Genomic DNA, 56,523 nt, shown 5'->3' with positions numbered 1-56,523 from the left:
ACCGACAAGGAGCTTCTCGTCGAGATACCCATCCCGGATAAGACTGCCAAAGACAACGATTAGCTGCGAGTAGCGATAGTCGAACATCTGCTCAAGGTTTCGCCGTTGCTGTCGCAGATGGTCTTCGATCTCCCACATGTCGGAAAACGTCGCCGCGTCGCTGGCCTTCCTTTTGAATTCGGCCAGTGTCTTGCTTAGCGCCACCTCCAGCGCCTTATCGAATGCGCTGCGGGCGACCTTCTTCTCGGACGAAGACCATTTCATATCGAAGCTCATGCAATACCTCCCTGGTTCTGCGGCCCAATCTCGGGCGCTCCGCGAAGCAAAGACAACGGACACGCCACTAGCCGGAGCGGGACGCGATCAGCGACTGAATCCGCTCGGCGTCCGCGCGCGTGACCGGATTGTAGACGATCATGCCGAGCTCGGGCCGGCCGTCGACCGCAAAGACCGAGAACTCCAGCTCGATCAGTCCGATCTCGGGATGCCGCAGGCGCTTCACGCCCTCGCCATGGGCCGCAACGATGTCATTGTCGCGCCACAGCGCCTCGAATTCCGGACTGATCCGGCAAAGCTCTTCGACGAGCTGGGTGATTTCCGCGCCTGCGCCCGCCCTCGTGGCATCCGCCCTGAAGGATCCGACCACGAAGCGGGCGACGCTCTGCCAATCGTCCTGCGCGTCGCGCACGCGCGAGTTCCCAAACATCAAGCGCAGGATGTTGCGCTGTTCGCGCGGCAGCTTGGAATAGTCGGTCAGCATCGCGGCCGCGGCACGGTTCCAGGCAACCACGTCCCAGGTTGCGGTCTTGATGATGGCGGGGCTCGGGTCCAAGGCGTCGAGCACGCGCTGCAGGCGCGGCGTCACGCTGTCGACGTTCCTGTAGCGGACTTCCGGCGGTCGCCCGAGGCCCAGCATGAACAAATGCTCGCGCTCGGGCTCTGTCAGCATCAGTCCGGTCGCGATGCGGTTCAGCACGTCGGCGGACGGCGCGCCGCCCCTGCCCTGCTCCAGCCAAGTGTACCAGGTCGGGCTGATATTGGCGCGCTGCGCCACCTCCTCGCGGCGCAGCCCCTGCGTGCGCCGCCGCCCCGGGACGAAGCCGAAGGCGACCGGGTCGAGGCGCATGCGGCGATCCCGCAGGAAATTGCCGAGCTTGTTGACGGTCTGCGCAGGCATGACGATCCTGTTGATTATTATACCATGATAAAGTCACTACTTTAACAGGATGATTTATAGCGCGAGAAGGGCCTCCGAACAACAGAGGAGATCCCCCATGCGTGTATTCCTTACCGGCGCGACCGGTTTCATTGGTTCCAGGATCGTGCCCGAACTTCTTGCCGCCGGGCACCATGTGCTCGGCCTGACCCGCTCCGAAGCCGGTGCGCGGTCGCTTACGGCGGCTGGCGCCGAGCCCCATCGCGGCGACATCGAAGATCTCGATAGCCTGCGCGACGGCGCGGCGAAGTCGGATGCGGTGATCCACACCGCCTTCGACCACAACTTTGCGAACTTCGTCGCCAATTGCGAGAAGGACAAGCGCGTCATCGAAGCGCTGGGCGGGGCGCTCGCAGGCTCGGACCGGCTGCTCATCATCACGTCGGGTGTGGGCATGGGTTCGGGCGAGCACGGGCAGCCCGCGAGAGAAGACATCTTCAACACCGAACACCGCAATCCGCGCATCCTGTCCGAGCTCACCGGCGCGGCGATGGCCGAGAAGGGCGTCAAAGTATCGGTGGTGCGGCTGCCGCAGGTGCATGACACGGTGAAGCAGGGCCTGATCACCCCGCTCATCGAGATCACCCGCACCAAGGGCGTGTCGGCCTATCTTGGCGAGGGCCGCAACCGGTGGTCGGCAGGACACGTGCTCGATGTCGCCAAGCTCTACCGCCTGGCGCTGGACAAGCAGGAAGCCGGCGTGCGCTACAACGCCGTCGCGGAGGAAGGCATCGCCATGCGCGAGATCGCGGAAGTGATCGGCGCCGGCCTCAACGTGCCGGTGGTCTCGCTGTCGCAGGAAGAAGCAGCCGATCATTTCGGATGGCTTTCCATCTTCGCCGGCCTCGATATGCCGGCCTCGAGCGAATGGACGCGTGCGCATCTCGGCTGGCAGCCGACCGGACCCGGCCTGATCGCCGACCTCGAACGGATGGATTATTCGCAGGCGGCCGCGGCCTAGCCATATCCTCCGGCGGTTCAGCGACCCGGCTGGACCGCCGTCTGCAGCAGGTCCGCCAGGCTGTCAGACTTTTCGACCTTGTCGGTGAGATCGAGCCCGGACAAAAGGTCGACCAGATGGCTGTTCATCAGGGCGGCCGCGTCGGCGCTATCGCCGGCCTCGATCGCATCGACCAACGCATGGTGGGCGTGCTTCTCGCAGGTGGCGTCGCGACGCTTCCAGTAAAGCGCGATGATCAGCGAGGAGTGCGAGACGAGGTCGCGCACGAAGTTGGTGAACACCGAATGCGCGGCGATCTCGGCGATGCCGACATGGAAGCGCGCCGACAGCATGATGGCGTCGCTGTCGCGGCCGTCATGCAGCGCCTCGTGCTCCTTTTCGAGATGCTGTCTCAGTTGCGCGATGTCGGATGGCACCGCGGCTCTGGCGGCGAGTGCCGCCACCTTGGGCTCGATCAGCGCCCTCGCCTCGAACACTTCGCGCGCCTCGATCTTCGAGGGCTGCGCGACGAAGGCGCCGCGATTGGGCTCGAGCCGGGCCAGCCGGTCATGCGCGAGTGCCTGCAAGGCGGCGCGAACGACGGTGCGGCTCACCGAATAGATCGAGGCGAGTTCGTCCTCCGGCAGCTTGGTGCCCGGCGCGAGGCGATGGCTGACGATGGCATCCCTCAACCCATAATAGATCGGCGACCAGCGCGCTGCGGGCCTGTCGTCTCGATCTTCTTCCTTGAGGACTGTCAGCATGCTCTTCAACGCGCAGGCGCAACACGCCTGATTTGCCTCCACCGGTAGAGGTGAGTTCAATCTAATATGGCTTGCGCGAGGGTCAATCCCGGCGCCGGTCGTACAGGATCTCCTCTCAGCCGGTCGGCGACAGCGAGGCGAAAACGCCCGAAAAGAGCTTGCCACGAGGCGCGGCGTAGCCACCGATCTTCGACGTCTTCAAGCCTACCTTGAACAGGCTCTCGGCCAGCGTGACGGCGCAAACGACGCCGTCAAGCACCGGAACGCCATGCTCCTCGGACAGGCTGTGCGCAAGGTCGGCCATGCCGGCGCAGCCGAGCACGATCGCCTCGGCATGATCCTCGCGGATGGCGCGCGCGATCTCCTGCGAAATCCTGTGTCTTGCATTCGAGCCCGGACGTTCGAGCTCGAGCACGGCGACTTCCGACGAGCGCACCTTGGCGCAGCGCGAGGCGAGGCCGTATTTCGCCAGATTGTGCTCGATCGCCGGCACCGAGCGGGCAAGCGTGGTGACGACGCTGAATTTGCCTGCGACAAGGCTCGCCATATGGAACGCCGCCTCGCCGATACCGATGACGGGAGCCTCGGTGGCACAGCGCGCCGCGTCCAGCCCGGTGTCGTCGAAGCAGGCGATAACGTAAGCATCCGCCGCCGGCGCCTTGCCCATCTCGGCGATGATGCCCGGAATGGCGAAGACCTCGTCGAAATAGCCCTCGATGCTCGGCGGGCCGTCGGCCGGATTGACGGCGACGATCTCCGTCGCGCCGGAGGCGACGCTTGCCGCCGCCTCGCCGATCTTGGCGGTCATCGATTCGGTGGTGTTGGGATTGATGACGAGAATGCGCATTCCAATCAGCCTCAGATCTCGCCGCCGAGATAAAGACGCTTGACCCGGTCGTCGGCCAGCAATTCGGCGGAGTTGCCGCTCAGCGCGACGCTGCCGGTGGTCAGCGCATAGGCGCGCTGCGAGATGCGCAGCGCCATGCGCGAATTCTGCTCGACCAGCAGCACGCTGACCTTCTCGTCGCGGTTGATGGCGACGATCGAGCGGGCGATGTCTTGGACGAGTTTGGGCGCGACGCCGAGCGAAGGCTCGTCGAGCAGCAAGAGCTTCGGTTTCGCCATCAGCGCGCGGCCGATGACCAGCATCTGCTGTTCGCCGCCGCTCATCGTGCCGGCGGCCTGCGAGAAGCGCTCCTTCAGCCGGGGAAACCGCCCCAGCACCATCTCCATCGACGCCGCTATCTCGGTCTTGCTGGTGCGCGTGAAGGCGCCCATCAGCAGGTTGTCCCTGACCGACATGTAAGGAAATACGCGGCGCCCTTCGGGCACCATGGCGATGCCCATCTTGACGATCTCGTCGGGCGCGGCGCCATCGATGCGCTTGCCGCCATAGTGGATCTCGCCGGACCTGATCTTGCGCAAGCCGGTGATGGCGCGAAGGATCGACGACTTGCCGGCGCCGTTGGCGCCGATCAGCGCGACGGTCTCGCCCTCGTTGACCTCGAGCGAGACGCCTTTCAGCGCGTAGACGTGGTCGTAGTAGAGCTCGACATTGGCGAAGTTCAGGATCTGGTTCATAGGCCGATCGCCTCGTCTTCGCTGCCGAGATAGGCTTCGATCACCTTCTCATCGGCCTGGATTTCCGACGGCGTTCCCTCGGCGATCTTCTGCCCGAAATTGAGCACGACGAGCCGGTCGGAGATCTTCATGACGGCCGGCATGTCGTGCTCGACCAGCAGGATGGTCAGGCCGCGCTCGCGCAGGCGCCGCACCATTTCCACCATGCGCATGGTCTCGTCGTGGTTCATGCCGGCGAAGGGCTCGTCGAGCAACAGGATGGACGGGTTGGTGGCAAGGCCGATGGCGATGCCCAGCGCCCGCAAATGCCCGTGCGGCAGGTTGCGGGCGGTCTCATTGGCGAGCGAGGAGAGGCCGAGCAGCGCGAGGATCTCGTCGGCCGATTGGCCGAAGGCCGCTTCGTCGGCCTTCGCCGCGCCGGTGCCGAGGAAGAAGCCGAAGAGGCTCGCCTTCGAGCGCAGATGGTGCGCGATGATGACGTTGTCGCGCACGCTCATGTTCTTGAAGATCGTCGTCTCCTGGAAGGTGCGCACGACGCCCCTGCGGGCGGCGATGTGCGGGGCGAGACCCGATATGCGCTCGCCCTTCAGGCGCACCTCGCCCGTCGTAGGCTTGAGGAACGACGAGATCAGCTTGAACAAAGTCGACTTGCCGGCGCCGTTCGGACCGATGACCGACAGGATCTCCTTTTCGCGCACCGAGAAGGAGACGTTGTTGACCGCGACGAGACCGCCGAAGCGCTTGGTGATGCCGGAGACTTCGAGCATTTCGGCCATGGCTCAACCCTTCTTCCGGGTCATTTCGGCAAGGCTGAGTATGCCGTTTGGCAGCACCAGCATCAGGACGATCATCAGGCCGGAATAGATGAGCAACTGGAACTGGCCGGTCTGGAACAGAAGATCCCAGCCGAAATAAAGCACCAGCGTGCCGAGCATCGGACCGAACACGTAACCCAGGCCACCGAGGAAGCAGTTCAGCATGAAGTTGACGGAATCGGTGACGGTGAAGCTCGACGGGTAGATCGACTGCGAGATGGCGGCGAAGATGGCGCCGGAAACGCCGCCGAAGAAGGACGAGACGGCATAGGCGATGACGCGGAGATAAGCGATGTTGACGCCGATCGAGGACGCAAGCTCCTCATTCTGCTGCAGCGACTGGCAGAGTTTGCCGATGCGCGAATTGACCAGCCGGTACATGACCGCGAAGCAGACCACCATCAGCGTGACCGCCAACAGGTAGAAGGCAAGCCGCGAATTCTGCAGCGTGGCGAAGTCGGGGATCAGCGTGATGCCGAAGACCGAGAGCGCACCTGGCAGCGGGATGCTGACGATGCCTTTGGCGCCGTTGGTGATCGGCAGCGCCAGCGCAAGCAGGCGCGCCACCTCGGTCAGCACCAGCGTGACCATGGCGAAATAGACGCCGCGCAGGCGCAGGATCGGCAGGCCGATCAGCACGCTGGCACCGGCGCAGAACAGACCCGCGACCGGGAGCGTCAGCCAGAACGACCAGCCATGGTTCATGACCAGTATGGCCGAAACATAACCGCCCGTCAGCGCGTAGGCGCCCTGGCCGATGTTGATGCGGCCGATATAGAAGGTGAGCCAGACACCGGCGCTGGCGATGCTGAGCAATGCCACCGAGGTCAGCGTGTAATAGAGGTCGAAGCGGCCGCTCGACGAGATCGCGGCCGGCACGACGACAAAGACGATCGCGAGAAAGGCGACGACGGCGGCGATCCTGGTGTTGCGATTGAGGGTCATGGCGCGATCAACCCCACGGCTTGCCCATCAGCCCGTTCGGACGGACCGACAGGAACACCATCAGGGCGGCGAAGATCACGAGGTAGGTCACGTCGCCATATTCGCGCAGCACGGTAAGGCCGACCGACTCCATCATGCCGAGGATGAAGCCGCCGGCGATCGCGCCCCCGACGACGCCGGCGCCGCCGATCATCACCATCAGGAAGGCCTTGATCGAGATCGGCCCGCCAATGCCGGAATTGACGCCGGTGATGGTGACCAGCAGCCCGCCGACGACGCCGGCCAGCATCGCGCCCATGGCGAAGCCGATCATCGAATAGCGGTCGACCCTGACACCCATCAGCTGGGCGGCGACGCGGTCCTGGGCGAGCGCCCGCATGGCGCGCCCGACCCGGCTGTACTGCATGTACAGCACGAAAGCGGCGATGAAGACGATGGCGAGCGCGCCGACGACCAGCCGGTCGTAAGGCATGATGATGCCGGCATCGTTGAAGACGCCCTTGACGATCTTGGGAACGCCGCGCTGCTTTTCGCCGAAGAGGAGCAGGATGACGGCGTCGAAGAAGAAAGCCGTCGCCGCGGCGAGCAGCATCGTGCTTTCCTCGCGATGACTGCGCCTGATGACGGTGCGGAAGAGGAATTTCTCCATCAGCGCGCCGATGACGGCGAGCGTCACGCCGGAGGCGAGCAACGCCACCACGAAAGGCAGGCCGAGCTGGCCGTAGACGGTGTAGGTTATGAACCCGCCCAGCACATACATCTGGCCGTGGGCGAAATTGAGCACGTTCATCAGGGCGAAGATCAGGGTGAGCCCCAGCGCGATCAGCGCGTATTGGGCACCGAGATACAATCCGTTGGCGATGACCTGTTCCATGGATACCTTCGATCTCCCGCGGGGTCCGGCCTATCGACCGGCCCCGCGGCAAGCTTGAGGAATTGACGCTCGAAGGTAACGCTAGTCGACGGAGCCGACGAACAGGGTCTGGAAAGCGCCATCCTTGTATTCGTTGACCACCATCGGCACCGACAACTGGCGCTTCTGGCCGAAGGACGTCATGCCGACATAGCCCAGCTTGGCGTCGCCCTTGAGGAAAGGATTGGGCGCGGTGAAGGTGTCCATGGTCTTCTTGAATTCGGCGACGTCGTTGATGGCCGCCGGATTGGCCTTCAGCGTGTCGAGAATGTATTCCAACGCGTAGACCTTGGTGTTGGACTCGTCGTTGTATTCGCCGAACATCTTGGTGTAGCGGGTGACGAACTCTTTCATCGTGTCGGAGGCAATCTCTGGCGTGGAAGCCCCGCCGACGGAGATGAAGCCGTTGGCGTATTCGCCGGCGCCTTCTTCCAGAACCTTGGCGTCCTGGGCGGTTTCGGTCGAGATCAGGCCTTCATAGCCGAGCTCGCGGGCAGCGCGGATGAGCAGCGGCGCGTTGGCCGGCGCTACGCCGGACAGCACCAGCAGGTCGGGCTTCAGCGCCACGATCGGCGTCAGCACCGGCGTGAAGTCGCGGGTGTCGTTCTGGTAGGTGTCGTTCTGGGCGACGATCTCGAGGCCCAGCGCCTTGGCCGCCTCGACGCCGCCGTCGCGCTGGCTGAGCGGATCGGATTCGTTGGCGGCGACAAAGGCGATCTTCTTCACGCCCTTGTTTTCCTTGAGATATTTATAGATCGCCGGACCGGATTGGTAGTTGGCGATCATGCCGAGCACGGCATTCGAAGCCGGCTTCTGGTAGAGCGCCTTGGGGAAAGCGTAGGGGAAATAAATGATGCCGTTGGCCTCGGCGACGGGGCGCACAGCGGCGGCGCCGTCATCGACATTCGGGCCGACGACATAGTGGACGCCCTCCTGCGCCATCTTTTCCATGCCGGCGATGGCGCGCTTGGGGTCCTTCTGGTCGTCGAAGGTGACGATGTTGATGTTGTAGGTGTCATTGCCGATCTTGACGCCGCCGGTCTCGTTGAGCCAGGCGGCGCGGGTCTGCATCGAGCGTACGTTCGAGGTGCCCCAGGCGGCGGCCGGACCGCTGGTGACGCCGACGAAGCCGATCTTCAGTTCCTTGTTTTCAGCCTGCGCGGACGAAATGCCGACAGCGGCAATGGCCAGGGTCGAGACGGCGCCGAGCGCCATTGATTTCAGAGTCGAGCGACGGTTGATCATATCGGTAGTTCCCCTTGGTTATCGCGCTTTGTGTTTTGCTCGTAGGCTGCGCGTATAGCGTAAGGGAAACCGGCCGGCGTCGATTGTCAACATCTTTCTTCAACATTGTATACAATATCTGGGCCGAATGTGCGCGATGGCCCGCCAACCATAACAAGATCAGCGTTCAAAGGGGGCCAGGTCTCGTCAACGGCAGCCACCCCAGCGACTGCGATAGGGTCGCAGGAACCATAAACGCAAAGGTGGCCGAGGCCTGTCGAAAGCCGGCTCCGGAGGAATGCCGCCGGGAATCCTACTTCCCGCAATAGTGATCGTTGATGTCGTTCACCGCATTCGCGTCCGGCCCGACGCGGTGATACGAGCAGGCCCCCGCCGGCGTGGTGGACATTTGCTGGTCGTAGTAGCGCGGACCGCCGAACAGCGTGTCGATGATGTCGTCACTGGCCGGAACATAACGCTCATGCTCGGTGACGCGGTGACGATGTTCGCCGGCGGAAGCCCGGCCGACCATCACGGCTGCCGCGGCAAGCATGAGCGCGGCGATTGCAAAATGTTTCGTCATAGCAGCGACCTTCCGGCAATTTGGATTTGCAGCATATCCAAAATCGCCAGCGGAGCAAAAGTTCCCACACGGGCGGGTCCGCACACCGCTGACAGTCATGGTCGGTTCCTTTCGTTGCTTCCGACCTCAAGACGAGCGAGGCTTGACCTCGTGGGACATCGACGCGGGAAATTTTGTCTGTCGAGCCCCCTATCCGGATCGCCGAAAAATAACGGCAATCGCGACGGCGGATTTTCGACAATGGCGGGCTCCGATGCCGGATATCCTGCATTCGTTCGGCCACCAGCCCGGAGGCCAAAGGAATAGCCGCGAGATGACAGCCAGAGTGATCGTCCTCGACGCCAAGCCGCTAAGCGCAGGCGATGTCGCCGAGATCGCGCGGCGCAATGCCCGGCTCGTGCTTGGCGAGCAAGCCATGCGCCGCATCCGCGCAAGCCGCGCCCTCATCGAGCATCTCACCCAGCTCGGCAAGCCGCTCTATGGCGTCACCACCGGGCTTGGCGCCTGTGTCGACACGCCGCTGGCGCAAGCCGACCTGATCGCCTTCCAGCACAGCGTGCCGCTCAGCCACTCGATGGGCGCCGGCCCGTCGCTGTCGACCGAGGCTGTGCGGGCGCTGCTGGTCGCACGCATCTGCGGCATGGCCGCGGGCGGCACCGGCACCTCGGAAGGCGTCGTCATGGGCCTGATCGCAGCGCTTAACGCCGGCGTTCATCCGGTCATTCCGAGTTGGGGATCGGTGGGCGCCGCGGATCTCGCGCCGCTCGGCCATCTGGCGCGGGCGCTGCGCGGCGATGGCGAGACGGAATATCAAGGCCGGATCATGCCGTCGGCCGAGGCATTGAAGCTCGCCGGACTCGAACCGCTCGACCTGCGCGAGAAGGACGGCCACGCCATCATCGTCGCCAACAGCCTTTCGACCGGAACGGCGTGCCTGGCGCTCGAAGAAGTTGCGTGCCTGATCGACTGGTCGCTGGCGGCGGTGGCGCTGAATTACGAGGCATTCCGCTCGTCGCTCAAGGCCATCGACGAGGATGCGCTGGCGGCGCGGCCGGCCTTCGGCCAGGTCGAGATCGGCGCAAGGCTGCGGGCCGAGCTTTCAGGCTCCGGGCTGTGGCAGGAGAATGCCGCGCGGCGGCTGCAGGATCCGCTCAGCTTCCGCTGCGTGCCGCAAGTGTGGGGCGGCCTGCTCCACGCCTATGAGCAGGCGAAGCTGGCGACGGAGATCGAGCTTGGCCATTCCGGCGACAATCCCGTTATCCTGCCCGAGGCGGAGCGGGTCGTCTCCAACGGCAATTTCGACCTGACCGCATTCACGCTGACCTGGGAAAACCTCGGCCAGGCGCTGGCGCATTGCGCGGTCGGCACCGCCAACCGCTCGATGAAGCTGATGTCGCCGACGGTGGCGGAACTGCCGCGCTTCCTGTCGGCCAGAGGCGGCAGCCGCCAGGGCTATGCGGAACTGCAGAAGCCGGTCGCGGCGCTCGAAGCGGAAATCCGGCACCTCGCCAATCCGATGTCGCTCAGCCCCCTGGCCATCTCGGATGGTGTCGAGGACCAGTCGTCGATGGCGCCGCGCGTCGTGGCCAAGACGGCAGGGATCGTCGAGCGCCTGCGCTATCTGGTGGCGATGGAGCTGATCTTCGCCGCCACAGGCGTCGAGCTGCGCGGCGTGCTGGACAACATGGGCGAAGGCCCGCGGCGCAGCTATGAAGCCGTTCGGGCGCTGGTCGCCCCGCTCGACGACGACCGCGAGATGAGCGCCGACATGGCGCGGGTGGCGCGCATGGTGGCGGGGCCGCGGCTGCTGTAGAGCGGGCCAAGAGGCCCGCTGCAACCGCACTTCCCTTCACACGAAGGTACTCTTCGGGGCGCCCTGAGCCTCAGTGGTAGTAGATGCCGCCGTCGACGTTGAGCGCCTGGCCGGTGACGAAGGCCGAGAGATCCGAGGCGAAGAACAGCACCGGGCCGACGACATCCTCGGGCGCGCCGAGGCGCTTCAGCGCGGCGACGTCCTCCCAGTGGCGGATCGCGGCTTCGCTGCCCAGATTGTTCTTGCCCATCTCGGTCAGGATGATGCCGGGGCAGATCGCGTTGACGGTGACGCCGTCCATGCCGACCTCCTGCGCCAGGACACGCGTCAGCGTGATCACCACCGCCTTGGTCGCGGCGTAGTGGCCCTGCGTCGGCACGCCCTGCCGGCCGGCGATCGAGGCGATGTTGATGACCCGGCCCGACTTCCTGGCGCGCATATGCGGCAGCACCGCCTGGCACATCATCAGCACGCCCTTGGCGTTGATATCGAAATGCGCATCCCAATTGGCTTCGTCGAGATCCTGCAGCAGGCTGGGCTTCAGGATGCCGGCATTGTTGACCAGCACGTCGATGCTGCCCGCCGCCTCGAGCACGGCCTGCGCGGTCGCCTCGATGTCCTTCTTCTTGCTGACATCCATCGTGTAGACATAGGCCTTGCGGCCGGCCGCCTCGATCTCGCCCTTGGTGACGTCGAGCTCGGCCGCCTGCGACGGCAGATCGGTGACGGCGACATCGAAGCCCGCTTCGGCAAGCCCTTTCGCGAGCGCCCTGCCGATGCCACGGCTGGCGCCGGTCACGAGAGCCGTCTTGCCCTTGGCCTCAGAGAGAATGGTCATGCTGCTTCCACCTTTGATGTCTTGACCGAGAGCGAGTTCATCGCCGCGATCGTGTCGTCGAATGAAACGAGTTTGCCGTCGGAGCCGAGCCCCATCGCCACCTTGGCGGCGACCGCGCTGGCAAAGCGCGCGGACTGCTTCAGATCCCAACCCTTGACGATGCCGACGATGATGCCGGCTGTGAAGGAATCGCCGCAGCCTGTCGTGTCGAAGACTTCGACCTCGAAGGCCGGTAGATGGAAATCCTCGCCATGCTCGGGCGAGACATAGACGCCGCCGGCGCCAAGGGTGAGGATGCAGTTCTTCACGCCCCTCGCCTTGAAGAAGGCGGCGACGCGGGCCGGATCGCGGTCATGCGCCATCTCGCCGGCCTCGTCGATGCTCGGCACGAAATAGTCGATGTAGGGCAGGCACGGCTCGACCAGCTTCCATGTCTCCGGCGTCGCCTGGATGAGGTCGAAAGTGGTGACGCGGCCAAGTTCCTTGGCGCGTTTCAAAAGCCGCACCGTCGGCTCGCCGTCGAAACGCTTCAGCAGGCCGGTGCCGCCGACATGGACGACGGTTGCATCAAGGGCAGCATCAAGATCGGCATCGGCGACGTCAAACAAGGTGGCCGTACCGGGCACATGCAAGGCGGGACGCTCGCCGTTCGGCCGCACCGGCAGGATGGTGGACGAGGTCTGGAGGCTGCCGTCGCGGCGCACGAGGCTCGTCTCCAGGCCGTATTTCTTGAGCTTGGCGAGGAACCAGTCGCCCATGTCGTCGGTGCCGAGCGTGGTGACGGCGCGGGTCTTCAGCCCGAGGATGGCGCAGTCCATGCCGGTCGCGCCGGCCGTGCCGGCAACGGTCATGCGGATCTCCTCGATATAGTCGGCGCGGCCGCCTTCGGGGATGCGAGAGACTGGACGTCCGAGGATGTCGAGGACGTAGAAGCCGATCGAGCTGACGTCGAATTGGGGCATGGCTGACTTAACCTTTCGAACTCAATGGGCGGCGCGGCGCAGGCCGAAGCTCGCGGCCAGCACCAGGAAAACGAGCACGCCGATGCCGACCTGCTGCCAGTAGAAATTCCAGCCGACGAGCAGCAGCCCGTTCTTGACGATGGCGAGCAGCAACACGCCGAGCAGCGTACCGATGACCGAGGGCTTGCGCTCGCGGCTGAGCGTCGTGCCGATGAAGGTGGCGCCGATCGCGTCGAGCAGGAACGCGTTGCCCGACAGCGGCACATAGGACTTCACCGTCGCCGACAAGAGGATGCCGGTGACGCCGGCGAGCAGCGCGCACAGCACGTGCACCATCGACAATTCGCGCGGCACGCGGATGCCGGAATACCAGGCGACGCCGGGCTGCGCGCCCATCGCCTGGACATAGCGGCCGAAGACCGAACGATGCAGCAGGAGATGGACCGCGACGGCGAGCACGATCAGCACGATCACCGGGGTCGGCACGCCGAACAGAGCCGTGCGGGCGATGGCGTTGAACTGGTCAGCGGCATACCCGCTGGTGAGATAGATCGGCTGGCCGCCGCTGGTCGCGAGTTGCTGCGTGCTCTGGCCGATGAAGAGCACGCCGAGCGTCGCCAGGAAGGGGCTGATGTTGAGCCGGGTGATCAGGATCGCATTCAGCACACCGACGATGAGCGCGGCGCCAAGTCCGCCGGCGACGCCGACCACGCCGCTATGGCCGGCAGCCAGAAGCATGACGAAGACCATGCTTGCCATGTCAACGGACACGCCGACCGAAAGATCGATGCCGCCCGACGAGATGACGATGGTCAGCCCCAGCGCAACGATTGCCAGCATGACGACGTTGTTGACCAGCACGTTGAAGAGGTTGGCCGGCGTCAGGAAGGTCGGGCTCGCCACCGAGAAGAAGATGACGATGGCCGCGAAGGCGATGAGCACGCTGTATTTGGCAAGGAAGCTGCGCAGGTTCACCTTGGCGGCGTTGTCGTTGGCCGAGACGCTCATCGCGAACCCTCCGAACCGCGGGCAAAGGATGTGATGGCCACCACCAGCAGGATCAGCGCGCCCTGCACGCCGTTGACCCAGTAGCTGGAGACGTTGAGCAGCTGGAAGCCGTTGGCGAGGAGGCCGATGAAGAGAACGCTGAGCAGCGTGCCGCCCATGGTCGGCACAAAGCGGCGCGAGAAGACGGTGCCGAGCAGTGCCGCGGCCAGCACCGACAGAAGAAGCTCGCCGGAACCGGGCGTGCTGGCCGACAGGCGCGAGACGGTGAGGATGCTCGCCACCGCCGCGCAGAACCCGCTCAGCACATATGTGAAGGACACGTAGAAGGGCACGCTGAGACCGGCCGCGCGGGCCGCCTCGGGATGGCCGCCGACCGCGTAGAGCCTGAGCCCGAACGATGTGCCGTGAACGACCACGATCATGATCGCCGAGAAGACGATCAGCGCCCAGGCAAGCGCGGAGATGCCGAGGAAGCTCCCCGACACCAACACGCCGAGCAGCGGGGAGGATGCGCCGACGACCGTGTTCTGGGTAAGCGTGAGTTCCATGCCGGCCGCGACGTTGAGCACGGCAAGCGTGGCGAGCAGCGGCAGGATGCCGAGGCCGACCACGGCAAGCGCGTTCAGCGCGCCGACCGCCATGCCGACGGCGATGGCCGCAAGCACCGAGAGGAAGTCGCCATGGCCCATCGACAAGAGCGTCGCGTAGACGGCGGCGCAGAGCCCCATATTGGCAGCGATCGACAGGTCGATGCCGCCTTCGGTGACATCGGAGCCTCCACCGATGATCACGGCCGTCATGCCGTAGGCGAGAACGCCCAGGATCGCCGACTGCTCGACGACGTTGATCAGGTTGAAGGTCGAGGTGAAGCCCGGCGCGAAGATGACGAAATAGGCCATGATCGCGGCGAAGGCGGCGATCGCGCCAAGCCGCACGACGAGCGCGCCGAAGCGCCGGCCGGCGCTCTTGGCGGCGGCTTGCTTTTCGTCGGAGACGCCGACTTCGGTGTGGAGAACAGTCGCGCTCATGCGGCCACTCCGTCAGCGTTCGAGCGCGCGCCTGACGAAGCCGCCAGCAGCGCGTCACTGTTCATCGCAGGACCGGAGAAACTGCCGGCAAGCCTGCCGCGATAGACGACCAGCACGCGGTCGCAGACGCCGACCAATTCGAGCAGGTCGGAGGACAGAAGCAGGATCGCCGCGCCCTCGCCCGCCAGGCGGTTCAGGAGGTTGTAGATCTCGACCTTGGCGCCGACATCGACGGCGACTGTCGGTTCGTCCAGCACATAGACGCGCGACTGGCAGCTCAACCATTTGGCGATAGCCACCTTCTGCTGGTTGCCGCCGGAGAGCTCACGCACCAGCGCGTCGCGATGCGGCGTCTTGATCGACAGTTCCTTGATCAGGCTGTCCACTGCCTGATTCTCAGCGCCACGGCTGACCATGCCAGTCCGCGAGTAGCGGCGCAGGCTGGCCAAGGAAATGTTCTCGCGCACCGAAAGACCTAGCGCGACGCCATGGGCGCGACGGTCTTCCGGCAGCATGGCGATGCCGTCGCGCACCGCCTTGACCGGCGTCGACAGCGACAGCTCCCTGCCCTCGACCTTGACCTCACCGCCATCGGCGGTCTTGAGGCCGAACAGGCACTGGACGATCTCCTTGGCGCCGGAGCCGAGCAGGCCGGTGAGGCCGACAATCTCGCCGGCGCGCACGTTGAAGCCGATGTTCTCGAAGCTGCCGCCGAGGCGCAGATTGGAAACCTCCAGCACCGGCGTGCCTAAAATGACCGAGCGCTTCGGGAACATCTCGCCGACATCGCGGGCGATCATCATCGAGATGATCTCGTCGATCGGCGTCTGGCGCGGATCGACCGTGCCTACATCGGTGCCGTTGCGCATCACGGTGACGCGGTCGCAGAGCTTCTCGATCTCCTGCATGTAATGGGAAATGAAGACCACGGCGATGCCGTCGTCGCGCAGTCGGCGCAGCACGTCGAACAGGCTGTCGACCTCGCGCTTGACCAGCGCCGCGGTCGGCTCGTCGAGCACCAGCACCGATGCCTTTTGCGCCAGCGCCCGGGTGATCTGGACGACCTTCTGCTGTGCCGTGGTGAGGTCCTTGACCAAGGTTCCAACCGGCAGCTCCATGCCGAAAAACCGCTTCAGCAAATCGGCCGCGCGGCGCTCCATGGCACGGCGGCTGACGAACGGGCCGAGGCCGATCTCGTGACCGAGGAAGACAGCTTCGCCGACGGCCGCCGTCGGCACCAGAAGCCTGTCCTGGTGGATGAAATGGACGCCGAGCTTTTCGACCGACGCCGGTGTCAGCGTGCTCGCGGTCTCGCCATTGATGACGATCGAGCCGCTGTCCGGCTTGATGATGCCGGCCAGCACCTTGATGATGGTCGACTTGCCGGCGCCGTTCTGGCCGACAAGGCCGAGGATCGAGCCGCGCGCGATCTCGAGGTTCGCGTTTTCCAAGGCGCGCACCGGACCGAACCGCTTCGATATGCCCGTCATCGACACAGCAATGTCGTGCTTTGCTGTCTGCATGGCCATCAATCCTGGTTGGATGTGACGGGCAGCCGCATAAGCGCGGCTGCCCGTCGTTTCGTCCGCTCTACTTAACGCCGGCCTTCTCGGCGGCGTCGAGGAAAGGTTTACCCTTTTCGGCGGCATTTTCCTTGTTGATCAGCACCGCCGGGACGAAGGTGAAGGGCGGCACCTTCTGGCCGGCCAGGTACTTGGCGACGTTGTCGACCGAGGTCTTGCCGATCTCATAAGGCTGCTGCGCCGCGACCGCGCCGGCCGACGACTTCGGGTCCATCACCATCTTGACGACTTCCGGGCTGCCGTCGATGCCGTAGGTCTTCACCTCGTTGCGGCCGGCCGCTTCGACGGCCTGCGTGGCGCCGATCTGCGGCACGTCCCAGCAGGCCCAGACCGCGCCAATTGAACCCTTCTCCGGCGACTTGGTCAGCATGTCGGTGACGTTGGAATAGGCGCTCTGCACCGTGTTCGGGATGACGTCGCGCAGTTCCGGCTCGACGATCTTCACATCCGGAAACGAGGTCAGCACATATTTCAGCTGGTCGTAGCGGATCTTGCAGACCGGCACGCTGTAGAAGCCGTTGAACACCAGCACGTTGCCCTTGCCGCCCATGTCGGCGACCATCTGCAGCGCGATCTCGGCGCCGATGTTGTAGTTGTTCGACGTGGTGTTGTTGATGGCGTGCGGCGTCGCGGTGTCGACCGTGAACAGCGGGATGCCGGCGTCGCGGATCTTCTGCAGCCACGGGTTCAGCACTTCGAGATTGCCGAGCTGCTCGATGATGGCGTCGGGCTTCTGCGCGATCAGCGTCTGCAGCTGGGCGATCTGCTGCTGGTCCTTGCGGCCGGCGTCGAGCGCGATGACCTCACCGCCGAGCTCCTTCACGCGGTCCTGGATCCCTTTGAACGCCATCAGGTCCCAGTAATGGTCCGTGCCTATCGCGGAGACGCCGATGCGCTTGCCCTTGAGCGACAAATCCTCGGCGCTCGCGCCGGAGACGGCGGCAAGGCTGCAAGCCGCCGCCAACCCCAAAGCGAGCGCCTTGACGAGGCCTTTCATTGATCCAGTCATTGTCATTTCCTCCCTTGTTGATCGCTCCGGGCCTTCCCGGAGGATTCTGCCAGATGGCCGCCGCGCGGTCCCTTGCTGGTCGCTTCGGGCTAAGCCCTCCGCTTACGCAGCGGCCTCGTTCTCGCGCAGGCCGTAGCTCGCCATGCGCTTGATGACGTTCTCGATCTCCTCGTCGGACAGGATCGGCGGCTCGCCGATCTGCAAGGCGCCGTGATACTGGCGCGCCAGCGTCTCGACCTCGACGGCAAGCCACATCGCCTGGGCAAGGCTCGAGCCGACCGCGATCATGCCGTGCTGGGCAAGCAGGCAGGCCTTGCGGTCGCGCAGCGCCTCCACCGCATGCGCCGAAAGCTCGGCCGTGCCGAAGGTAGCGTAAGGCGCGCAGCGTATGTCGCTGCCGCCGGCGACCGCGACCATGTAATGGATCGCCGGTATCTTCCTGCCCATGATGGCAATCGTCGTGCAGTAGATCGGATGCGCGTGGACGACGGCTTTGACCTCGGGCCGCGCCTTCATGATGTCGAGATGGAAGCGCCATTCGCTGGATGGCGGCAGGCGCCCGTCGACCTCGCCGTCCCAACCCATGAAGACGATGTCTTCCGGCTGCAGCGTGTCATAGGGCGTGCTGGTCGGTGAGATCAGCATGCCCTCGCCGTGGCGACAGCTGATGTTGCCCGATGTGCCCTGGTTGATGCCGAGCGCATTCATCTGGATGCAGGCGTCGATGATGGCCTGGCGCACATCTTGGTCCGAAACGGTCATGCGATATTCCAATCCTTATTCGGTCCGTTACCAGGCCGTGTAGCCGCCATCGATCGACAGGATCGCGCCGGTGACGTAGCTCGACGCCGGCGACGCCAGGAACAGGATCGCCGAGGCGATCTCCTGCGGCGTGCCCAAGCGCCCCATCGGCGTCATGTCGATCCAGGTGTTGAAGAGTTCGGGACGCTCGCGCATCTTCAGCGTCATCTCGGTGCCGACATAGCCCGGCGCCAGCGCGTTGACGCGCACGCCCGATTTCGCCCATTCGACCGCGAGCGCCTTCGTCATCATGTGCACGGCGCCCTTGCTCACCATGTAGGACGGCGCCGTCTGCGGACGGTTGATGATCAGGCCCGACATCGAGCCGAGATTGACGATCGAGCCCTTGGTGCGGGAGACCATCGAACGGCCGAAGGCGCGCGAGGCCCAGTAGACGCCGTTGACGTTGACATCCATCACTAGGCGCCATTCCTCGTCCGGTGTGTCGAGTGCGGTGTTGAGGCGCGCGATGCCGGCGCTGTTGACCAGGATGTCGACCTTGCCGAAATCGGCGACGACCGCGGTTGCCATCGCCTCGACGGCTTGCGGGTCCGTGACATCGAGCACGCGGCCATCGACGCTTGCGACGCCGGCGGCCTTGAGCGCTTCGGCAGCGGCCCTCAGCCCATCCGCATTCATGTCGAGCAGGATGATACGCGCGCCGCAAGTCCCGAGCGCGCTGGCGGCCTCGAGACCGATCCCGCTGGCGCCGCCGGTCACGACGGCAACCTCGCCTGCCAGGTCGAATTGCGACCGGTAATCCATGCACGTCCTCCATCAGGACGGACTTGAGCGCGGGCAAAACTCCGCCCTCGCCGCCGAAGCAGCGCCGCAAGCCGACTGGTCCTGATAATGCCTCTGGGTCAGGCTCCTCCCGACCCCATGACAGGGACGTTACAGAAGCTTCCTGGGTCCGTCAATCTGGTTATAACCAGAAAACAGAATCTTTTTTGGATGAGCGCAAATCAGGTGCGATCGACGCCGTTCACGGTCGCCGACGGCTGCACGACCGCCATGTGGATGCGAGCGACCGAGGAGTTGTAGAAGGCCTCGTAATATTCGAGCGCGGCGCCATCGGCGTCATAGGCGATCGACTCGATCTCGATCAGCGGCGTGTTGGCGGCAACGCCCATCTCGTCGGCCTCTTCCTTGGTCGGAAGGGCCGCGCGCAGCCAGCGGTCGGCGCGTTTCACCGTCAGGCCGAAGACGGCGCGGATGGTGCCGAAGATCGACTGGTTTTCCGACAGGATGTTCTCCAACCCCGGCACCCTGTGCCCCGGCAGGCTGATGCGCGTCATGGTGATCGGCGCGCCGTCGGTCATGTAGACGCGGCAGATCCGGACCACGCTGCCATTGGCGGGGATGCCGAAGACCTTCGATTCCTTCTCGCTCGGCGGGCAGCGGTAGATCTCCAGCGTTCGGGTCGAGACCTTGTGGCCCTTGGCGGTCAGGTCGTCGAACACGCCGAGATTGGCGGTCATGAAGTCGACATGCTCGCGGGGAGCGGCGACGAACATGCCCTTGCGCGGCATCTTGATGATGCGGCCTTCGTTCGACAGCGAGCCGATCGCGGCGCGCACGACAGGCCGCGAGACGCCGAAGAAATCGCAAAGCGCCTGTTCCGAGGGAATGCGCGAATTGGCGGCAAGCAGGCCGGTGTTGATCGCTTCCTCGACCTGGTTGCGCAACTGCACCCAGAGGGGTGCGGCCTCGTCGCGGTTGAGCTGGACCTTGGAACCTATCGAGCGGAAAGCCTCGGCCGCCTCGGCATCTTCCTGGTCGTAACGAGGACGCCCGCGCATTCTGGTTGCTTGTTCCATTCGGTCCTGCCGCAAAAATCATTTGCCGCGACTCAGGAAGCGGCAGCGCCTCCTTAACGGAGACCGCCCGCCATTTTCACGCTCTCCGGCAAGTTTCGCAACCATAGCATCGCGGCGGCCCCCAGAACCGGTCCGGGAACCAAAAGCAGGAAGGCCCAGCGCCAGCCGCCGATGAAATCGGCGAAACGCGGCGTCAGCCAGATGGCTAGCACCGTCAGCGCGAAGCCCAGTCCCAGTTGCACGGACAAAGCGGTGCCGACGAAGCGGCGGTCGGCAAGCTCGGTGACGGCGGCGGAGAACTGCGCCGAATCGCCGACGACCGAAACGCCCCAGACAATGGCCACCAGCATGAACAGCCAGAGCGGGCCGGTGAAGAGAAAGCCCGTCAGCAGCGCGCAGCCGCCCGAGACGAGCATCATGCCGGCGGTTGTGACGGTTCGGCCGATGCGATCCGACAGATAGCCGCCAAGCAGGCAGCCGAGGATGCCGGAGGCCACGACAAGGAAGGTCGAGAGCGACGCGGTGGCGGCGGTTCCGATCGCCTGCGCCTCGAAAGCGGCGCGCGTATAGGCAAGCAGCCAGGCCCACATGGCATAGAGTTCCCACATGTGACCGAGATAGCCGAGATTGGCTAATAGCAACGGTTTTTCGCGGAACACCTGGCCGATGCGCGAGGGCTCGAACACGGCCTTGCCGAAGGGATAGGGCCCCTCCTTGGCGAACAGCAGAAAGAGCAGCGCGCCCGCCGCCGTCGCCATGCTGGCGGCGGCGACCACCGGCTGCCAGTCGAGCGCGGTCGAGACGGCGCGGAAGAGATGCGGCAGCGCCGAGCCGACAGTCAGCGCGCCGATGACCGCGCCGAGCGCCAGCCCCCTGTCGCGCGTGAACCAGGTGGCGACCAGCTTCAGCGCCGGCGGATAGACGCCGGCAAGCGCGGCGCCGGTGGCGATGCGCGCGGCGATCACGCCGCCCGGCCCGGGATGAAGCAGCAGCGTCGCGTTGGCTAAAGCAGCGACGAGTGCCGCGGCCGCCATCAGGCGGCCGAGCCGCACAAGGTCCGGCAGATTGACCAGGCTCGCCGCCAGCGCGCCGACCACGAAGCCGACCTGGACGCCATTGGTGAGCCACGCTTCGGCGCTCGCGCCCAGCGCCAGTTCCTGCTTCAGCTCGGGAAGGATGGCGGTCGCCGAAAACCAGGTGGTCAGCGACAGGACGACCGCCAGGCAGAGCAGCGACAGCACGCGCCAGCGCTCGCTGTCGGCCACCATGCCGAGCCGGCCGCCCCCGACCGTGCTCATACGCCTTGCAGCGGAACGGTGAAGACCGTGGCCGTGCCGGTGAGGCAAAGCTCGCCCTGGCCGTTGCGCACGCTGGTCTCGATCTTGCAGATCGGCTTGTCGGGCCGCACTTCCTTGACCTCCACGCGTCCGGTGATCTCCTCATCAACGCCGACGGCCTTGACGAACTTCCAGGCAACTTCGAGGAACACGGTTCCAGGGCCGGGAAGATCCTCCGCCACGAGTGCATTGAGGATGCCGGAGGTGACGCCGCCCTGGACGATCAGCTTGCCGAACACCGACTTCTCGGCTAGCGCGCGGTCGTAATGCAGCGGGTTGCGGTCGCCGGTGATGTCGGTGAAGGCTTCGATGTCGCTGATGCGCGTGCGCCGCGTGCGCTCGGCAAAGGCGCCGACCTGCGGGCGGCCTTTCACGACACCCACCCAACCGTTTTTTGTCTCGGTGCTCATTTCGGCTTCTCCTCTGCTCCGGGTTCGACTGGTTTGAAAGCCGGCAGGACTCGGCCGCCGATGGCTGTCGGCGCAAGCCGCAGCATGTCCCCGACGTGTAGCGGTTGTGTGCCGGCCAGGATGAAGCTCAGCATCGTCGGGCCTTCGGCCAGTTCGACCAGCCCGACCACGTAGGGTGCTGCCGGCAGCCAGCCGGGATGGCCAGGCTTGTGTATTTCCGAAAAGGACTTGAGCCGTCCCCTGCCCGACGCGTCTTTCCAGACCAGGCGCCTGCTCCAGCAATTGGGGCAGATCGGGCGCGGGTAGAAGACGGCCTTGCCGCAGTCCTCGCAATGCTGGATGGCCAGCCGCCCTTCGGCGGCGGCATCCCAGAACGGCCGGGTAAGCGCGGTAATGGTCGGGCCGGCGGTCTTCAGCGTGTTCAAATCGACTAGCATCAGGCGGCTCCCAGCACGAGCGCGGTGGCTTCGCTCATCGTCGCGCCATTGCCGGTGACCAGCGCGAGCCCGGCGTTGGCGATCTGGCGTTCGCCCGCCTCGCCGCGCAGCTGGCGCACCGCCTCGACGACATGGGTCATGCCGCCGGCGAGGTCCGGCTGGCCGAAGCCGAGCTGGCCGCCATGCGTGTTGAGCGGCTTGTCCCCCTTGTGCGAAAGGTCGTGGTCGCTGAGCCACGCGCCGAACTGGCCCGGAGCGCAGAGGCCGGCATCCTCGATCGTGGTCGCGACCATGATCGTGTAGCAATCGTAGAGCGACAGGAGATCCATCTCCTCGGCTCGCGTGCCGGACTGTTGGAAGGCGCGCGCCATGGCGCTCTTCAGCGGGCCGGAGGTCAGGTGTGGGGCCTGGCTGACCGCGCGATGCGTGACCTTTTCGCCGGCGCCAAGCAGATGGACAGGCGGCTTGCGCAACGACCGCGCGCGTTCGGCCGAGGTGACAACGACGGCTTCGCCGCCGGCGACCGGCATGACGATTTCGAGAAGATGCAGCGGCGAGGCGATCATCGGCGAGGCCAGCACCGCCTCGACATCGGCCGGCTTGCCGAAGAAGATAGCGTCGGGATTGAGCTGCGCATTGGCGCGCGCCGCCGCGGCGATCATGGCGAAGTCCCGGGCGGTCGAACCGTATTTAGCCATATGCGCCTGCATCAGCAGCGCGTAGGAGATGTTGGCGCCCGAGGCGCCGAACGGCACGTCGAACTCGCGGATCGGGTTGCGGTTGGGCGAGCGGGGCGCCGTCTCCTCGCGGTTGTTGGCGAGCACGCACAGCACCGCCTCGCACATACCGGCCTCGATCGCGGCCGCCGCGCGCCAGATCATGCCGGCACCGGACGCGCCGCCGAGATCGACGACATTGGCCATGGTCGGCGCGAGGCCGAGATACTCGGCGATGGTCGCCGGAACATGCTGCGGCGTCTCGCCGACCTGCGGCCCGACCAGCAGCCCGTCGATCGCCGTCGGCTCCAGCCCGGCATCGAGTACCGCCAGGCGCGAGACCTCGGCGATCATCTCGAGCGTCGTCACACCGCTGGTCAGGCGCTGCGGCTTCAACTCGCCGATGCCGACGATCGCTCCCTTGCTCATGCCGCCTTGCTCCGGTCGAGCGCGCGATATTCCTCCAGGCACGCCGGATTGGCGAGCGAAGCCATGTTCTTGACCGGCTTGCCTTCGAGCGTGGTGCGGGCTGCGCCCTCGACGCGCTTCCCGTTGAGTGTGTAGGGCACGGCCTGCACGGCATGGATGCGATGCGGCACGTGGCGCGGCGAGGCGCCTTCGCGGATCGCGCGGCGGATTTGCGCGGCAAGCTCGGGAGTCAGCGCATAACCGTCACTGAGCTTGACGCAGAGCACGATTTCCTCGTCGCCCTCGACCGGCGCGCCAAAGACCAGGTAATCCTCGATCTCGGCGAAACCTTCGCAGGCCGCGTAGATCTCGGCCGTGCCGATGCGCACGCCACCGGGCTTCAGCGTCGTGTCCGAACGGCCATGGATGACGGCGGAGCCGTGAGCGGTCATCTCAGCGACGTCGCCATGCGTCCAGATCTCGCGGCGCGCGGCGAAATAGGTAGCGTGATAGCGCGCGTCGCCGTCCTTGCCCCAGAAGGTCAGCGGCATCGACGGGAACGGCTCGGTGCAGACGAGGTCGCCCTGGCGGCCGACGACCGGCGCGTTGCGCTCGTCCATCACGGCGACGGCGAGGCCAAGCCCTTTGACGGTGAGCTCGCCGCGCCGCACGGGATGGATCGGCGATCCAAGCAGGAAACAGCCGATGATCTCGGTGCCGCCCGAGATCGAGGCGAAGATCATGTCGCGCTTCACATGCTCGTAGACCCAGTCGAACTGGCCGGGCGAAACCGGCGCGCCGGCCGACAGCAGCGAGCGCAGCGACGAGAGGTCGTGCAAGCGTCCCGGCGCGTAATTTTCGGCGGCGAGCGTCGCCAGATATTTCGGACTGGTGCCGAAATGGGTGACGCGGGCACGCTCGGCCATCGTCCAGAGCGGGCTGGGGTCGAGGCCGTCGGCCGATTTCAGGATCGGCGCGCCGTCATAGAGCACCACTGTCGCGTGGCAGGCGAGGCCGGAGATCAGCCAGTGATACATCATCCAGGCGGTGTTGGTGTACCAGCTCATGACGTCGCCTGGGCGAACATCGCCATGCAGCAGGTGTTCCTTGAGATGCTGGAGCAGCACGCCGCCGGCGCGGTGGACGATCGCCTTCGGCGCGCCTGTCGTGCCGGAGGTGTAGAGCACATAGGCCGGATGGTCGAAGGGCACGCGCTCGAAGACGAGCGGGGCGTCGCTGCCGAAATCGTCGAACGAAATGCAGTCCGCCGCGCAGTCCGGCTTGGCGCCCGGCTCGCCGGTCAGCACCAGCGTCGTCACCGTCGGCATTGCGGCGACGATCTCGGCCAGCCTGTCGGAGATGTCATGCTCCTTGCCCGCATAGCGGTAGCGCGGCGCGGCGAACAGCACCTTGACGCCGATCTGGCCAAGGCGGTCGACGATCGCGGCGGCGCCGAAATCCGGCGAGCAGGACGACCAGACGGCGCCGACCGACAGAGCCGCCAGCAACGCCACGAGGCCTTCGACACGATTGGGCAGGATGCCGCCGACGCAGTCGCCCTTGACGACGCCGGCCGCGCGCAGGCCATGCGCCGTTCGGGCGACGAGACGGCGCAGTTCGCCGAGCGTGACGGAGCGGAAATGGCCGCTCTCGTCGGCCTCGATCAGAATAACCCTCTCCTCGTCACCGCGCAGCAGGTTTTCCGCGAGACTGAGCGAGGCTTCCGGCAGGAAGCGGCTCCCGGTCATCGGCGCATTGTCGTCGCGCTGGAAGGAGATCGCGCCCGGATCACCGATCACTTCGGCAAAATCCCACACTGCCCGCCAGAACGCGCCCGGATCGCCGATCGACCAGCGGTGCAGCGTCTCGTAGTCGCGCGGGTCGAAGCCGTTGGCTGTCGAAAAGCGCGCAAGGTTGGACGATTGGAACGCGGCCGGCGCCGGCGTCCAAAGCACGGATGACATGGATTTCCTCCCGCAACGCAGGCCGGGCTCGATGCCGCGGCCTTGCCTGCCGATGCATTTCAGATTATTGGTTATAACCAGAATGTCAAGCGAGGATCGCGGCCATGCGGACCGCGCCGGCGGAGGAGCAGACCATGGATGCCGTGCATATCGTTGCCGCGAAGCGGACGCCCATCGGCAAGCTGAACGGCGCGCTTTGCGACCTCTCGGCGGCGGAGCTGGGCGGGCAGCTTATCCAGGCGATGCTGGCTGATGCGCAGCTCGCGCCAGATGCCGTCAGCGAGGTGATCATGGGCCAGGTGCTGACCGGCGGCGCCGGGCAGAACCCGGCGCGGCAGGCCGCGCTCAAGGCAGGCTTGCCGGTCGGCGTCCCCGCCATGACTGTCAACAAGGTGTGCGGCGCCGGCCAGAAGTCGATCCATCTCGCCGCGCAGGCCATTCGCTGCGGCGACGCCGATTGCGTGATTGCCGGTGGGCAGGATTCGATGACCTCGGCGCCGCATGTCATTCACGGCGCCCGCGCCGGCATCCGCATGGGCGACCGGATCGTCAAGGATTCGATGATCACCGACGGGCTGTGGGACGCCTTCCATCAGGTGCATATGGGCGTGACGGCGGAGACGCTGGCGCAGCGCTACCAGATCACCCGCGAGGAACAGGACCGTTTCGCGCTGCGCTCGCAAGAGAAGGCCGACGCGGCCATCCGGGCCGGGCGGTTCGACGAAGAGATCGTCCCGATCTCGATAAGGACCAGGCAGGGCGATCGCGTCATCGACCGCGACGAGCATCCCAATCCGACAACGACAATGGAAGCGCTAGGCCGGCTGAGACCTGTCTTCGATACGGCGGGAACGATCACGGCCGGCAACTCGTCGGGCCTCAACGACGGCGCCGCGGCGGTGCTGGTGATGTCGGAAGCGCGGATGCAGGAACTCGGCCTGACACCCCTCGCCCGCATCGCCTCCTACGCCTCCGCCGGCGTCGAGCCGATGGATATGGGGCTCGGCCCCGTCGCGGCCTCGCGCCGCGCTCTCGACAAAGCCGGCTGGCGCGCGTCCGACCTCGACGTGATGGAGATCAACGAGGCTTTCGCCGCGCAGGCCATCGCCGTCAACCACGAGATGGGCTGGAACGAGGACATCATCAACCTGAGCGGCGGCGCCATCGCGCTTGGCCATCCGTTGGCCGGCTCCGGCTGTCGCATCGTGGTGACGCTGCTCTACGAGATGATCCGCCGCGACGCGAAGAAGGGCCTGGCCTCGCTCTGCATCGGCGGCGGCCAGGGCGTGGCGATCTGCCTGGAGCGGTGAGCACGGGCGATTGCGTTGGCTGGTACCGCGCTCAACTTGCTGATGAATCCTCACCTGCCACGGCATAGGTAAGCAAGACGCCGTCAGAGTCAGTCGCGAGATTCGCATCCGGCTGCATGGCGACAAGCGCTACGCTCGAGACAGCGCCATCGGCGACATTCCGTGTGTCAGTCCGGCGATGAGGACAGTCCCGCGAGAAGCGGCGCGTAGGCGGCGAGCCTGCGGGATATGAACTCAGTGAAGAGCCGCACGCGCTTCGTCTTGCGTGCCTCGCCCTGTGTGAGAAGCCAGAGCGTTCCGTACATGTGCAGGCCGGTGCCCGGCACCCTTGCGAGCAGCGGGTCGGCATCGCCGACGAAGCACGGCAGCGTCGTCATCCCCACCCCTTGCCGTACGGCAACGATCTGCGCCTCGCCATCCGTGGTCCTGAAAGGAACCCCTGTGGCACGAACCTCACCCTCGCGGACCCAGTCCGGGATGCCATGAACGCTTATGACGATCCACCGGATGGGATCCGGCGCGCCCGCGCGCCACGCGGCCAGTCGATCGCGAGACATGTAGACGCCGCCGAACAGCTCCGGCCCCTTCAGGCCGTGAAGATTGAGCGGCAGGGTCTTGCGGTCGTAGACGACGCGGATCGCGACATCGGCGTCCCGGTTGGTCAGATTTGCCAGCTCGCCGGACGACAAGATTTCCATCTCGATGTCCGGATGCAGACGCGCGAAATCGGTGAAGTCCGGCATGAGCAGGTGTGTCGCAAGCGTAGGCGCCAACGTCACCCGCAGGAGCCCGCGCACGCCCTGGTCGCGACCGAAGACGCGCGTCTCCAGCTGGTGCGACGAGGCTTCCATCTGGTTCGCGAGCTCGAGGACCTCCTCGCCCGCGGCCGTCAGGCGGTAACCAGAAGGCAGCTTTTCGAACATGTGCGCCGCCAGGCGTTCCTCGAGCTGAGCGATGCGTCGCAGCACGGTCGAGTGATTTACCCCGAGACGCCCGGCGGCAGCCCGGACTGAGCCGCCGCGCGCGACGGCAAGAAAGTAGCGAACGTCATCCCAGTCGATCATGGTGCAATCCGGCACCGTGCGGTGCGTCTTCCAAAGCCCGTCTCCGATACCATCGAATAGCGTCGTCCTCGGACAAGTCGGGTGATGACTTCGGCGCTTAGGGGCGTCGCTCACCGCGGACATTCCTTGGCTGAAGTTATTAGCTCGCCTGGTTCGATTTTGCACCACCGATGTGCGAACTTCCGCACTGAAAGCCTGACGCAGCCGGACCCATTTCAACCTCGACACGATCCCCGGACGAATGCTCGGGGCAACGAGGAAAGCCGAAAGGAGAAGTCATGGGAAAGCTCGATGGTAAGGTTGCAGTCATCACGGGTGGATCAAGCGGCATGGCGCTGGCGAGCGCCAAGCGGTTCGTCGAAGAAGGCGCCTACGTTTTCATCACGGGCCGGAGGCAGAGGCGCTCGACGAGGCTGTCAAGCTGGTTGGCCGCAACGTGACCGGCGTGCGCGGCGACGCGGCCAATCTCGGCGACCTCGACCGTCTGTTCGACACGGTCAAGCGGGAAAAGGGCAAGATCGACACCCTGTATGCGAGCGCCGGCATAGGCGAAGCCGTCCCGCTGGGCGAAATTACGGAGCAGCATTTCGATGCGGCCTTCGGCCTGAATACGCGCGGCACGCTGTTTACGGTTCAGAAGGCGTTGCCGCTGTTCAACGACGGCGGATCGATCTTCATGACCGGGTCAGTTGCTTCGGTGAAGGGTTTTCCTGGTTACAGCGTGTATGCGGCGAGCAAGGCGGCGTTGCGTTCATTCGCACGCACTTGGCTCAACGAACTGAAGGGCAGGAATATCCGGGTGAACGTGTTGAGCCCGGGTCCGATCGCCACACCGATGCAGGACCAAGTTCTCACCGAGGAGGCGAAGCGGATGTTCGAATCCCTGATCCCGCGGGGAAAGATGGGGCGTGCCGAGGAAATTGCGGCGGTCGCGGTGTTTCTTGCTTCCGACGATTCCAGCTTCGTGAATGGGGTGGAGCTGTCCGTCGACGGCGGCTTCTCGGCCATCTGAAATCGCGCCTGATCGCCGGAACCACCCAGGGCGAAAAGACTTCCGCGCCGAACGGCAGGCCCGGCCGCGCGGAAGTCGTTCGTGACGGGAAGTCTGCGCAAAGGTCGCCCCACACAGCGGAACGGATAACCCAGCGCCATTGAAGGCCGGGAAATCAACATCAACACGGATCGGAGAAACATTATGAGCTATGCGATTGTAGGATTCGGCAAGATAGGCCAGGCCCTCGCCCACGCCTTCGCCCGCAAAAACATCGACGTGGCCGTCGCGAGCAGACGGCCACCCGAGGCGTTGGCGCCGCAGGCCGAGGCGATTGGACCGCGTTCGTGCTCGTGCTGATCGCCGGCTACCAGTATCGCTACGAACTGCAGGACGTCGCGAGCCGTGTGACCGCCGGCCTCGTTCCGGGCAACCCGCTGGCGCTCGGCGTGGAGAATGGCCGCCCGACCGTCACCCTCGACAAAGCCGACAACGGCCATTTCGAAGCCCGCATCCTGGTCAACGGCGCGCCGATACGCGCCGTGGTCGACACCAGCGCGACCAGCACCGTGCTGACCTCCGAGGATGCGCAGGCCGCGGGTTTCAACCCGGCGGCGCTCAGCTACAGCGTCTGTCGCCCTAACGAGGCTTGGTCTCGTTGGCAAAGGCCAGCAGCGAGATAGACGACCGACACAGGAGGAACTCGACAAGCTAATTGATCATTTCGACGCAAACCCTCGCCAAATTGAACCGATTAGCCAGATCATTCGGTTCGCCGTCGCAACCGCAATGCGCCAGGAAGAGATCTGCAAGGCGCGTTGGTCCGATTTGGAATCTCGCACGCGGATGCTCCTTGTCCGCGACAGGAAGGACCCTCGAAACAAGAACGGTAACAATCAGCGCATACCGCTGTTCTCAGCCACAGGCTATGATGCGTGGGCCATTGTTGAAGAGAGGCGGACAAAGCGCAGCAATAACGATGATCGCATTTTCCCATTCAATCATAGGTCGGTTGGCACAGCCTTCCGTCGAGGTTGCGGTGACCTAGATATCCACGACCTTCATTTTCACGACTTGCGGCACGAAGGAACGAGTCGACTGCTCGAAGCTGGGTTCACAATTGAGCAGGTAGCGTTGGTTGCAGGGCACAAAGATTGGAAGATGCTGCGACGCTACACACATCTGAAGCCCGAGACGCTTCATGCTATCCACGCGGCGAAGGCTGCATAGTGGAGATGGGAGTGGCAGCCCCAGTCGGAACTGCGTTGCGCGACCCAGGTTCACTGGTTACCCGACGTTGGTCTTGGTTGAGTGCCGAATGAAGTGGAAGGAGCTTTGTGGAGGTATGCCGATGAGGTCGTGCCGATACGGGCATCTGCTTCGCCGACTTTGTCCATCTGAAGTCGCGAGCCTCATTTGTCTTTCGTCTACCAGAACGCCAGCAACGTGATCAAAGTCGGCCAACCTAGCGGGGTGTTTCGTTCGCAGCCTCTCGCAGGAACGCGAGGTATTCAAAGCTCTCTGTGGCGTTGCCCGTCAGTTCCAACAGCCGGACGCCGTCCTCCATGTATGATTCTTCGGCGCTCTCGCGAAGCAGCCGCGTCTGCAGGGCAAAGGCTGGAAGCCTTGCCCCTTAGCGGCCCGGCGGTTCCGCATTGGGGTGCGTTGGGTCGAGCCACCGGGCCTAACCGGCGGTTTCAGTCCAGCCGGCTGACTCCAGATATATGATCATCGTCTAATGTTTCATCCTGCGAATGGCTGAAGGCCGTCTCTGGCGTGCCCTAATGCGTAAGCGCCGGCGAATCCTCTCCTGCGAATGCACGAAGACGCGCGGAAAGCGTTGTGTTTAGTTTTCAAGACCCGCTCCAGCCGCTCGTGATCGCCAAAGTAGAGCTGATGCCATCTCGACACGATATTTAAATGACTGCGAACTCTAGCAACGCGAAGGATAACATGAACGCAGTCTTTCAATACGGCGGAAAGGGAACGCGCTTACGGCCGCTTACATCTATTTTACCTCTGCCCAAACCGCTGACGCCTCGACGAGCCGTTCCTGGGAGGTGGACAGATGCCGAATGCACATAGAACGGACCGGCTGTATGACGATCGTGGGCAGGGGCTTCACCTGCTTCATGACGATCCGAATAGGACGCCTATGGCGGAACGCGGCCCCCTCCAGCCCCATCTGCTCTATATCGGAGGCGAAGACCATCATCTTCGTATTCCGGCAATGTCCCTCCTGCGCGATCACGGCTTTCGCGTAACCGCGGCTGGAACGGGCGACCCCGCCCCGTTTGCGCGAGCAGGCATCGACTATCGGCGCTTCCATTTCAACCGTTTCGTAAGTCCGCTGGCCGATTGGGCCGCTGTCAAGAGCATTTCGAAGATCCTTGTCGAGGTGCAGCCCGATCTCGCACAGAGCTTCGACACCAAACCTTCCGTATTTCTTCCTTTGGCTGCGCGAAGCACGCCTGGCGTATCGGTCATCCGCACAATCAACGGACGGGCTTTCCTTTATTCCTCGCGATCTCCCACGGCTTTGGCGTTGCGTCCAGTCTATCGCGCGCTCCATAAAATCGCGGCCCGCTCCGTCGCGGCCACCGTTTTCGAAATTGGTGACGATCTAGCATTCTTCGAGCGCCACGGGCTGGCAGGGAAGAAGCCCGTGCTGATTCCTGGCTCTGGCGTCGATGTCGATGGTTTCGATCGAGCATTGAAGTCGGGGCCTTCGCCAACCCAGCTTCGCAAGGAGCTTGGACTCGGCGACGCCGAAGTCGTGATCACCGTGACGCGGATGACTAGGCAGAAAGGAATTCCGGCACTGCTCAAAGCGGCTGCCAGGGTACACGAAGTGCGTCCGGATGTACGCTTCCTGCTTGTCGGGCCGCGCGAATCCGAAGGGCCGCTTGCGGTGACGCAAGCGGAGATCGAGCGGCATGCGCCCTATGTGCAAGCGACAGGACCGAGATCCGACATCCCATCACTGCTCGCGCTTGCCAGCGTGTTCGCATTTCCGACCGAGTATCGGGAAGGCGTGCCACGGGTAATTCTCGAGGCAGCACTCGCCGGTGTGCCGATCGTGACCACCACCATGCCCGGCTGCGCCGAGGTCATTCGCGACGGGTGGAACGGCCTCCTGGTTTCGCCCGGAGCGCCCCACATGTTGGCTGCAAAAATTCTCGAGTTGCTCGGCAATCGAGAGAAGGGGCGAGTCATGGCCGGTCGCGCGGCCGAGCGCGTCAGAAAGGAATTCTCCCTCGAACACGTCGTCGCTTGTCAGGCCGCTGTCTACAGGGACCTCATTGATAGCTCGGGCGGGACTCGGTTCAAGGATGACAAAAACACGCGCGAGCAACGAGGTCGTACATGCGACGCGCCACAGCGATGAGCGCACAGGCCGTGCATCTCCTGCGGCCTGCGAAGGTCGCTCAACTGGCCGCGAGCATATTGCTCCTGCAAAGCCTAGTGTTTGTTGCGCCGGCCCGCGCAGAGCCTGGAACCACTCTGCATTTCGCTTCCAACGGCAACTTCGACTCGAACGGAAATTATCTTCCCGGCGCCGCTGGTTTCAATCTGGCGGACGTCAATAGCGTCACTCAGCTCAACTCGTTGCCGGACGGCGTCAGGGGCCTCGTGTGGGTCGGCCAGTGCAATGGCGTCGATAGCACGTTCCTCAACACCGCTCGGCCGTACATCGGCAACGCCAAGCTGTTCGGCTTCTATCTGATGGATGACCCAGACCCTACGGGTCTGGAGCGCCGTCGCTGCACAGCTGACAATCTGAAGATCGAGTCCGACTGGATTCATGCCAACGTGCCCGGCGCGAAAACATTCATCCTCCTTATGACCACGACTTCGTCCAGGAGGCCGTCGTTCACGGGCGCCTACAACCCCACCAACTCACACGTAGACCTATTCGGTATCGACCCTTATCCCTGCCGAACGGAGTTGGCGGGTTGTGACTACAACGAGATCGATCTCTATATCGCCGCGGCAGAGTCCGCGGACGTGCCACGCGATAGGATGGTCCCGGTCTATCAAACCTTCGGCGGCGGCAACTGGGTCGATGACGGCGGCGGTCAGTACACTCTGCCGACTGTCGGTCAGTTAGAGCAAATTATGGCCCGTTGGGACGCGCTCATACCAACGCCCGTGTTCGACTACGCCTATAGCTGGGGATCGCAAAATGCAGACGCGGCCCTCGGCAGTTCGCCGGATTTGCAGGCGGTGTTCTCGCGCCGCGATGAAAGCGCGATGAATGTCGGATCGGATCGGGCGAGGGCACTCAAATGGTGACCGCTCTGCGGAGGCGCAACCGGGAACCGTGTCTCGCCGGCTATGAGCCTGGAGGCTGCCCAAGGGAGGTGACGGACAGGCGATTTGGGACATTGTCCGCTGCCCGGCGATCCGCAAAGAGCTTTCAGGTCGCGGCTCTCAACCGCCGGCTGAAGGACGGACCTTCGGATTGGGACATGCGCCGATGATACCCGACGTGTTGTTCGCGCTCGGGCTACTGCTGACACCTGCGTCGCAATTGCGCCTCGCGGGCTTTCCGGTGGGACCGGGCGAAATTTGTCTTGTCGTCTGGATAGTTCTCGTACTCGGCCGCGAGGCGACTCGCCTTGGCTCGTCCCCTACGCCGGCTCTTTCGCGACTACTTATCTTTTGGTCGCTTTTTACCATTGCGCAAAGCCTCGGTACGCTGACAGCAGCGTTGATCGGCGACCGGCACGATCCCGAGTGGTTCATACACGATGTTATGGCCTATCCTCTTTTGGCCGCCGTAAGCTGCCTGAGCCTGATCGGACCACATGCGGGGGCTCGCTTGCGTCGCGTCGCCTGGCTTCTCTGCACGCTCGGCACCCCGGTTGTCGCCGCGCAGGTCGCTGACGCCTGGGGACTGTTCGATATCTCGTCGGTCGATCCTTGGTGGTGGGATCAAGTCCGCGGCTGGTCATCGAACCCCCATCAGCTTGCCGTGCTTTGTATGGTGCTTGGCATTCTGTCGCTTCATCTCGCCGAAACCGCCACCCGACTCGGCACGAGGATCGCCGCCCTCGCCTGCGCTATCGTCCCCGTCTACACGGGCCGGCTTACGGGCAGCGATTCATTCAGTCTCATTCTTGTGGCCGCGGGCCCGATCTTCATTGCATTCAAATTCCGGGCTTGGCTGGTCTCACGTGCACCGCAGGTCAGTTTTCGCTCCGCGTTCGCCTGGATGATCGTGCTGGCTTTACCGCTGATCGTAGTTTCGGTGGTCCCGCTGGCTTACTCGATTGCCGTCGAGGCTCAGGGCCTCGCCAATTCGATGGAACGGGAAAAACCGGAGCAAACGGAGGAGAAGACCTCGCTGCGATTTGAGCTATGGGGGCAGGCGATCCAGCGGGGTGTCGGATCGGGGATGCTGGGTTTAGGTCCTGGGCCGCACCTCGAAATACCCCATTCCATCGTGTCCCAGAGGAACTTGGAGACAGAACAGCCAGACTTTGTCGAACACCCCACACTCAATTTTGCGCCGAACTTCGAGGCGCACAACACATTTCTCGATCTTTTCACTCAGGGCGGGCTGATCATCCTTTTGAGCTACATCTGGATCGTGGCAACTGCTTTCTGGTTCGCCTACCGGACTGGGCAAGCGGGGCTGCCGACGCTGCTCTGCGGTCTCTGCATATACTCGATCGCTACCTTCATCCTCCGGCACCCGATCTTTTGGTTTGTGATCGCACTCTGCCTGGTCGCGGAGCCTGGACGGACGGATCGAGTGCGGTCCGCCACTGGAGGCAAGGCCCTGAGCGGCATTCTTCCGCGCTCTCCGCTCCGGATCGGATATGCCACGAGCAAACTGGGCATCAGGTCGAGCTAATTGCGGAGACGGACCGCTGGCATGGAGGTACGGATGCATTTGATGGACAGGACGGGCGGCGAGACATGGCCCAAGGCCGGGCGACGGACCACGGCGCGCAGTCGCACCACCGACCTTGTGCCATTTGAACCTGATTTCGAGAACGAGCGGCCAGACAATCACGCAACGACATTTCCCGAATCAGGCTTCCAGCAGGTGATCGGGATCCTGCGTCGAAGGAGCAAACCTATTCTCACGGTCGCGGCGGTAGGAATGATACTGGCTGGGGTCGCCGGTCTACTCATCACACCCAAATATACCGCAACCGCGCAAGTCCTTGTTCGGGCTGCTACTCCCCTCAGCCCTGAAGCGGTCCAGCAGACCGTCGACACTCAGTTGACGATGCTGACCTCTCCCGTCCACTTGCAGCGCGTCCTTGACAGCCTGCGGAAAGAGACAGGCTTCCCAGGAGCGGCATCCGAACCCGAAGCGAATTCGGCCGCCACCGTGCAGGCTCCCGCCGTGCCAAGCACGACCGAAGCCGGGCCACTGAGCTTGAAAGAACTCAAGCGGCGGCTGGATGTCTGGATTGGGGCGCTTACCGGGCACCAACGGGACGGAACAGGGCTCACACTCGACGATCTCCAGCGTCGCCTACAAGTCCTGCAGGAGCGCCGCTCACGCGTGATCGACGTCAGCTTCGAGTGGACGAGCCCTGAGAAGGCTGCCGAAATCGTCAACCGGACCGTGGAGCTCTATGTTCAGAACAGCATCGAGCAGCAGCGGGCCTACAGCACCAACGAAATAGCTCGACTCGAAGAACGGATTTCGGCTGTCAGGGGCGAGATCGAGCGAGATAACGCGGCCCTCCAGGCAGGCCAACCAGGATCCGGTGCAAGCCGGATCGTCGGCGGCATGGTACAAGAGGCTGCTCCAGATCCGCGCGAGCTCGTGCGTTCGGCCGCCGTCAGCGCGCAGATTTATGAAAGTCTTATACAACGACAGAAGGATATCCGCGAACAAGACCAGCTGGTAGACCCGGAAGCAAGCATCCTCTCGCTTGCGTCTCCGCCGTCCCGGCCGAGCTCTCCGAATCCGATCCTGTTCGTGCTCCCTGCCTTGATCGCCTCTTTGATCTGCGCGAGTTTGCTGGCTCTCGCCCTGGAACGGCTTGACAGAGGCCTGCGAAGCGAGCGCGAAATTACCGATGCGCTTGGCCTCCCGTGCATCGGCCTTGTACCGCGGATCCCCCGCAGACATCTGTTTCATCTCGGCAAGTATCTCCAGCTAAAGCCGTTTTCCCCTTACGCGAGCGCATTATGGTCGGTGGTCGCGACGCTGCGGATGACAGAGCCCGGCAACGCAAAGGTGGTTTTGATCAGCTCCAGCGTTCCTGGGGAAGGGAAAACCAGGTTCGCCCAGAGCCTAGCTGCCTACATTGGTTTTTTTGGGCGTAGCGTGCTCTTGGTAGGTCTCGATTTTCGGAAAGGCTCGCGAGTTGGCGAGTTCAACGACAGACAAATCGTAGAATTGGCCCTGCAAAGCCGACCGCCGGTGGAGCTCATCCGGCATATCGCGGAGGCTGGGTTCGACTATCTCCCGATGTCCGGCTACCGCCTCGATCCCTTGACCGCCACCGAACAGATGGCGGACCTCGTCCGTCAGCTTCGCGAACGTTACGATTATGTGATTATTGACGGTCCGTCTGTCCTTGGTGCTGTGGAGGCTCGGTTGCTTCCTTCGATTGCCGACAGATTGCTCCTGGTCGTGAAATGGGGGAGCACGAGGCGCAAGGTGGCTCAGAACGCGTTGGATCTGCTTCGTAAGTCCGGCGGTCTCAACAAGGAGCATAGCGATCTTGCGATGGCCGTCGCGACACAGGTCGATCTCAAGAGGCACGCTCGATATCGCTATGGTGATGCGGGCGAGTACTCGTCGGGAACGGGACGGAGCAGATAGCGACCAGGCGAGGCCACAATCGCAATACCTTCATCGTCAATCCGAAGGATGAGGAGCCTTCGAAACCCGCAATTGCCCAGGCGTAAGGGCCAGAAAGATGAAACACGACGCTCTACACAAGACAGACGTGATCTGCCGCTCGGGCGCGGAGAACGCGATCCTACCTCTGATACTGATGGTCCTGAATGACTTTCACCAGCAGAACATTTCCTATTGTTCCTGGAAAAGCAGCAAAAGGGTCTCTCGCGGCTTGGCGGGCGATGGAGATCTCGATCTACTAGTCGCGAAACGGGACCTGCACCGAGCCCAAGCAATTCTCCTTCAGCGAGGCCTCAAACTTTTTCCTTGCGTGGCGTACCGTGACCATCCTTCGATGGTTAGTTTCCTGGGGTATGACGAACCGAGTGGCCGACTCGTTCATCTTCATTTGCACTTCCGATTGGTCGCGGGCAACAGTCTCCTCAAGAACTACTTTCTACCATGGCAAGAAGCAATTTTGGCGCGGGCTATTGTTCACCCAACGCTGCCGATCCGTATATTGGATCCGGTGGACGAGGCATTGCTGTTGATCGTACGCAGTTGCCTTGAATTGAGGCGCTCAGATCCTGTCCTGCTTCGCCACTGGCAGGCTGAAACGCGCAAGTTCGCGCTCGATCGGATGGACCTTGCCGCCCGCGATGATCGCTCAGCGCTCACCAGCCGAGCCGCTGAGCTTCTGGGCGATGACATGGCGGAGATGATTGTCGCTGCGATCTATGGCAAACCTGCGCCGGTGGATCAGCGACGCCTCCGGCGGCGCATCAAAAGGCATTTCCGTCCTCATCGCGCCTACAACGCATTTGAGGCGGCGCTGCGGAGCCTGGGGCGCGCTGTCCATTGGGTCGGTGGCAGCTTGAACAAGCGTTTTGTCTGGGCGCCCCGGCCGTGGAGCCGCCGAGCGCCGGGCGGCGGCCACGTGGTGGCTGTGATCGGCGTTGATGGCAGCGGGAAGTCCACCATCGTCGCGACAATCCGGGAGTGGCTCGGCCAGGAGACTGATGCCGTGCCGATCTACTTCGGCACCGGAGCCGGACGGCCGTCTTTCGCACTATGGCCGTTCAAGCTGATCGTACCCTTGATCACCCCCTTGGTTAGGACCAAACCCAAAGGCGCATCGCACGGCATGATCTCGGATCGGCCTCCAGGCCCGCTCTACAGTATGTTGCTGATGATCTGGGCCACAGCCGTTGCCGTCGATAAGCGCATCAAGCTGTCGGCGGCGCATCGCGGAGCCAATCGGGGGCTGGTGGTCATTACCGATCGATACCCGCAGAATGAGATCGATGGCTTCAACGAAGGTCCGCTGATGCCGCGTCTGACTGGGGTGCCGCCATGGTTACGCCGATTCGAGGCAACTGCATATTCCCTTGCCCATCGCCTTCCGCCAGATCTCGTCATTAAGCTGATTGTCCCACCGGAGATTTGCGCGAAGCGCGAGCCAGACATGGATCCTGCTGTGATAACGAGCCGTATCGAGGCGATTCCCCGGTTGGGGTTCCCGGGAGCGCACCTGGTTTCCATCGACGCCCAACAACCTTTGGCAGAAGTTATTCGCGCGGTGAAAAAAGAGGTTTGGCGGATACTTTAGCCTGGTCCTGAGAGACGTACGCGAAAGTGATCGGCGTGGCGTCCTTGCCCCTTTGGGCGCTGTAGGCGCTATCCGCAAAGGCGCAGGTCACGAACGACTGCGGCTGAGGATGGCGAAATCATCGGCAAGGAACGCTTCGCCGCGTTGCGTTGGGCATGTCAACCTCCGAGAGCGGCGGGCTTGTGATCCTCCCCTGCCGCGTGTCGCAATTGGGTCGCCTGCTCCCGCTTATGTGTCGTTTCCCCTCACCTTCCCGCTCTTCGATCGCCGCCTTCGGTCACGACTCGATCAGCCGCGTCACGTGCAGGTGGACAACGCGTCGAACCACCGTTCGAGGAGGTCCGACGCGGGATGTCGAAGTATGTCGACAGATCGGCGTCTGCCACATCGGTATGGCCCGTGCGTTTTCTCACCTATAACGAAACGAAACAGGACACCTGATGCGAGCAGACGCCGAGGCCCTGAGCTCAGACTCCTACGAAGATTCACGCAACAACGAACGAAGATGCCGTGAGCGAGAGATGGGGGGCAAGGGTAGCGAACTGCACCTGATGAGCGCTGCCGGTGCCGTCGACGTCGAACGATAGCGCTCCGGTCGAGCTGTTGTAGATGATGTGGTCGGTGCTGTCATGGGCGCCCTTCCCAATGTGGAAGGCACCGGCTGGCAAGGCGCCCGGCTGAAGCCCCGTGAAGATGGTGTGGTCGAGCTGTATCTTGTCCTGGGCGACCGTGAAGTCGGTGATCTTGGCGACATTTCCGGCCTTGAGGGAGGAATTGAAGTCGAAAACGTCCTTGCCGCCATTCCCAGTCAGGATGTCGGTGCAACCGCCGCCGTTGATGATGTTGGCGCCGGCATTGCCCTGAATAGTCTGGGCGAATTCGTTACCGGTCAGGTTGATTGGCGTCGAGCCGGAGGGATTCGTGGTGGCCAGCAGTTCGATCTCCGAGCCGGGCAAAAGAGCATAGCTCACCGAGGCGAGCACCTTGTCCGTGCCGCCGCCGATCGCCTCAATCACCCGATCACCGCTGTTGTCGACATAGTAGGTGTCGTTGCCGGCGCCGCCGATCAGCGCGTCGGCGCCGGTTGTTCCGTGGAGCACGTCGTCGCCGGGAGTGCCATAAAAGGTGGAACCGCTTGTCGACGTTGAACCGCCCGTCGAAGTCGATCCACCCGTTGAAGTCGAAGCTTGGGTGTTATGCTGGAGGAAGACGGCTTGCAGCGCCGGATCGCTTCCAAGCCCGGTATCCCCTTGCTGGGAGCCCCATGAATAGGCATAGTCGAATGCAGGCGAAGACACCAGCTTGGACCAATGGTCCATCATGGTCTGCTCCTGGGTCGGGGTAGGCATAACGTACTGGCCGTCGGTGTCGGTCGTCCATGTGCCGCCGCCAAACGCTTGAAAGACCGGAACGATCTGGCTGGCGGGGATACCCGACGCCTCGGCTGCTGCAACCGTTCTGTCGATCATATTGTAGTCGATCGAGGTCGTACCCGTACGCACCGGATAGGGGTCGATCCCGTAATAGTCGATATGCGTGTTGGCGGGATTATAGGTATTCGAGAAGTCCGGACTCGCAGAAGACCCCATATTCATCATCGTGATGAAGGTCTTCGCACCTGGCACATTGGAATGAATCCAGTCGGATTCGGCCATCAGATTCGCGGCGGATGCATAGGTGCCCCATTTGCCAGTAGGATCCGGCTCGTCGGCAAGGTAGAAGCCATACAAATTCGGATTACCGATGTAGGGCGTGACCTGCTGGATAAACGAGGAGGTTGTTCCGCCGACTTGGTTAAGCCAGACTAGGCCCTTCATGCCGGCCGGCAGCGCATTCAGTTGATCGACGGATTGGACATCGACCAGATTGAATCCTGCGGTTGCAACATCGGTGCCTAGTCCACCGGATCCGGACGTATAGTGGAGTGTCATCCCCTTTTTCCTCGGCTGATTCGACCAGCCCCCTTGGGCGTACCTAGCCGACGCATACATTAGCGACAAGTAACATACGACTGATCCCTGTTCAGAATTGGTGATCGCCCAAAGCGAGACCCGCGGCGCGATGGAACTTGCCTCGTGTCTACGATCAGGATTGCGACGGCGACCTTTGGGAGAATGCAGGCAGCCGGGCGCGCACCCGGCACAGCTTCATTCAAACGGACGAGGACAATGGGCAAGCATGCCCCTAGCGTGAACCGGTTGGACATCAGGCGGGGGCGCTGCAAACCGGCAATGAACGGAAATCAAGTTGCGCTTGAGGTGCCTCGCACTCTCCGGAGAGGCGAGATGAACCTCCATCTGGTTTGCGTAGGAGGTGAGGACCACCGCCTGCGTAGCCTGGTCCGCAGCGTCCGCGAGTTCATCGGCATGGGAGAGGAGCGCTCTTGGAAACTGCCCGCTTCGCCAGCCTGCATTCTCACCCAGGTTAATTCTCAAACGGCACACCAGTTACCGACTCGGGGATGGTGGCGACCTCCTGTTGAAGGAGTTGAACCGATCAACTCGATCTCCGGATTGAACTGGTATGATCATTGAACTTTTCGGACCGGCAGGGTCTGGCAAAACAACCTTCGCGAACGCTCTTGCGAAAGATTTGTGCGACCGTGGGTACGCAGCCAAGGTCATCCGATGCTACCAGCCCCGCAATAGAGGCGAAGGATGGGACCGCCTCGGTATATTCTCAATAACTTACCGAATATCGTCAGCCATTTTCACCACAATTCTAGCGCTTCTTTCTTCATTTTGGCGAAACGGTGATGTTGCGACGGCCAACAGACTCGTTGGAACAATCCTTCCAAAAAGCCTTATACAGCAATTTCGTATCTGGCAGTATATAGTTCGCCTGTCACGCTGCTGGACACTCGCGGAGAAATCGACAAATATAATCATATTCGACCAAGGCTTCGTGCAGGCGGTCGGATCTCTGGCAATGTTCAACCCCGCCGCAGATGACAATCTGATCGCGCGAGCGCTCGAATCCGCGCCCCGGGCCGAACTCGTGGTTTGGATGGCAGTCCCGCGCGATGTCGTGGAGGCGCGGCTCCAAGCAAGAATGATGCACGAACCGGCCGCGGAGCGCTTCTTTGAAGTAGACGTCGCCGGCAACATGCGGGTTTTCCATGCCTTGGAGAAGATTGGCAACATGCTGCCGGGCACGCTGAGAAGCTGCGTCTCGGTTCGGGCAGTCGACGAACAGTCCACCGCTAGCGACCTTTATCGAGTGGAACAGGAAATCCTGACGCGACTATCGCGAACCGGCATTTCTTTTATCGACAACACGCGCGGTGGCGGGTTGGCGGCCCCAAGACAGGCGAACGACGAGAGCAATCTCCTCGAAAGACAGCCGCTCGAATGCCATGCGGCCGACGAGGTTACCCATAATCCGCCACTCGGGGGGACCGCAGGCCGATCATCCGCTGTCGTGTTTCCCGAGCGTCACGACGTGGGCCGACGTCTGTTGCACGCGAGCATGTTCGCCCTTCTGGTCTATATCGGTGGCGCGGGGCTCACCAGCATGGCCCAGTTTGGAATTGCACGGATGGTCGGCGCGACCAGCTACGGGATCTATTCCTATGCGCTGGCCTGGAGCACTGTTCTCGCCACAATCTCGACCCTCGGCTTCAATGTGTCGCTGTTGCGCTTCGTGCCCGCATACAGAGCCGCGGGACGCCTGGACCTAGCCCGTGGGTTTATCAATTTCGCGGTGTGCTGGTCGCTGTCGGCGGCCTTGTTGGCCGGGCTGGCCGGGGCAGCACTCATCATCCTTCTTCCATCCCAGCAACTCGCTCAGGAATTCCAGATGGCTATGCTGCTGGCCATGGCCGCCGTGCCGATGATCACCGCCTATGCGCTCGGGGCAACCTTGGTCCGAGCCTTTGGGGGAGTGGTGTCCGCTCTCTTGCCCGAGCGTGTGGCGCGCGACGGATTGCTGCTTGCGCTGCTGGGCGGCGCGGCGTTCTCGGGTCAATGGACCCTTAACGCGCAGCTCGCGATGATGGCCGTCGTAACAAGCTCAGCCGTTACAGCGGGCCTTGTGTTCCTCACAGCAATGAAGCTTCGGCCGGTCGCCTTGCGCAACACCGAGGCGAGCTACACCGGACGCCTGTGGTGGTCGGCGATTCCTCCGACCGTACTGATCACCGGGCTGGATGTCTTCATAAGCCGAACAGGAGTGATGCTTCTTGGTTGGGCCGACAAGGTCCGCGAGGCCGGGATTTTTGCTCTTGGCGTCAACGTTGCGCTGCTGGTCGGCCTTTCAAGCGTCGCGGTCAGCACGATGTTTTCGCCAACCGCAGCGGACCTTCATGCTCGCCAGGATCATCCAAGCCTGCAGCGGTTGTTTTCCAGAGCTGCAGTCTTGAGCTTCAGCGGAGCGCTTGCATTGGCCGTGCCACTGCTCCTGGTCATCGACCCTCTTCTGGGCTGGTTCGGTAAGGATTTCGCCGCTGGCGCGCCTATCGCGCGAATCCTGATCATAGGTTACCTCTGCAGCGCCTTCTGCGGACCTCAGTTGAATCTTCTCACAATGACCGGGCATGAATGGGCCGCCGCCGCGACGATGGTCAGCGGCGCGGTGGCCAACGTCGCCGCTTGTACCGTCGGCATTGCGCTCGATGGCTCGATTGGAGCGGCGGTGGGTTTCACGCTCACACTGGTCGTGTGGAACATGGCAATGGCCGTCTACATCCGCAGGCGACTGAACATCGTCCCCGGTCTGATCTTTGCCGCCTCGACCCTCAGGACGCGGCAACTCAAGGCTCGTTGGGGGTAGCGGCACCTCTCCAGTCGTGGAGTTCGCCGCAATGATATCAATTGGTCAGCGGGCTCCGTGTTCCGCGATTTCCGTCGGTAACCCAGGTCGAAGAGATGGCAAATGCCGATGCCGCACGGGCTGCGGACCACAGGTTCTGATTGCCTTGCTCTTAGTCTAGCGCTGAACGCTCTGCGGCAAAGCGATGTCGAATGCGGCTATTGGAAGAGCGGCCGGCGCCTTCGACGCCGGGCAGCCACCGGCCGATATCATCCGTTCGCCAGGCTGCGATCTGGCGGCTGCTTTGATCTGATGGTGTATCATCCGGCACGATCGCCGGATGAAAGGCATGCCCTCACGGCAGGACCGAAATGCGCCCGAGAAGAGCCACCAGTTCCGCTTGACGCTTCGTTTCGGTCTTGGCGAACAAGGATGCAAGTTGGGAGCGGATCGTCGTGCGGCTGAGGTGCCAGCTCCGTGCGATTTCCAAAGGCGCGTCACCTTGAGCCAAGCGCAACGCAAGGTGCGTCTCGGCACTCGTCAAGCCGAACATGCGCTGGAGCGTCTGAGGGTTGGCCGCAGTCCTGTTTTCGCGATCCAGCAATGCCACGATGCAAGTTCCATCATGTGCGACCACACCTATTTCATTGAGCACCACCGGGGTGTCGCAATGGTTCCGGATCACGACCCATGAGAGTGAGCCTGGCAGGAAATGCACCGGTACGTTTGCAACCAACCGCCTGAGCCCGGTCAAAAGCGCGCCCGCCGTGTCGGCCGCATCGCCCTGTCGTTCGATCGTGGCCCGAGCGGCCGCGTTCCAATCGATCACCTTCCTCTCGCCGTTCAGCACCAGGTAGCCGCACCCGATGCGCTCGAGCATACCGGTGATGGACTCCAGACTCCGACGTTTCGCCCCGCCGGCCGGCTCACCGGATCTGTCCGTGGCGCGTGTTGGATGTGTCGTCTGGGATTGCCGCGCATATGCGTTTTTCAGCACGATGTACCGTCCGCCGGCAACCGCGTCGGTGTGCCTTCCAATCAGTGCCATTTTTGTACCCCGCCCTACCTGTACGCCACTCCGCAATTACTTGCGGTTACTATGTTTGTTTGATCCAGATGAATTGCCCTGACTTGAATTTCGATCTGTCTGGTATGTCTGCGACAGGGTCGTGGCCGGTCGCAACTCACGTGATTCTATTCGCCGGCTAAGGCATGGCAATCCCACGGCGGTATTAAACCACCCCCGAACGGCCTAGTCTCGACGAACTAGTCCTAAGGTTGTAGTCTGTTGCATGGGCTCATATTTGCGCTGGCTGAATTCGACGGTGCCGGGGACACCGCTAGCTCACGTAGCTTCCGCAGTGATTCTGGCAGTTTCAATAGTATTCGAAGCAACCAATTCTATACATGTCGGGCAAGACGGAGCTTTTATCTCGTTCATTCCCGCGATTATCATCATCGTATACCTCGAAGGTCGGTCGGCCGCGATCGCCGCGACGCTTGTGATGGCGGCGACAGGGCTTTGGGCCCGGCAAGCACTGAATTCCCAGATTTCCTACGAGGATTTGACCCGCGCCATCCTGCTCCTGGTCTCGGGCGGGGTAATTGCGACGATATTCCACCGCTTGCGAACCGAGCTGAGTGAAGCACTCGGGATTGCTGAGGCGAGGCTGGCGGCCGTGCAGGAAACGGAGAGCCGCTATCGATGGGCTTTCGAGCGGGCCGCCATGGGCTTTGCAAGCAGCAATCGACGCGGCGAGTTGCTGCAAGCGAACGAACGCCTGTGCGAGTTGACAGGTTACGAGACGTTGGAACTTGCCCAGTTGCAGATTGAGGAACTCATTCACCCTGATGACCGGGACGAGGTGCAGGGGTTTCTGAGAGATCTTGGTAGCGACGCCGATGCATTCGGTGCAGAGGTTCGCCTGTTGCGCAAAGATGGCAAGACATTCTGGGCCCGCCTGACTCTTTCTTCGTCTCCGCATGATGAAGTTTTCGCCGACAGCGTGTTCATTGTGATCGACGACATTTCGGAGCGACGAACTGCACGCGAGGCCCTGCGGGCGCAGAAGGAATGGCTGGACCTCGCCTTGTCCGCCGGGCGCATGGGCATCTGGCGAATGGATTTCAAAGAACGGACAATCAATGGCTCGGGCAAGTTCTGGGACATTCTCGGTCTGCCTCCAGTTCCCACCCGTCGCCTGGAGGAGCTGTCGGCTGTCGTCGATCCTGCTGACTGGCCAAAACTTGCCGCCTCCTCAACGACGACGAATTACGACATCGAGATTCGCGTCCGGCGGCGGGATGGGCATGTGCGCTGGATTGCTCTGCGCGGGCGCAAGGAAAAATACAATGATCGTTCGCTATACATCGGGGTGGCTGCCGACCTTACCGAGCGCCGGCAAACCACTCTCTTACGTGCGGCTGCGAAGAAGCGCGAACGCACCATGCGCGAAGACCGCCATCGCTTCAGCAATCTGTTTCCTGTGATCACCGCCCTGGTGAAGATGATCAATGTTCCCGACAACGATATTGCCAAATACAAGGAGATGCTGATCGACCGGATCAGAGCTCTGGAGGCGACGCATCTGCTTCTCTCGCGCCACTCAGGCACTTCCGGGGTGCTTCATGATCTCGTCACTCAAGAGCTTCAGCCGTTTGCAGAAACAAGAGACGTAAAAATCGTCGGGCCATCGTTGGCAATGTCTTCTGGGGCTGCCGAGAGCTTCGCGATGATCCTCCACGAGTTGACGACCAATTCGGTGAAGCACGGCGCGCTAGGCAGTGCCGAGGGCCGTATCGAAATAACGTGGGGGTTCGCGTCAGCCGACCCGGGTAGCGACGTGGTGTTCGATTGGGTGGAATCGGGGCAACGTCAGCTCGCAAGCGTCATACGCCACGGTTTCGGTTCCATGATTATCGGTGTGGACGGGGCGCCGCTGGTCGGTCATTCGCCGAAATTGGAGATATCGGAGCGCGGGTTCCGATATTCGTTGCGGCTGTCGCGGAAAGAAATCGAGCTCTAGCCTTCGTTATTCTCAAGCCAACCTTTGCAGCAAAACGGCCGCCTCGGTCCGGTTTCGCACCCCAAGTTCGCGCATGATGGCTGCAGCGTGGATTTTCGTCGTCGCCTCGGCAATCTCCAATTTGCGGGCAATTTCTTTGTTCGAGTGTCCCTCCGCCATCAGCCTCAGAACTTCTTTCTGGCGCGCCGTCAGCCGGGCAAGATTCCCAACGCCGACACGCCGCCTGACCGAGAATCCCTCCGTCGGCATAGGCGGGTGTTGTGCCGGCCCACCGGACATGCGCGACAGAAGTGCCGGAACGTAGATTCTGCCCTCGAGCATTTCGTTCACAGCCTGCACGACTTCTTCGTCCTTTTGTGACTTTACGATGTAGCCATGCAGCCCGATCGACAGGGCTTTGAGTATCTCGGCGCGTGAATCATCGGCAGAAACGATCGCGAAGTGCGTGTGGGGATAGGCGGACATGACATCGCCGAGAATCTCCTGGTCGAAAAGGCCAGGCATGTTCAGGTCAAGGATCGCAAGATCGATTGATGCCTGCTGCTCCAAAAGGCTGATAACGGCGTCGAAACACCCTGCGTCGAATATCTCGGCGCCCGGAATGCCCGCCGTCAGTGCCAACCGTAGGCCGCGGCGATACAACCCGTGATCGTCGGCGATGACGATCCGATACATTTTTCTACCCCAACGCTTATCGACGGGCATACAGCTACCAGCCCGCCGCACCCATCCTGAGATGCGCCAACCGTGACGAGCTTATCCATGGCCGATCACTAGCCGTCGTATCTCAGCGAAATCCGCGCGCCCCTCACCCGCAAACCTCACATCCCTAATATAGTCTTAACTCCAAGCCGTTGTCTAACAAATCCTAACAAATCACTGTGAGGCGCCAGACGCTGCCGCAGCCCGCATCCTCACAACCCGTGGATGCTGGCAACGCTGAATCACTACCATTCGAATGCACGACGACAACCATTCGAATGCACGACGACACTCATTTGGAGTGACCATAACATCGGTGACGCGCTCTTCGGATGGGCTCGGGAAGCGGGTCTGCGGATACATTCTCTAGCCGGCTTGCAGCGACGAGTTGCCGCCCGACGCATGGCGGATGAAATTTGGAGGTTGGGATGAAAGCGGTGATTCAATGCGGTGGAATGGGAACGCGCCTCCGGCCCTTCACCTCGGTCTTGCCGAAGCCGCTCATGCCGATCGGTGCGCGCCCGGTCCTGGAGTTGCTCCTCAAGTGGTTGCGACGCAACGGCATTGAAGACGTCTATGTCACGACCGGATATCTAGGGCATCTGATCCGCAGCGTCTGCGGCGATGGCTCGCAGTGGAATCTGAGGATTCAGTATACCCAGGAAACGGAGCCGCTCGGGACCATCGGCCCGCTCTCCTTGATCAGGGATGAATTGACCGAGACATTTCTCGTGCTGAACGGCGATGTCCTTACCGACCTGAGCCTCAGTCGATTCATAGCGGCTCACCGCATGCACAAGGACCCGGTGACAATCGCCACCGCCTGCCGCGTGATCAAGATGGATTTCGGTGTCATCGACGAAGTGAATAACGCCGTTCAGGTCTTCCGCGAGAAGCCGACGCTGTCCCATCTCGTCAGCATGGGGATTTATTGCATGGATCCGAGCGTCCTGCGGTTCATCCCCTCCGGCGTGCCGTTCGGGTTTGACGACCTGATGCTGCAGATGATGCAGGCCGGCACGATCGTGCACGTCTACAAACACGAAGGTCTCTGGCTCGACATCGGGCGGGTCGACGACTTCCAGAATGCGCAGTCGATCTCGTGGGAAGAGATGTCGGCTTCGATAGAAGTCGCCGCCGCGGCCGCGTGAAAAACGGTCGTCAGAGCGACACACGACGACCCCGGAGGTCACGATGCTGCTGGTAAGTGCTCCGATTCTAGGCGTACCGGAGAAGGCTGCGCTATCGAAGGTGATTGATAGCGGTTGGCTGACAATGGGAGAGCGGGTGCGAGCCTTCGAGGAGGCTTTTGCGGATATCCATGGCGCGGAGGATTGCGTTGCGGTCAACTCTTGCACTGCTGCGCTGCATCTGATCCTGCACGCGCTCGGGATCGGCCCTGGCGACGAAGTGCTGGTTCCGTCCCTGACCTTCGTAGCGACCGCAAATGCGGTCCTGTATGTCGGTGCGACGCCTGTTTTTGTCGACATCGAGTCGATCGATGTGCCGCTGATGTCGCTCGCGGACGCCGATGCCAGATGTACGTCGCGCACCAAGGCGATCATTCTCGTTCATTTTGCAGGCTATCTCGCCAATCGTGAGCAATGGCAAAGGTTCGCTCGCGCTCAGGGATTGCACATCATTGAGGACGCTGCTCATGCTCCCGGCTTGAAGGAGGTTGGGACATTCGGTGCCGCCGCCGCATTCAGCTTCTATGGCAACAAGAACATCACCACGGGCGAAGGGGGGGCCGTCATTGCCCGCGACCCAGATCTGCGCGAGAAAATCCGTCTGGCCCGCGGGCATGGGATGACCTCGGGAACGCACCAGCGGTTGAACAGCCGCACGCCGCAGTACGACGTGACGATGCTCGGGTTCAACTATCGCATGGACGAGATGAGAGCGGCGATCGGCCTGGTCCAGCTTCAGAACCTGCAGGAGTGGAACGAGATAAGGCGTATCCTGACGGTGTTGTACCGTCGCCTCATCGCGAACTATTGCCCGACTGTGACAGTCCCGTTCATCGAACCACGAACGTCCGCCTACCATATCATGCCAATCCTTCTGCCGCGCTTTGCCAGGCGGCAACATGTAATCGACGAACTGCGAGCTCAGGGAATACAGACCACCATCCACTACCCTCCCCTGCATTGGATGACACTCTATCGCGAGCGTTTCCCCGACATCCACCTGCCGCTCACGGAAGACTTTGCCCAGCGCGAACTCACGGTTCCATTGCATCCCCAGATCACTTCTTCCGCGGTCGAGGCCGTCGTGGCTGCCCTGGCAAGCTCACTCGACAGCTCCAGCCAAGCAGGAACAGCGGCATGAACGCTTCGGACCTTTCGCTGCATCGATATTTCAGTCCCTGCCCTAGCCACGGGTTCACAAGGCGGTCAATCGATCTCGCCGTGGCTACGATGGCGGGTGCAATGTTGGCACCGCTAATGCTGGTGATCGCCGTCGCCTTGATGCTGGAAAGCGGCTGGCCCTTCCTGTTTGTTCAGACCCGCGTCGGGGCAAGCGGCCGGCCATTCCGCATGTACAAGTTCCGGAAATTCGCCGTGCGGTGCAGCCCGGGCGGCGTTCCGCTGACCGTCGCCGGCGACAGCCGCATGACGGTGATAGGAAAGCTGCTCGCCACCACCAAGTTCGATGAACTGCCGCAATTGTGGAATGTCCTGAAGGGCGACATGGCGATTGTCGGGCCGCGACCCGAGAGCCTTGCCTTTGCCGATTGTTTCCTTGGGGGCTTCGAGGCTTTGCTGCAATACAGGCCTGGCTTGCTTGGTCCAACGCAGGCCCTCTTCAGGCACGAAGCCCATCTCTATCCGCACAACCTGGATCCGGTGCTGTTTTATCGAGAAATCCTGTTTCCTGCCAAGGCGAGGATCGATCTCGCCTACTATCCGGAGCGCTCGATCGCCTCGGACATCGTTTGGATGTTTCGTTCCCTGCGGGCGGTCCTTCATCCGGCACCGCGGGGCGGTGGGAACTTCGTAGTCGCACGCCGCAATATCCAGAGGCAGGACCGCTAGGTCGGAGAGGAAAGGCCTGGCTATGGCTTACGCGGGCAAGAAAGTCCTGGTCACCGGTGCCGATGGATTTATCGGGTCGCACCTCACAGAGGCATTGGTTCGCAACGGCGCCGATGTTACCGCGCTGGCTCTTTACAATTCCTTTGATAGCCATGGCTGGCTGGACGACCTCCCGGAAAGCGTTCGAAACCAGTTGAAGCTGGTCCGCGGCGACGTTCGCGACAGCGCGTTGCTCAACCGGATTACACGCGGCCAGGCCATCGTGTTTCATTTGGCAGCTCTGATAGCCATTCCATACTCATATGCCGCCGCGCAATCCTATGTGGAGACCAACATTCTGGGCACGGTCAATGTGCTCGAGGCCGCGCGCCATTGGGAGACGGAGCGCGTGGTGCAAACGTCCACGAGCGAAGTTTACGGTACGGCCCTGACCATGCCGATCAGCGAGACCCACCCTCTGCAAGGACAGTCGCCTTACTCTGCGTCCAAGATCGGGGCCGACATGATGGCAGAGTCCTATGCCAGGTCCTTCGATGTCCCCGTCGTCATCATGCGACCTTTCAATACTTATGGCCCGCGCCAGAGTGAACGCGCGATCGTGCCGACCATCATACGGCAGGCCCTTGATCCAGATTGTCCGGCGATAATGGTCGGAGACACAAGCCCGATCCGCGATCTCACCTTTGTCGAAGACACGGCGTCGGCATTCCTGACCGCCGGCACAGCCGAGCTCGAATTTGGTCGTCCCTACAACGCTGGCAGCCAGCGCGCCTCGACCATTGCCGAGGTGCTCGATCTGGTGCTCGAGTTGAGTGGTTCGAAAAAACCTGTCCGTCGCGACGAAAGTCGCTTGCGGCCGCAGAATTCGGAGGTCCGAGCGCTGCTCGCGGACTGCTCGCGCTTCGCAGGCGAAACCGGATGGCGAGCGCGGACCAGTCTGCGCGATGGACTCGAGCGGACCATCGAGTGGTGGCGGGCACGCCTTACCGAAGGCCGCGTACGCCGCCAAAAGGACTACATGATATGACGCGCCTTCTCCAGCGAGCTCTGGCGCTGGTGGTGATAGCCGGGGCGTGTCTTTGGCGCTGCGCGCAGCCGAGAGACCCGACACCGGCGCGGCGGCGGTCTGGTGGAGCAGTTGGGGGGTGCCAGGCGGTCCGATCCACGATTTCGTCGCCCGCCTCGATTGGCCGCGGGCGGCGTCTTCCAACCAAACGGAGGTTGCCGCAAATGGTGCCCATTAGCCGAATTGCTCTCACCTTAGCCGCCGCGCTCTGCGCCACGCGCGCGGCCGTCGCGGCGGACATCCCTGGGCCCTACCAACTTTCCCCCGGCGATACGGTTGAAATCGGGGTTGCCACGCTTCCCGAACGTACGCAGCGCGCGATGGTCCAGATGGACGGCAGCATCGCGATTCCCGAAGTCGGCCTGATCATGGTCGGCGGCCTGACATCGGCCCAGTTGCAGACACGCATGGAAGCGATCTTGCCGAGCAAGGTCTTCCATATGCGGCTGAACGACGGCCAGGAGCAGGTGATCGTCATAAAGCCAAGCGACGTCACCGCGGTCATAGCCGAGTACCGGCCGATCTATGTGACGGGCGATGTGCTCACGCCGGGGCAACAGGCTTACCGACCGCTTATGACGGTTCGGCAGGCGATAGCTGTTTCCGGCGGGTTCAGCGTCTTGCGGTCGCGGACAATTCAGGCCGGCCCCGATCCCGTCGATCTTCGGCGCGACTATGAATCCCTCTGGGGAGAATACACGAAGGCTTACTTTCACGGCGCCCGGGTCCGGGCCGAACTGGACGACAAGGAAAGCTTCGACACCCAGCAGCCGCAAGGCTCGCCCTTGCCGGACAGCGTTGGCGCGGCCATCGCCCAAGCCGAGGGGGCGGCGCTCAAGATCGCGCTCGACGACTATCATCAGGAGCAACAGTTCCTTGATAAGGCTGAGAAGGACGCCGTCGCCGAAGTCGCCGTGCTTGCCAAGCGCCAGGAGGTCGAGGCCGAGGGGGTGAAGGCGGATGAGGAGGACCTGGCACGGGTGACCAAGCTTTACGAAGCAGGCAATTTGACCAACAACAGATTGTCCGACGTCCGGCGCGCCCTGCTCCTGTCGTCAAGCGGAGCCCTTCAAACGTCGGTCGAGCTGATGCGGACACGCCACCAGCAGGATGATTACGCGCGGCAGCGCGAGCACAGCGACAACCAAAGAAAGATCGACCTGTTGACCGAGCTGAAGGACACCGATGCTTCGTTGGCCGAACTCACTTCGAAGCTTCACGCTGCCAGCCAGAAGTTGCAGTCGACCGGAGCATCCGCGCAACCCCTGCCGATCGCTGGTGAAACAATCCAGGCTCAAGTGACGATCATCCGCAGAGTCGGCGCTGAATGGCAAAAGCTGGCTGTCGACGAAGACGCCGCCGTGGCGCCTGGCGACACGGTAGAGGTCCGGTTCACGAGCGAGCTTCAAAGCACTGCCATTCAATGACGAGGCGCGGTTCAGCCGACAGAAGATTTCAAGTGATGCGCGCCGTGTGACGCGCGCCCGCGTCGCCACATCCATCACGGTTCGTCGTATCGACTCGACCCGGAACCTCCTTCGGCTCCTATCCCTCTCCGCCGCAAAATTCCGTTCGTGCGACACTCTATCCCCAACTTGATGGGCTGGTTTCGGACCCATCGAGAGCGGCGTCACGATTTTGCTGCATTTTGCAAAGAGGGACGCACATTAGCGGGGATGAATGTTCGACAGGAGGGGGAGCAAGACTGCTCCAGGAAGGTTCCAACTTGTCCATCATCGTCAGAGCCGGTGAGCTCACGCAGCGATCTAGCGTGAGAGATCGCAGATCATGAAGCCAACAGAAAGGCTGGCGCCCGATCTGCGCACCGCGATGTTGAACTGCCTACCTGGTCTGCTCGGTGTCGGCCTGTTCTCGGCGGTCATAAACATCCTCTCGCTGACCGGCTCCATCTATATGCTTCAGGTCTACGATCGCGTTTTGCCGTCGCAGAGCGTTCCGACACTTGTCGGATTCACGATCGGCATGCTCGGTCTCTACGCCGTGTACGGCCTGCTCGATTTCGTGCGGCTTCGGCTGCTGGTTCGAACAGGCAGCCGCCTTCACCGAAATCTGCAGCCCAAGGTCTTTGCCCTCTCGCTTTCCCTGCCGCTGATCAAAGGTCAGGACGCGAGCCGTGTGCAGCCGCTTCGCGATCTCGATCAATTGCGCGGCTTTCTTTCCGGGCTGGGACCCACGGTCGTCTTCGACGCTCCCTGGATGCCGTTCTACCTGGTCGTCATCTATTTGCTGCATCCTTCCCTCGGCATGCTGGCAACGGTCGGTGCGCTCCTCGTCGTGCTATTGACGGTGGTCGCCGAAATCCTCGGGCGCGGACCGGCCGCTCGCGCCTCTGAAACACTTCTGGCACAACGCAGCCTTGCCGATTCTGGACGCCGCAACGCGGAGGTCGTGCGAGCCATGGGCCTTTCCAGGCGACTCGGCTGGCGGTGGAACGAGATCAGTCATGCCTATCTCACCCACCAGGAGCGGCTCTCCGATATCGTCGGCGCCACCGGCTCGCTGTCGAGGGCGCTCAGAATGGCTTTGCAGTCTTCCGTTCTAGGGCTCGGCGCCTATCTCGTGATCGGCGGCGAAGCCTCGCCCGGAGTCATCATCGCATCCTCCATACTCCTCGGCCGCTCGCTGGCGCCGGTCGACGCGGCGATCGCGAACTGGAGAGGGTTCGTGTCCTTCCGGCAGAGCTATGCTCAACTGACGGCTGCTCTGGCCGCTTTCGGTGGCCATGTCGAACCGATGGAACTGCCGGGCCCCCAGGCCATGCTTGCGGTCGAGGAGCTGACCATAGCACCGCCGGGCCAACAGAAGCCGACCGTGGTGAACGTCGGCTTCGATCTGACGCGGGGCGCGGGAATGGCCGTCATCGGCCCAAGCGGCTCTGGGAAAACCACGCTCGCGCGAGCCTTGGTCGGGGTCTGGAGCCCGCTTCGTGGCACAGTAAGACTGGATGGGGCTTCGCTCGACCAATGGAGCCCGGAGCAGCTCGGCGCCCACATCGGCTATCTGCCGCAGGACATCGAACTGTTCGATGGAACGGTTGCCGACAACATCTCGCGGTTCGGCGGCAACGGAGACCCCAAGGGTGTACTGGCTGCTGCCAGGGCCGCTGGAGCCGACAAAATGATCATGCGTCTGTCGGAAGGCTTTCAAACACGCGTGGGAGACGGAGGCGCAGCTCTGTCCGCCGGGCAGAGGCAGCTCGTGGGACTCGCCAGGGCGCTTTATGGCAATCCGTTTCTCGTCGTGCTGGACGAACCGAATTCGAACCTGGACGTGGACGGCGACGCCGCCCTGGCTGCGGCGATCCTGTCGGTGCGCCAGCGCGGGGGTATTGTCATCGTTATTGCGCATCGCCCCTCCGCCCTCGCCAACATCGATCAGGTTCTGGTGATGTCCAACGGCATGCTGCACTCCTTCGGCTCGCGCGAGGACGTGTTGGCGAACGTGATCCGATCCGTCCCACCTGGAGAGCGTCCTAGTTCGGTCGTCCCGTCACCGAAGGGCGTGAGCGGACATGCGTGAGGCTGCGCATCATGGCTGAGGCGGCAGCTTGGCAGAATAGCCTGACGGCCGGCGCGCGCGAATGGGCGGAGGCAACGAGACCACTCGACGCTTCTGACGGCATCCGCGCCAATCTGCGATTGGGTTTTGCGGTAACGGTCCTGCTGTTCGTTGGCGCAGGACTCTGGCTCGGGCTCACGAAGATCGCCGGCGCGGTGATCGCGCCGGCCACCGTGGTTGTCGAGAGCAACATCAAGAAGGTCCAGCATCAGACTGGCGGCACCATTGGCGGAATCTTCGCGCAGGACGGCGATCATGTGCGGGCCGGCGATGTGTTGGTCAGGCTGGACGATACGCTCACGCGGGCAAACCTGCAGATAATCAACGGAGATCTCGATCGCGCGAGCGTTCGGCTCGCTCGACTGGAGGCCGAGCGCCAGGGGTCGCCGGATATGAAGCTTCCAGCCTCTCTTCAGGCCGGAATGGACAATCCCGAACTGGCCGGGCTCGTCAAAGGCGAGCAAGCCCTGTTCGAAAGCCGCGCCACTGCCCTGACAGGTCAAAAGGCGCAACTGCAAAGCCGCTCGCAGCAGCTGCAAAATCAGATCGACGGGCTCAAGGCGCAGAAAGCCGCGACGGACGATTCGGTGGTCCTTCTTGACAAGGATCGGGCCGACGTCGAAGCGCTCTACTTGAAGAAGCTGGTGCCCAAGGAGCGATTGAGCAACGTCAGGTTGGAGGCGACACGGTCCCGTGGCGAGGCCGGGCGCCTCGCCGCCGCGGTTGCGGAGGCCGAAGCCAAAGTCAGCGAAACCGAGCTGCAGATCTTGCAACTGGACGAGCAAAAGCGCAGCGATGTGACGAGCGAACTCCGCGAGACTGAAGCCAAGCTGACCGAGCTCAACGAGCGCCGAGTTGTGGCGCAGGACGAGCTTACCAAGACGACCATCCGCGCCCCGCAGTCGGGGACAATACAGGAATCTTCAGTCCACACGATTGGCGGTGTGGTCGGCGCCGGGGAAGTGCTCATGATGGTCGTTCCCGATGCCGACGACCTGGTGGTGGACGCGCTGATCCCCCCATCGCGGATCGATGACGTTCGCCCCGGTCAGCCTGTCTCGATACGCTTCCCGGCTTTCGATGCCGGCACCACACCCGCCTGCCAGGGCTCCGTTCGGCGCGTTTCGGCGGACCTGATCAAGGATCCGCAGCATCAGCTCTCGTATTTCTCGGCGCGTATCAGCGTCGAAAACAAGGCGGACTGCCTGACGGAAACAAAGGTGCTCAAACCTGGGATGCCGGCCGAAGTCCACATAAGCACTGATCAGCGCAGCGTCTGGTCCTACCTGCTCAAGCCTCTAACCGATCAGATGTCCCGGGCCTTTCGCCAATAGCGTGGAGAACGCTGCAGTGATCGTCGAGCGGCCCGGCGGCCTCTACGGGGGTACTTAGTCGGCCACCGGGCCTAACCGGCGGGGCGTGGGACCTGCTGGAGGTCGCCGGCTACGGCAACTCTGCGCGCATGTCATCGGCAAGGCATCATTCGAACGAAGACGATGCTCGCGCGCCCGGCCTCACAGGATGATGACAAGACCCGGCGATCATCCGTTGGCCAATGAACCTGTCGCGCTCGGCTGTCTTCATCACAACGAAGGGCGACAAGCATAAGCCCACATGATCTGGTGAGCACAAGACGCCAATATGGAGACCAGTTTTCCCAGGGCGATTTGCGAGGTCGGATACATGCGCGGGCAGCGACAGGAAGAATTTGGCCAATCCATGCTGGCGATCCTCGAAGCTGAATACGCCGAGCGCGCCGCCAAGGCAGCCCGGTTGAAATCGCTTCGCATGCAATTCTTGATGGTGGAAGCGGGTCCGCAGGTCGCCTTTGCCGAGGAGATCGATTGCACCGTGCTGGCCGCAGCATTGAGAGAAAGTGAGCGCGTTTCCCGGCCTCTCCATTTCGACCGCTGACGTCCGCTGGGGAGCAGTTCTGGCTTTCCGCAGTTCTGGCTTTTCCATAGAGAGCAACCGACGCCACATCGCGTCGGCCATGGGCGGATTCCACCGGCCATTCGCGGCGGCGTAGAGCGCAAGAAATTCACGTGGGGTGACTGCGGCCTGAGACTTGCATCATTCGAATAGAGGGTGCGCCCTACACTGCTCCGATCTATCCCGAATATTGCGTCAATACGGAAGTACTGCACGGCAGAAACTGACGCTTCTCGCCTCGGTCAGGTCGCAACGCCCCGTGTTCGCGCATAAAGCAACTTGCCGATCTCGCAAGGATCGGATCGACGCCCAGGATCATCATTGGACGGTGATCCATCCCTTACGGATCGGGGTTCCGAATGACCAGTTCGTCTCAGATCACCACTCAATTCTCCGGCATTTCGGACACTTCGAACGATCCACCGCACAATGCGCTCGCCGTCGGTCCAAGCTACATCGTCATGGCGGAGGGGTCGCGGATCGAATGGACGAACCTGTCCGGCGGCGCGGCGAACTTGCAGTC

The 56,523-nt window shown here is 62.7% G+C and carries 48 protein-coding genes and 2 pseudogenes (1 of these 50 only partly in view); 22 read left to right on the top strand and 28 right to left on the bottom strand.

Features of this window, described 5'->3' with window-relative positions:
- Positions 1-276, bottom strand: the 5' portion of a protein-coding gene (locus tag AC0YKC_RS00250) for a hypothetical protein (RefSeq protein ID WP_320294544.1). 60 nt of this gene lie to the left of the window's left edge; 276 of the gene's 336 nt are visible here — the first part of the coding sequence; its start codon is at positions 274-276; its stop codon lies off the left edge, out of view.
- 67 nt (positions 277-343) lie between these two features.
- On the bottom strand, positions 344-1,177 hold the full coding sequence (locus AC0YKC_RS00245) for a helix-turn-helix transcriptional regulator (protein ID WP_488509057.1): 834 nt from the start codon (positions 1,175-1,177) through the stop codon (positions 344-346).
- A gap of 97 nt (positions 1,178-1,274) precedes the next feature.
- Between AC0YKC_RS00245 and AC0YKC_RS00240 the strand changes: the two genes are divergently transcribed.
- Positions 1,275-2,177, top strand: a complete 903-nt coding sequence (locus tag AC0YKC_RS00240; RefSeq protein WP_488509055.1) for an SDR family oxidoreductase — start codon at positions 1,275-1,277, stop codon at positions 2,175-2,177.
- 17 nt (positions 2,178-2,194) lie between these two features.
- Here AC0YKC_RS00240 and AC0YKC_RS00235 read toward each other — a convergent pair whose 3' ends face one another.
- From AC0YKC_RS00235 to AC0YKC_RS00200, 8 genes are all read right to left on the bottom strand, one after another.
- Entirely contained in the window at positions 2,195-2,920 is a 726-nt protein-coding gene (locus AC0YKC_RS00235) for a GntR family transcriptional regulator (protein ID WP_320294541.1), read from the bottom strand.
- Between the two features lie 115 nt (positions 2,921-3,035).
- Positions 3,036-3,767: an aspartate/glutamate racemase family protein gene (locus AC0YKC_RS00230; RefSeq protein ID WP_488509053.1), complete on the bottom strand. Its 732-nt coding sequence runs from the start codon at positions 3,765-3,767 to the stop codon at positions 3,036-3,038.
- Between the two features lie 11 nt (positions 3,768-3,778).
- Complete coding sequence (locus tag AC0YKC_RS00225) at positions 3,779-4,501, bottom strand: ABC transporter ATP-binding protein (RefSeq protein ID WP_320294539.1); 723 nt, start codon at positions 4,499-4,501, stop codon at positions 3,779-3,781.
- The gene (locus AC0YKC_RS00220) at positions 4,498-5,277 is read right to left on the bottom strand and encodes an ABC transporter ATP-binding protein (protein WP_320294538.1); all 780 of its coding nucleotides are present in this window, start codon (positions 5,275-5,277) and stop codon (positions 4,498-4,500) included. The genes AC0YKC_RS00225 and AC0YKC_RS00220 overlap by 4 nt, the downstream gene beginning before the upstream one ends.
- A gap of 3 nt (positions 5,278-5,280) precedes the next feature.
- On the bottom strand, positions 5,281-6,261 hold the full coding sequence (locus AC0YKC_RS00215) for a branched-chain amino acid ABC transporter permease (RefSeq protein WP_434721528.1): 981 nt from the start codon (positions 6,259-6,261) through the stop codon (positions 5,281-5,283).
- 7 nt (positions 6,262-6,268) lie between these two features.
- Positions 6,269-7,135: a branched-chain amino acid ABC transporter permease gene (locus tag AC0YKC_RS00210; protein WP_112095129.1), complete on the bottom strand. Its 867-nt coding sequence runs from the start codon at positions 7,133-7,135 to the stop codon at positions 6,269-6,271.
- 81 nt (positions 7,136-7,216) lie between these two features.
- Positions 7,217-8,419 (bottom strand): ABC transporter substrate-binding protein, encoded by a 1,203-nt coding sequence (locus AC0YKC_RS00205; RefSeq protein WP_320294536.1) that lies wholly within the window; start codon positions 8,417-8,419, stop codon positions 7,217-7,219.
- A gap of 292 nt (positions 8,420-8,711) precedes the next feature.
- Positions 8,712-8,981: a hypothetical protein gene (locus AC0YKC_RS00200; protein ID WP_430699230.1), complete on the bottom strand. Its 270-nt coding sequence runs from the start codon at positions 8,979-8,981 to the stop codon at positions 8,712-8,714.
- A gap of 313 nt (positions 8,982-9,294) precedes the next feature.
- Between AC0YKC_RS00200 and AC0YKC_RS00195 the strand changes: the two genes are divergently transcribed.
- Positions 9,295-10,794 carry an HAL/PAL/TAL family ammonia-lyase gene (locus AC0YKC_RS00195; protein WP_488509048.1) on the top strand — a complete coding sequence of 500 codons (1,500 nt, stop codon included), beginning with the start codon at positions 9,295-9,297 and terminating at the stop codon, positions 10,792-10,794.
- 70 nt (positions 10,795-10,864) lie between these two features.
- Here the strand turns inward: AC0YKC_RS00195 and AC0YKC_RS00190 are convergent, their stop codons facing one another.
- The 14 genes from AC0YKC_RS00190 to AC0YKC_RS00125 all read right to left on the bottom strand — a co-directional run bounded on the left by AC0YKC_RS00190 (position 10,865) and on the right by AC0YKC_RS00125 (position 25,115).
- Complete coding sequence (locus AC0YKC_RS00190) at positions 10,865-11,632, bottom strand: SDR family NAD(P)-dependent oxidoreductase (protein WP_488509046.1); 768 nt, start codon at positions 11,630-11,632, stop codon at positions 10,865-10,867.
- Complete coding sequence (locus AC0YKC_RS00185) at positions 11,629-12,594, bottom strand: carbohydrate kinase family protein (RefSeq protein ID WP_488509044.1); 966 nt, start codon at positions 12,592-12,594, stop codon at positions 11,629-11,631. The genes AC0YKC_RS00190 and AC0YKC_RS00185 overlap by 4 nt, the downstream gene beginning before the upstream one ends.
- 21 nt (positions 12,595-12,615) lie before the next feature.
- Positions 12,616-13,602 carry an ABC transporter permease gene (locus tag AC0YKC_RS00180; protein ID WP_488509042.1) on the bottom strand — a complete coding sequence of 329 codons (987 nt, stop codon included), beginning with the start codon at positions 13,600-13,602 and terminating at the stop codon, positions 12,616-12,618.
- Positions 13,599-14,630 carry an ABC transporter permease gene (locus AC0YKC_RS00175; RefSeq protein WP_488509040.1) on the bottom strand — a complete coding sequence of 344 codons (1,032 nt, stop codon included), beginning with the start codon at positions 14,628-14,630 and terminating at the stop codon, positions 13,599-13,601. The genes AC0YKC_RS00180 and AC0YKC_RS00175 overlap by 4 nt, the downstream gene beginning before the upstream one ends.
- Positions 14,627-16,153 (bottom strand): sugar ABC transporter ATP-binding protein, encoded by a 1,527-nt coding sequence (locus AC0YKC_RS00170; protein WP_488509038.1) that lies wholly within the window; start codon positions 16,151-16,153, stop codon positions 14,627-14,629. The genes AC0YKC_RS00175 and AC0YKC_RS00170 overlap by 4 nt, the downstream gene beginning before the upstream one ends.
- Before the next feature lie 67 nt (positions 16,154-16,220).
- Positions 16,221-17,222 carry a sugar ABC transporter substrate-binding protein gene (locus tag AC0YKC_RS00165; RefSeq protein ID WP_320294529.1) on the bottom strand — a complete coding sequence of 334 codons (1,002 nt, stop codon included), beginning with the start codon at positions 17,220-17,222 and terminating at the stop codon, positions 16,221-16,223.
- A gap of 102 nt (positions 17,223-17,324) precedes the next feature.
- Complete coding sequence (locus tag AC0YKC_RS00160) at positions 17,325-17,984, bottom strand: L-fuculose-phosphate aldolase (RefSeq protein WP_488509036.1); 660 nt, start codon at positions 17,982-17,984, stop codon at positions 17,325-17,327.
- A gap of 27 nt (positions 17,985-18,011) precedes the next feature.
- Positions 18,012-18,788 carry an SDR family NAD(P)-dependent oxidoreductase gene (locus tag AC0YKC_RS00155; RefSeq protein WP_320294527.1) on the bottom strand — a complete coding sequence of 259 codons (777 nt, stop codon included), beginning with the start codon at positions 18,786-18,788 and terminating at the stop codon, positions 18,012-18,014.
- A gap of 200 nt (positions 18,789-18,988) precedes the next feature.
- Positions 18,989-19,825, bottom strand: a complete 837-nt coding sequence (locus AC0YKC_RS00150) for a GntR family transcriptional regulator (protein ID WP_488509034.1) — start codon at positions 19,823-19,825, stop codon at positions 18,989-18,991.
- A gap of 71 nt (positions 19,826-19,896) precedes the next feature.
- The gene (locus AC0YKC_RS00145) at positions 19,897-21,141 is read right to left on the bottom strand and encodes an MFS transporter (RefSeq protein WP_488509032.1); all 1,245 of its coding nucleotides are present in this window, start codon (positions 21,139-21,141) and stop codon (positions 19,897-19,899) included.
- Complete coding sequence (locus AC0YKC_RS00140) at positions 21,138-21,590, bottom strand: MaoC family dehydratase (protein WP_488509031.1); 453 nt, start codon at positions 21,588-21,590, stop codon at positions 21,138-21,140. The genes AC0YKC_RS00145 and AC0YKC_RS00140 overlap by 4 nt, the downstream gene beginning before the upstream one ends.
- Positions 21,587-22,027, bottom strand: a complete 441-nt coding sequence (locus AC0YKC_RS00135) for a Zn-ribbon domain-containing OB-fold protein (RefSeq protein ID WP_488509029.1) — start codon at positions 22,025-22,027, stop codon at positions 21,587-21,589. Before AC0YKC_RS00135 ends, AC0YKC_RS00140 begins: the two co-directional genes overlap by 4 nt.
- Complete coding sequence (locus AC0YKC_RS00130) at positions 22,027-23,172, bottom strand: thiolase family protein (RefSeq protein ID WP_488509027.1); 1,146 nt, start codon at positions 23,170-23,172, stop codon at positions 22,027-22,029. Before AC0YKC_RS00130 ends, AC0YKC_RS00135 begins: the two co-directional genes overlap by 1 nt.
- Positions 23,169-25,115: an acetoacetate--CoA ligase gene (locus AC0YKC_RS00125; RefSeq protein WP_488509025.1), complete on the bottom strand. Its 1,947-nt coding sequence runs from the start codon at positions 25,113-25,115 to the stop codon at positions 23,169-23,171. The genes AC0YKC_RS00130 and AC0YKC_RS00125 overlap by 4 nt, the downstream gene beginning before the upstream one ends.
- 104 nt (positions 25,116-25,219) lie before the next feature.
- On the opposite strand from AC0YKC_RS00125, the gene AC0YKC_RS00120 reads away from it, so the two are divergent.
- Positions 25,220-26,425 (top strand): acetyl-CoA C-acetyltransferase, encoded by a 1,206-nt coding sequence (locus AC0YKC_RS00120; protein WP_488509023.1) that lies wholly within the window; start codon positions 25,220-25,222, stop codon positions 26,423-26,425.
- Between the two features lie 167 nt (positions 26,426-26,592).
- Here AC0YKC_RS00120 and AC0YKC_RS00115 read toward each other — a convergent pair whose 3' ends face one another.
- A complete protein-coding gene (locus AC0YKC_RS00115; protein WP_488509021.1) occupies positions 26,593-27,489 on the bottom strand; it encodes a LysR family transcriptional regulator in 897 nt (298 codons plus the stop codon).
- A 319-nt stretch (positions 27,490-27,808) separates the two neighbouring features.
- Here AC0YKC_RS00115 and AC0YKC_RS00110 point away from each other — a divergent pair, with 319 nt between their 5' ends.
- From AC0YKC_RS00110 to AC0YKC_RS00070, 9 genes and pseudogenes are all read left to right on the top strand, one after another.
- The gene (locus AC0YKC_RS00110) at positions 27,809-28,501 is read left to right on the top strand and encodes an SDR family NAD(P)-dependent oxidoreductase (protein ID WP_488509599.1); all 693 of its coding nucleotides are present in this window, start codon (positions 27,809-27,811) and stop codon (positions 28,499-28,501) included.
- A gap of 183 nt (positions 28,502-28,684) precedes the next feature.
- Positions 28,685-28,822: pseudogene (locus AC0YKC_RS00105) on the top strand (NAD(P)-binding domain-containing protein); the annotation flags it as partial.
- Positions 28,816-29,112 (top strand): annotated as a pseudogene (locus tag AC0YKC_RS00100) (retroviral-like aspartic protease family protein); the annotation flags it as partial. The pseudogenes AC0YKC_RS00105 and AC0YKC_RS00100, both read left to right, overlap by 7 nt.
- Entirely contained in the window at positions 29,066-29,710 is a 645-nt protein-coding gene (locus AC0YKC_RS00095) for a site-specific integrase (protein ID WP_488509019.1), read from the top strand. The pseudogene AC0YKC_RS00100 and the gene AC0YKC_RS00095, both read left to right, overlap by 47 nt.
- An 838-nt stretch (positions 29,711-30,548) precedes the next feature.
- Positions 30,549-31,868 (top strand): glycosyltransferase, encoded by a 1,320-nt coding sequence (locus AC0YKC_RS00090; RefSeq protein ID WP_488509017.1) that lies wholly within the window; start codon positions 30,549-30,551, stop codon positions 31,866-31,868.
- Positions 31,847-32,776: a hypothetical protein gene (locus tag AC0YKC_RS00085; RefSeq protein WP_488509016.1), complete on the top strand. Its 930-nt coding sequence runs from the start codon at positions 31,847-31,849 to the stop codon at positions 32,774-32,776. The genes AC0YKC_RS00090 and AC0YKC_RS00085 overlap by 22 nt, the downstream gene beginning before the upstream one ends.
- A gap of 184 nt (positions 32,777-32,960) precedes the next feature.
- Positions 32,961-34,343, top strand: a complete 1,383-nt coding sequence (locus tag AC0YKC_RS00080) for an O-antigen ligase family protein (protein WP_488509014.1) — start codon at positions 32,961-32,963, stop codon at positions 34,341-34,343.
- A gap of 33 nt (positions 34,344-34,376) precedes the next feature.
- Entirely contained in the window at positions 34,377-36,281 is a 1,905-nt protein-coding gene (locus tag AC0YKC_RS00075) for a Wzz/FepE/Etk N-terminal domain-containing protein (protein WP_488509013.1), read from the top strand.
- 97 nt (positions 36,282-36,378) lie between these two features.
- Positions 36,379-37,908 carry a hypothetical protein gene (locus AC0YKC_RS00070; RefSeq protein ID WP_488509011.1) on the top strand — a complete coding sequence of 510 codons (1,530 nt, stop codon included), beginning with the start codon at positions 36,379-36,381 and terminating at the stop codon, positions 37,906-37,908.
- Positions 37,909-38,393: 485 nt separating this feature from the next.
- Here AC0YKC_RS00070 and AC0YKC_RS00065 read toward each other — a convergent pair whose 3' ends face one another.
- Positions 38,394-39,839, bottom strand: a complete 1,446-nt coding sequence (locus tag AC0YKC_RS00065; protein ID WP_488509010.1) for a calcium-binding protein — start codon at positions 39,837-39,839, stop codon at positions 38,394-38,396.
- A 997-nt stretch (positions 39,840-40,836) separates the two neighbouring features.
- On the opposite strand from AC0YKC_RS00065, the gene AC0YKC_RS00060 reads away from it, so the two are divergent.
- Positions 40,837-42,678, top strand: a complete 1,842-nt coding sequence (locus tag AC0YKC_RS00060) for a lipopolysaccharide biosynthesis protein (protein ID WP_488509008.1) — start codon at positions 40,837-40,839, stop codon at positions 42,676-42,678.
- Positions 42,679-43,012: 334 nt separating this feature from the next.
- On the opposite strand, the gene AC0YKC_RS00055 is transcribed toward AC0YKC_RS00060, so the two are convergent.
- Entirely contained in the window at positions 43,013-43,705 is a 693-nt protein-coding gene (locus tag AC0YKC_RS00055) for a helix-turn-helix transcriptional regulator (RefSeq protein ID WP_488509006.1), read from the bottom strand.
- A gap of 256 nt (positions 43,706-43,961) precedes the next feature.
- On the opposite strand from AC0YKC_RS00055, the gene AC0YKC_RS00050 reads away from it, so the two are divergent.
- The gene (locus AC0YKC_RS00050; RefSeq protein WP_488509004.1) at positions 43,962-45,683 is read left to right on the top strand and encodes a PAS domain S-box protein; all 1,722 of its coding nucleotides are present in this window, start codon (positions 43,962-43,964) and stop codon (positions 45,681-45,683) included.
- Between the two features lie 12 nt (positions 45,684-45,695).
- Here the strand turns inward: AC0YKC_RS00050 and AC0YKC_RS00045 are convergent, their stop codons facing one another.
- On the bottom strand, positions 45,696-46,358 hold the full coding sequence (locus AC0YKC_RS00045; protein ID WP_488509002.1) for a LuxR C-terminal-related transcriptional regulator: 663 nt from the start codon (positions 46,356-46,358) through the stop codon (positions 45,696-45,698).
- A gap of 455 nt (positions 46,359-46,813) precedes the next feature.
- On the opposite strand from AC0YKC_RS00045, the gene AC0YKC_RS00040 reads away from it, so the two are divergent.
- The 8 genes from AC0YKC_RS00040 to AC0YKC_RS00005 all read left to right on the top strand — a co-directional run bounded on the left by AC0YKC_RS00040 (position 46,814) and on the right by AC0YKC_RS00005 (position 55,982).
- Positions 46,814-47,536 (top strand): nucleotidyltransferase family protein, encoded by a 723-nt coding sequence (locus AC0YKC_RS00040; RefSeq protein WP_488509000.1) that lies wholly within the window; start codon positions 46,814-46,816, stop codon positions 47,534-47,536.
- Between the two features lie 43 nt (positions 47,537-47,579).
- Complete coding sequence (locus AC0YKC_RS00035; protein ID WP_488508998.1) at positions 47,580-48,716, top strand: DegT/DnrJ/EryC1/StrS family aminotransferase; 1,137 nt, start codon at positions 47,580-47,582, stop codon at positions 48,714-48,716.
- The gene (locus AC0YKC_RS00030; protein ID WP_488508996.1) at positions 48,713-49,423 is read left to right on the top strand and encodes a sugar transferase; all 711 of its coding nucleotides are present in this window, start codon (positions 48,713-48,715) and stop codon (positions 49,421-49,423) included. The genes AC0YKC_RS00035 and AC0YKC_RS00030 overlap by 4 nt, the downstream gene beginning before the upstream one ends.
- A 22-nt stretch (positions 49,424-49,445) precedes the next feature.
- Positions 49,446-50,450 carry an SDR family NAD(P)-dependent oxidoreductase gene (locus AC0YKC_RS00025; protein WP_488508994.1) on the top strand — a complete coding sequence of 335 codons (1,005 nt, stop codon included), beginning with the start codon at positions 49,446-49,448 and terminating at the stop codon, positions 50,448-50,450.
- A gap of 203 nt (positions 50,451-50,653) precedes the next feature.
- Complete coding sequence (locus AC0YKC_RS00020; protein ID WP_488508992.1) at positions 50,654-51,916, top strand: polysaccharide biosynthesis/export family protein; 1,263 nt, start codon at positions 50,654-50,656, stop codon at positions 51,914-51,916.
- A gap of 361 nt (positions 51,917-52,277) precedes the next feature.
- On the top strand, positions 52,278-54,029 hold the full coding sequence (locus AC0YKC_RS00015) for a type I secretion system permease/ATPase (RefSeq protein ID WP_488508990.1): 1,752 nt from the start codon (positions 52,278-52,280) through the stop codon (positions 54,027-54,029).
- Positions 54,030-54,040: 11 nt separating this feature from the next.
- Complete coding sequence (locus AC0YKC_RS00010; protein ID WP_488508988.1) at positions 54,041-55,402, top strand: HlyD family type I secretion periplasmic adaptor subunit; 1,362 nt, start codon at positions 54,041-54,043, stop codon at positions 55,400-55,402.
- 307 nt (positions 55,403-55,709) lie between these two features.
- Positions 55,710-55,982 carry a hypothetical protein gene (locus AC0YKC_RS00005; protein ID WP_488508986.1) on the top strand — a complete coding sequence of 91 codons (273 nt, stop codon included), beginning with the start codon at positions 55,710-55,712 and terminating at the stop codon, positions 55,980-55,982.
- The last annotated feature ends 541 nt before the right edge of the window (positions 55,983-56,523 follow it).

This window comes from Mesorhizobium sp. CNPSo 4661, from assembly GCF_057784215.1.
The sequence above is the reverse complement of the archived record's forward strand: the minus strand, read 5'-3'. Positions and strand labels throughout refer to the sequence as shown.

Excerpts from the sequence above, each read along its gene's own strand:
- AC0YKC_RS00245 (WP_488509057.1), bottom strand. The coding sequence starts at position 1,177 with ATGCCTGCGCAGACCGTCAACAAGCTCGGCAATTTCCTGCGGGATCGC.
- AC0YKC_RS00240 (WP_488509055.1), top strand. The coding sequence starts at position 1,275 with ATGCGTGTATTCCTTACCGGCGCGACCGGTTTCATTGGTTCCAGGATC.
- AC0YKC_RS00235 (WP_320294541.1), bottom strand. The coding sequence starts at position 2,920 with ATGCTGACAGTCCTCAAGGAAGAAGATCGAGACGACAGGCCCGCAGCG.
- AC0YKC_RS00230 (WP_488509053.1), bottom strand. The coding sequence starts at position 3,767 with ATGCGCATTCTCGTCATCAATCCCAACACCACCGAATCGATGACCGCC.
- AC0YKC_RS00225 (WP_320294539.1), bottom strand. The coding sequence starts at position 4,501 with ATGAACCAGATCCTGAACTTCGCCAATGTCGAGCTCTACTACGACCAC.
- AC0YKC_RS00220 (WP_320294538.1), bottom strand. The coding sequence starts at position 5,277 with ATGGCCGAAATGCTCGAAGTCTCCGGCATCACCAAGCGCTTCGGCGGT.
- AC0YKC_RS00215 (WP_434721528.1), bottom strand. The coding sequence starts at position 6,261 with ATGACCCTCAATCGCAACACCAGGATCGCCGCCGTCGTCGCCTTTCTC.
- AC0YKC_RS00210 (WP_112095129.1), bottom strand. The coding sequence starts at position 7,135 with ATGGAACAGGTCATCGCCAACGGATTGTATCTCGGTGCCCAATACGCG.
- AC0YKC_RS00205 (WP_320294536.1), bottom strand. The coding sequence starts at position 8,419 with ATGATCAACCGTCGCTCGACTCTGAAATCAATGGCGCTCGGCGCCGTC.
- AC0YKC_RS00200 (WP_430699230.1), bottom strand. The coding sequence starts at position 8,981 with ATGACGAAACATTTTGCAATCGCCGCGCTCATGCTTGCCGCGGCAGCC.
- AC0YKC_RS00195 (WP_488509048.1), top strand. The coding sequence starts at position 9,295 with ATGACAGCCAGAGTGATCGTCCTCGACGCCAAGCCGCTAAGCGCAGGC.
- AC0YKC_RS00190 (WP_488509046.1), bottom strand. The coding sequence starts at position 11,632 with ATGACCATTCTCTCTGAGGCCAAGGGCAAGACGGCTCTCGTGACCGGC.
- AC0YKC_RS00185 (WP_488509044.1), bottom strand. The coding sequence starts at position 12,594 with ATGCCCCAATTCGACGTCAGCTCGATCGGCTTCTACGTCCTCGACATC.
- AC0YKC_RS00180 (WP_488509042.1), bottom strand. The coding sequence starts at position 13,602 with ATGAGCGTCTCGGCCAACGACAACGCCGCCAAGGTGAACCTGCGCAGC.
- AC0YKC_RS00175 (WP_488509040.1), bottom strand. The coding sequence starts at position 14,630 with ATGAGCGCGACTGTTCTCCACACCGAAGTCGGCGTCTCCGACGAAAAG.
- AC0YKC_RS00170 (WP_488509038.1), bottom strand. The coding sequence starts at position 16,153 with ATGCAGACAGCAAAGCACGACATTGCTGTGTCGATGACGGGCATATCG.
- AC0YKC_RS00165 (WP_320294529.1), bottom strand. The coding sequence starts at position 17,222 with ATGACTGGATCAATGAAAGGCCTCGTCAAGGCGCTCGCTTTGGGGTTG.
- AC0YKC_RS00160 (WP_488509036.1), bottom strand. The coding sequence starts at position 17,984 with ATGACCGTTTCGGACCAAGATGTGCGCCAGGCCATCATCGACGCCTGC.
- AC0YKC_RS00155 (WP_320294527.1), bottom strand. The coding sequence starts at position 18,788 with ATGGATTACCGGTCGCAATTCGACCTGGCAGGCGAGGTTGCCGTCGTG.
- AC0YKC_RS00150 (WP_488509034.1), bottom strand. The coding sequence starts at position 19,825 with ATGCGCGGGCGTCCTCGTTACGACCAGGAAGATGCCGAGGCGGCCGAG.
- AC0YKC_RS00145 (WP_488509032.1), bottom strand. The coding sequence starts at position 21,141 with ATGAGCACGGTCGGGGGCGGCCGGCTCGGCATGGTGGCCGACAGCGAG.
- AC0YKC_RS00140 (WP_488509031.1), bottom strand. The coding sequence starts at position 21,590 with ATGAGCACCGAGACAAAAAACGGTTGGGTGGGTGTCGTGAAAGGCCGC.
- AC0YKC_RS00135 (WP_488509029.1), bottom strand. The coding sequence starts at position 22,027 with ATGCTAGTCGATTTGAACACGCTGAAGACCGCCGGCCCGACCATTACC.
- AC0YKC_RS00130 (WP_488509027.1), bottom strand. The coding sequence starts at position 23,172 with ATGAGCAAGGGAGCGATCGTCGGCATCGGCGAGTTGAAGCCGCAGCGC.
- AC0YKC_RS00125 (WP_488509025.1), bottom strand. The coding sequence starts at position 25,115 with ATGTCATCCGTGCTTTGGACGCCGGCGCCGGCCGCGTTCCAATCGTCC.
- AC0YKC_RS00120 (WP_488509023.1), top strand. The coding sequence starts at position 25,220 with ATGCGGACCGCGCCGGCGGAGGAGCAGACCATGGATGCCGTGCATATC.
- AC0YKC_RS00115 (WP_488509021.1), bottom strand. The coding sequence starts at position 27,489 with ATGATCGACTGGGATGACGTTCGCTACTTTCTTGCCGTCGCGCGCGGC.
- AC0YKC_RS00095 (WP_488509019.1), top strand. The coding sequence starts at position 29,066 with ATGCGCAGGCCGCGGGTTTCAACCCGGCGGCGCTCAGCTACAGCGTCT.
- AC0YKC_RS00090 (WP_488509017.1), top strand. The coding sequence starts at position 30,549 with ATGCCGAATGCACATAGAACGGACCGGCTGTATGACGATCGTGGGCAG.
- AC0YKC_RS00085 (WP_488509016.1), top strand. The coding sequence starts at position 31,847 with ATGCGACGCGCCACAGCGATGAGCGCACAGGCCGTGCATCTCCTGCGG.
- AC0YKC_RS00080 (WP_488509014.1), top strand. The coding sequence starts at position 32,961 with ATGATACCCGACGTGTTGTTCGCGCTCGGGCTACTGCTGACACCTGCG.
- AC0YKC_RS00075 (WP_488509013.1), top strand. The coding sequence starts at position 34,377 with ATGCATTTGATGGACAGGACGGGCGGCGAGACATGGCCCAAGGCCGGG.
- AC0YKC_RS00070 (WP_488509011.1), top strand. The coding sequence starts at position 36,379 with ATGAAACACGACGCTCTACACAAGACAGACGTGATCTGCCGCTCGGGC.
- AC0YKC_RS00065 (WP_488509010.1), bottom strand. The coding sequence starts at position 39,839 with ATGACACTCCACTATACGTCCGGATCCGGTGGACTAGGCACCGATGTT.
- AC0YKC_RS00060 (WP_488509008.1), top strand. The coding sequence starts at position 40,837 with ATGTTCAACCCCGCCGCAGATGACAATCTGATCGCGCGAGCGCTCGAA.
- AC0YKC_RS00055 (WP_488509006.1), bottom strand. The coding sequence starts at position 43,705 with ATGGCACTGATTGGAAGGCACACCGACGCGGTTGCCGGCGGACGGTAC.
- AC0YKC_RS00045 (WP_488509002.1), bottom strand. The coding sequence starts at position 46,358 with ATGTATCGGATCGTCATCGCCGACGATCACGGGTTGTATCGCCGCGGC.
- AC0YKC_RS00040 (WP_488509000.1), top strand. The coding sequence starts at position 46,814 with ATGAAAGCGGTGATTCAATGCGGTGGAATGGGAACGCGCCTCCGGCCC.
- AC0YKC_RS00035 (WP_488508998.1), top strand. The coding sequence starts at position 47,580 with ATGCTGCTGGTAAGTGCTCCGATTCTAGGCGTACCGGAGAAGGCTGCG.
- AC0YKC_RS00030 (WP_488508996.1), top strand. The coding sequence starts at position 48,713 with ATGAACGCTTCGGACCTTTCGCTGCATCGATATTTCAGTCCCTGCCCT.
- AC0YKC_RS00025 (WP_488508994.1), top strand. The coding sequence starts at position 49,446 with ATGGCTTACGCGGGCAAGAAAGTCCTGGTCACCGGTGCCGATGGATTT.
- AC0YKC_RS00020 (WP_488508992.1), top strand. The coding sequence starts at position 50,654 with ATGGTGCCCATTAGCCGAATTGCTCTCACCTTAGCCGCCGCGCTCTGC.
- AC0YKC_RS00015 (WP_488508990.1), top strand. The coding sequence starts at position 52,278 with ATGAAGCCAACAGAAAGGCTGGCGCCCGATCTGCGCACCGCGATGTTG.
- AC0YKC_RS00010 (WP_488508988.1), top strand. The coding sequence starts at position 54,041 with ATGGCTGAGGCGGCAGCTTGGCAGAATAGCCTGACGGCCGGCGCGCGC.
- AC0YKC_RS00005 (WP_488508986.1), top strand. The coding sequence starts at position 55,710 with ATGGAGACCAGTTTTCCCAGGGCGATTTGCGAGGTCGGATACATGCGC.